This window comes from Rhodococcus maanshanensis NBRC 100610 (assembly GCF_001894865.1).
Lineage (GTDB): Bacteria > Actinomycetota > Actinomycetes > Mycobacteriales > Mycobacteriaceae > Rhodococcus_G > Rhodococcus_G maanshanensis.
Genome location: NZ_BCXA01000052.1, coordinates 1 through 53008 on the forward strand (window position 1 = coordinate 1; position 53008 = coordinate 53008).

At 69.0% G+C, this 53008-nt stretch carries 55 protein-coding genes; 15 read left to right on the top strand and 40 right to left on the bottom strand.

The genetic code is table 11. The annotated features are described in order from the left end of the window. Together RM1_RS22260 and RM1_RS26485 are read right to left on the bottom strand one after the other, a co-directional pair. Nucleotides 1-608: PIG-L deacetylase family protein (locus tag RM1_RS22260; RefSeq protein WP_072753836.1), on the bottom strand; the 608-nt coding region annotated here is incomplete at its 3' end. 45 nt (nt 609-653) lie between these two features. Next, nucleotides 654-827 (bottom strand): hypothetical protein, encoded by a 174-nt coding sequence (locus RM1_RS26485; RefSeq protein WP_169310579.1) that lies wholly within the window; start codon nt 825-827, stop codon nt 654-656. A 226-nt stretch (nt 828-1053) separates the two neighbouring features. On the opposite strand from RM1_RS26485, the gene RM1_RS22265 reads away from it, so the two are divergent. Genes RM1_RS22265 through RM1_RS22275 form a run of 3 tightly spaced genes read left to right on the top strand, consistent with a single transcriptional unit; the run spans nt 1054 to nt 2950 of the window. After that, the gene (locus RM1_RS22265; RefSeq protein WP_072753837.1) at nt 1054-1659 is read left to right on the top strand and encodes a biotin transporter BioY; all 606 of its coding nucleotides are present in this window, start codon (nt 1054-1056) and stop codon (nt 1657-1659) included. Nucleotides 1660-1667: 8 nt separating this feature from the next. Further along, nucleotides 1668-2348, top strand: a complete 681-nt coding sequence (locus RM1_RS22270) for an energy-coupling factor ABC transporter ATP-binding protein (protein ID WP_072753838.1) — start codon at nt 1668-1670, stop codon at nt 2346-2348. After that, nucleotides 2345-2950, top strand: coding sequence for an energy-coupling factor transporter transmembrane component T family protein (locus RM1_RS22275; protein ID WP_072753839.1), 606 nt, complete (start codon nt 2345-2347; stop codon nt 2948-2950). The genes RM1_RS22270 and RM1_RS22275 overlap by 4 nt, the downstream gene beginning before the upstream one ends. Here the strand turns inward: RM1_RS22275 and pspM are convergent. The 5 genes from pspM to pgsA all read right to left on the bottom strand — a co-directional run bounded on the left by pspM (nt 2947) and on the right by pgsA (nt 6448). Next, complete coding sequence (gene pspM, locus RM1_RS22280) at nt 2947-3711, bottom strand: phage shock envelope stress response protein PspM (RefSeq protein WP_072753840.1); 765 nt, start codon at nt 3709-3711, stop codon at nt 2947-2949. The two genes, RM1_RS22275 and pspM, sit on opposite strands and share 4 nt — an antisense overlap. Nucleotides 3712-3818: 107 nt before the next feature. Next, complete coding sequence (locus RM1_RS22285; protein WP_072753841.1) at nt 3819-4652, bottom strand: PspA/IM30 family protein; 834 nt, start codon at nt 4650-4652, stop codon at nt 3819-3821. Between the two features lie 188 nt (nt 4653-4840). Further along, nucleotides 4841-5218 carry a helix-turn-helix domain-containing protein gene (locus RM1_RS22290; protein ID WP_072753842.1) on the bottom strand — a complete coding sequence of 126 codons (378 nt, stop codon included), beginning with the start codon at nt 5216-5218 and terminating at the stop codon, nt 4841-4843. Nucleotides 5219-5309: 91 nt separating this feature from the next. Further along, on the bottom strand, nt 5310-5810 hold the full coding sequence (locus tag RM1_RS22295) for a CinA family protein (RefSeq protein ID WP_072753843.1): 501 nt from the start codon (nt 5808-5810) through the stop codon (nt 5310-5312). Beyond that, a complete protein-coding gene (gene pgsA, locus RM1_RS22300) occupies nt 5807-6448 on the bottom strand; it encodes a CDP-diacylglycerol--glycerol-3-phosphate 3-phosphatidyltransferase (RefSeq protein ID WP_083576900.1) in 642 nt (213 codons plus the stop codon). The genes RM1_RS22295 and pgsA overlap by 4 nt, the downstream gene beginning before the upstream one ends. Nucleotides 6449-6595: 147 nt before the next feature. On the opposite strand from pgsA, the gene RM1_RS22305 reads away from it, so the two are divergent. Next, nucleotides 6596-7120 (top strand): amino-acid N-acetyltransferase, encoded by a 525-nt coding sequence (locus RM1_RS22305; protein ID WP_072753844.1) that lies wholly within the window; start codon nt 6596-6598, stop codon nt 7118-7120. A 32-nt stretch (nt 7121-7152) separates the two neighbouring features. After that, the gene (locus tag RM1_RS22310) at nt 7153-7440 is read left to right on the top strand and encodes a YciI family protein (RefSeq protein WP_072753845.1); all 288 of its coding nucleotides are present in this window, start codon (nt 7153-7155) and stop codon (nt 7438-7440) included. A 75-nt stretch (nt 7441-7515) separates the two neighbouring features. Here the strand turns inward: RM1_RS22310 and RM1_RS22315 are convergent, their stop codons facing one another. From RM1_RS22315 to RM1_RS22325, 3 genes are all read right to left on the bottom strand, one after another. After that, the gene (locus RM1_RS22315) at nt 7516-8499 is read right to left on the bottom strand and encodes a TerC family protein (RefSeq protein WP_072753846.1); all 984 of its coding nucleotides are present in this window, start codon (nt 8497-8499) and stop codon (nt 7516-7518) included. A 202-nt stretch (nt 8500-8701) separates the two neighbouring features. Then, nucleotides 8702-11368 (bottom strand): DNA translocase FtsK, encoded by a 2667-nt coding sequence (locus RM1_RS22320; protein ID WP_174562991.1) that lies wholly within the window; start codon nt 11366-11368, stop codon nt 8702-8704. A 61-nt stretch (nt 11369-11429) separates the two neighbouring features. Continuing rightward, entirely contained in the window at nt 11430-12362 is a 933-nt protein-coding gene (locus RM1_RS22325; RefSeq protein WP_072753847.1) for a LysR family transcriptional regulator, read from the bottom strand. A 123-nt stretch (nt 12363-12485) separates the two neighbouring features. On the opposite strand from RM1_RS22325, the gene RM1_RS22330 reads away from it, so the two are divergent. Continuing rightward, the gene (locus RM1_RS22330) at nt 12486-13724 is read left to right on the top strand and encodes an MFS transporter (RefSeq protein ID WP_072753848.1); all 1239 of its coding nucleotides are present in this window, start codon (nt 12486-12488) and stop codon (nt 13722-13724) included. Here the strand turns inward: RM1_RS22330 and RM1_RS22335 are convergent. After that, complete coding sequence (locus RM1_RS22335; protein ID WP_072753880.1) at nt 13721-14344, bottom strand: TIGR03085 family metal-binding protein; 624 nt, start codon at nt 14342-14344, stop codon at nt 13721-13723. The two genes, RM1_RS22330 and RM1_RS22335, sit on opposite strands and share 4 nt — an antisense overlap. An 80-nt stretch (nt 14345-14424) precedes the next feature. Here RM1_RS22335 and RM1_RS22340 point away from each other — a divergent pair, with 80 nt between their 5' ends. Then, nucleotides 14425-15189: a sulfite exporter TauE/SafE family protein gene (locus RM1_RS22340; RefSeq protein WP_083576901.1), complete on the top strand. Its 765-nt coding sequence runs from the start codon at nt 14425-14427 to the stop codon at nt 15187-15189. A 70-nt stretch (nt 15190-15259) separates the two neighbouring features. On the opposite strand, the gene RM1_RS22345 is transcribed toward RM1_RS22340, so the two are convergent. The 3 genes from RM1_RS22345 to thyX all read right to left on the bottom strand — a co-directional run bounded on the left by RM1_RS22345 (nt 15260) and on the right by thyX (nt 18991). After that, nucleotides 15260-17269, bottom strand: coding sequence for a ribonuclease J (locus RM1_RS22345; RefSeq protein WP_072753850.1), 2010 nt, complete (start codon nt 17267-17269; stop codon nt 15260-15262). After that, complete coding sequence (dapA, locus tag RM1_RS22350) at nt 17266-18171, bottom strand: 4-hydroxy-tetrahydrodipicolinate synthase (protein ID WP_072753851.1); 906 nt, start codon at nt 18169-18171, stop codon at nt 17266-17268. Before dapA ends, RM1_RS22345 begins: the two co-directional genes overlap by 4 nt. A gap of 67 nt (nt 18172-18238) precedes the next feature. Then, nucleotides 18239-18991 (bottom strand): FAD-dependent thymidylate synthase, encoded by a 753-nt coding sequence (thyX, locus tag RM1_RS22355; protein ID WP_072753852.1) that lies wholly within the window; start codon nt 18989-18991, stop codon nt 18239-18241. A 135-nt stretch (nt 18992-19126) separates the two neighbouring features. Between thyX and RM1_RS22360 the strand changes: the two genes are divergently transcribed. Continuing rightward, a complete protein-coding gene (locus RM1_RS22360) occupies nt 19127-19603 on the top strand; it encodes a toxin-antitoxin system HicB family antitoxin (RefSeq protein WP_072753853.1) in 477 nt (158 codons plus the stop codon). 89 nt (nt 19604-19692) lie between these two features. After that, the gene (locus RM1_RS22365; RefSeq protein ID WP_072753881.1) at nt 19693-20127 is read left to right on the top strand and encodes an SRPBCC family protein; all 435 of its coding nucleotides are present in this window, start codon (nt 19693-19695) and stop codon (nt 20125-20127) included. 26 nt (nt 20128-20153) lie between these two features. Here the strand turns inward: RM1_RS22365 and RM1_RS22370 are convergent, their stop codons facing one another. From RM1_RS22370 to RM1_RS22395, 6 genes are all read right to left on the bottom strand, one after another. Further along, nucleotides 20154-21368 carry a winged helix-turn-helix domain-containing protein gene (locus RM1_RS22370; RefSeq protein ID WP_072753854.1) on the bottom strand — a complete coding sequence of 405 codons (1215 nt, stop codon included), beginning with the start codon at nt 21366-21368 and terminating at the stop codon, nt 20154-20156. A gap of 263 nt (nt 21369-21631) precedes the next feature. Continuing rightward, a complete protein-coding gene (locus RM1_RS22375; protein ID WP_072753882.1) occupies nt 21632-22042 on the bottom strand; it encodes a flavodoxin family protein in 411 nt (136 codons plus the stop codon). A gap of 26 nt (nt 22043-22068) precedes the next feature. Beyond that, nucleotides 22069-22293 carry a hypothetical protein gene (locus RM1_RS22380; RefSeq protein ID WP_072753855.1) on the bottom strand — a complete coding sequence of 75 codons (225 nt, stop codon included), beginning with the start codon at nt 22291-22293 and terminating at the stop codon, nt 22069-22071. A gap of 39 nt (nt 22294-22332) precedes the next feature. Beyond that, entirely contained in the window at nt 22333-22803 is a 471-nt protein-coding gene (locus tag RM1_RS22385; protein WP_072753856.1) for a hypothetical protein, read from the bottom strand. Then, a complete protein-coding gene (gene dapB / locus RM1_RS22390; protein WP_425528665.1) occupies nt 22800-23555 on the bottom strand; it encodes a 4-hydroxy-tetrahydrodipicolinate reductase in 756 nt (251 codons plus the stop codon). The genes RM1_RS22385 and dapB overlap by 4 nt, the downstream gene beginning before the upstream one ends. 55 nt (nt 23556-23610) lie before the next feature. After that, nucleotides 23611-24129, bottom strand: a complete 519-nt coding sequence (locus RM1_RS22395; protein ID WP_245816548.1) for an SRPBCC family protein — start codon at nt 24127-24129, stop codon at nt 23611-23613. A 355-nt stretch (nt 24130-24484) separates the two neighbouring features. Between RM1_RS22395 and RM1_RS22400 the strand changes: the two genes are divergently transcribed. After that, a complete protein-coding gene (locus RM1_RS22400) occupies nt 24485-25081 on the top strand; it encodes a hypothetical protein (protein ID WP_245816553.1) in 597 nt (198 codons plus the stop codon). A 7-nt stretch (nt 25082-25088) separates the two neighbouring features. Here RM1_RS22400 and RM1_RS22405 read toward each other — a convergent pair whose 3' ends face one another. The 12 genes from RM1_RS22405 to RM1_RS22460 form a co-directional block, all read right to left on the bottom strand. Further along, complete coding sequence (locus RM1_RS22405; protein ID WP_072753860.1) at nt 25089-26195, bottom strand: alcohol dehydrogenase catalytic domain-containing protein; 1107 nt, start codon at nt 26193-26195, stop codon at nt 25089-25091. A gap of 4 nt (nt 26196-26199) precedes the next feature. Then, nucleotides 26200-26577 (bottom strand): VanZ family protein, encoded by a 378-nt coding sequence (locus RM1_RS22410; protein ID WP_245816549.1) that lies wholly within the window; start codon nt 26575-26577, stop codon nt 26200-26202. A gap of 3 nt (nt 26578-26580) precedes the next feature. Beyond that, nucleotides 26581-27912, bottom strand: coding sequence for a M16 family metallopeptidase (locus tag RM1_RS22415; protein WP_072753861.1), 1332 nt, complete (start codon nt 27910-27912; stop codon nt 26581-26583). A 67-nt stretch (nt 27913-27979) separates the two neighbouring features. Further along, entirely contained in the window at nt 27980-28711 is a 732-nt protein-coding gene (gene narI, locus RM1_RS22420; RefSeq protein ID WP_072753884.1) for a respiratory nitrate reductase subunit gamma, read from the bottom strand. Nucleotides 28712-28713: 2 nt separating this feature from the next. After that, the gene (narJ, locus tag RM1_RS22425) at nt 28714-29394 is read right to left on the bottom strand and encodes a nitrate reductase molybdenum cofactor assembly chaperone (protein WP_072753862.1); all 681 of its coding nucleotides are present in this window, start codon (nt 29392-29394) and stop codon (nt 28714-28716) included. Further along, a complete protein-coding gene (gene narH, locus RM1_RS22430) occupies nt 29391-31079 on the bottom strand; it encodes a nitrate reductase subunit beta (protein WP_072753863.1) in 1689 nt (562 codons plus the stop codon). The genes narJ and narH overlap by 4 nt, the downstream gene beginning before the upstream one ends. Nucleotides 31080-31104: 25 nt before the next feature. Then, on the bottom strand, nt 31105-34797 hold the full coding sequence (locus tag RM1_RS22435; protein WP_072753864.1) for a nitrate reductase subunit alpha: 3693 nt from the start codon (nt 34795-34797) through the stop codon (nt 31105-31107). Between the two features lie 27 nt (nt 34798-34824). Beyond that, on the bottom strand, nt 34825-36024 hold the full coding sequence (locus tag RM1_RS22440) for an MFS transporter (RefSeq protein ID WP_281252197.1): 1200 nt from the start codon (nt 36022-36024) through the stop codon (nt 34825-34827). 159 nt (nt 36025-36183) lie between these two features. Continuing rightward, nucleotides 36184-38466 (bottom strand): polyribonucleotide nucleotidyltransferase, encoded by a 2283-nt coding sequence (locus RM1_RS22445; RefSeq protein ID WP_072753866.1) that lies wholly within the window; start codon nt 38464-38466, stop codon nt 36184-36186. A 379-nt stretch (nt 38467-38845) separates the two neighbouring features. After that, a complete protein-coding gene (gene rpsO / locus RM1_RS22450) occupies nt 38846-39115 on the bottom strand; it encodes a 30S ribosomal protein S15 (protein ID WP_027499433.1) in 270 nt (89 codons plus the stop codon). Between the two features lie 135 nt (nt 39116-39250). Then, nucleotides 39251-40231, bottom strand: coding sequence for a bifunctional riboflavin kinase/FAD synthetase (locus RM1_RS22455; RefSeq protein ID WP_218019739.1), 981 nt, complete (start codon nt 40229-40231; stop codon nt 39251-39253). Nucleotides 40232-40274: 43 nt separating this feature from the next. Beyond that, on the bottom strand, nt 40275-40994 hold the full coding sequence (locus RM1_RS22460) for a TetR/AcrR family transcriptional regulator (RefSeq protein ID WP_245816551.1): 720 nt from the start codon (nt 40992-40994) through the stop codon (nt 40275-40277). A 175-nt stretch (nt 40995-41169) separates the two neighbouring features. Here RM1_RS22460 and RM1_RS22465 point away from each other — a divergent pair, with 175 nt between their 5' ends. The 5 genes from RM1_RS22465 to RM1_RS22485 all read left to right on the top strand — a co-directional run bounded on the left by RM1_RS22465 (nt 41170) and on the right by RM1_RS22485 (nt 44872). After that, entirely contained in the window at nt 41170-41895 is a 726-nt protein-coding gene (locus RM1_RS22465) for a metal-dependent transcriptional regulator (protein ID WP_051636871.1), read from the top strand. Between the two features lie 65 nt (nt 41896-41960). After that, on the top strand, nt 41961-42323 hold the full coding sequence (locus RM1_RS22470) for a hypothetical protein (protein WP_072753868.1): 363 nt from the start codon (nt 41961-41963) through the stop codon (nt 42321-42323). A gap of 120 nt (nt 42324-42443) precedes the next feature. Then, nucleotides 42444-43190: a DsbA family protein gene (locus tag RM1_RS22475; RefSeq protein WP_072753869.1), complete on the top strand. Its 747-nt coding sequence runs from the start codon at nt 42444-42446 to the stop codon at nt 43188-43190. Beyond that, nucleotides 43190-44041, top strand: coding sequence for a cytochrome c biogenesis CcdA family protein (locus RM1_RS22480; protein ID WP_072753870.1), 852 nt, complete (start codon nt 43190-43192; stop codon nt 44039-44041). The genes RM1_RS22475 and RM1_RS22480 overlap by 1 nt, the downstream gene beginning before the upstream one ends. Nucleotides 44042-44203: 162 nt before the next feature. After that, nucleotides 44204-44872, top strand: a complete 669-nt coding sequence (locus RM1_RS22485; protein ID WP_072753871.1) for a hypothetical protein — start codon at nt 44204-44206, stop codon at nt 44870-44872. Here RM1_RS22485 and truB read toward each other — a convergent pair. The 8 genes from truB to infB all read right to left on the bottom strand — a co-directional run. Further along, nucleotides 44861-45778, bottom strand: a complete 918-nt coding sequence (truB, locus tag RM1_RS22490) for a tRNA pseudouridine(55) synthase TruB (protein WP_072753872.1) — start codon at nt 45776-45778, stop codon at nt 44861-44863. The two genes, RM1_RS22485 and truB, sit on opposite strands and share 12 nt — an antisense overlap. Nucleotides 45779-45789: 11 nt before the next feature. Next, nucleotides 45790-46458 (bottom strand): 4'-phosphopantetheinyl transferase Npt, encoded by a 669-nt coding sequence (gene npt / locus RM1_RS22495; protein WP_072753873.1) that lies wholly within the window; start codon nt 46456-46458, stop codon nt 45790-45792. Then, nucleotides 46455-47381, bottom strand: a complete 927-nt coding sequence (locus tag RM1_RS22500) for a metallophosphoesterase family protein (protein WP_072753886.1) — start codon at nt 47379-47381, stop codon at nt 46455-46457. The genes npt and RM1_RS22500 overlap by 4 nt, the downstream gene beginning before the upstream one ends. A gap of 5 nt (nt 47382-47386) precedes the next feature. Beyond that, nucleotides 47387-48754: an MATE family efflux transporter gene (locus RM1_RS22505; RefSeq protein WP_072753874.1), complete on the bottom strand. Its 1368-nt coding sequence runs from the start codon at nt 48752-48754 to the stop codon at nt 47387-47389. A gap of 6 nt (nt 48755-48760) precedes the next feature. Next, on the bottom strand, nt 48761-49741 hold the full coding sequence (locus RM1_RS22510) for a DHH family phosphoesterase (protein WP_072753875.1): 981 nt from the start codon (nt 49739-49741) through the stop codon (nt 48761-48763). 8 nt (nt 49742-49749) lie between these two features. Continuing rightward, nucleotides 49750-50223, bottom strand: coding sequence for a 30S ribosome-binding factor RbfA (rbfA, locus tag RM1_RS22515; protein WP_072753876.1), 474 nt, complete (start codon nt 50221-50223; stop codon nt 49750-49752). Between the two features lie 51 nt (nt 50224-50274). Further along, complete coding sequence (locus RM1_RS22520; RefSeq protein WP_072753877.1) at nt 50275-50565, bottom strand: DUF503 domain-containing protein; 291 nt, start codon at nt 50563-50565, stop codon at nt 50275-50277. Between the two features lie 78 nt (nt 50566-50643). Continuing rightward, the coding region (gene infB, locus RM1_RS22525) for a translation initiation factor IF-2 (RefSeq protein ID WP_072753887.1) at nt 50644-53008 on the bottom strand (2365 nt) is incomplete at its 5' end.

Below are 53008 nucleotides of genomic sequence, written 5' to 3' on the forward strand. Positions count from 1 at the left end.
GGGACGTCGCTGAGTGCCTGTAGGTACCGGCTGTGTTCGGCGAGCGAGGCCACCGCGGTGTCGACCGTGGCAGTGACGTCGACGGCATGGGTTGCCCCGATCATGACGTTGACCGCGACCCATCGCACGCCCGTCCACCGCGGTTCGGTGAGCTCGGGAAAGATCCACTCGTTGGCCGCGTCGGACACCGCGTCGAGCACGCTCTGCCCGAGCGCCCGATGATCGGCGCTGTTGAGGAAGCCCGGGCCCCAGGTCTCACGATGATTCATGGTGAGCACGAACTCGGGCCGGTGCCGCCGGATCGCGGCCGCCAGAACGCGTCGCAGCTCCAGCCCCTCCTGGAGCCTGCCGTCGTGGTGGCCGAGGAACTCGACCTCGCTGACGCCGACGACGGCCGCCGAGCGGCGTTCCTCCTCCTCGCGCAGCGGCCCGCAATCGGCGGGCGGCAGGCCCGCGATGCCCGCCTCGCCGCTGGTCGCGAGGACGTACCGGATGTCCTTGCCCTGACCGGTCCAGCGGGCCACCGCGGCGGCGGCCCCGTACTCGATGTCGTCGGGGTGGGCGACGATGACGACGCCCCGCTTCCAGTCCTCGGGAATCTGCTCCATGCGCCTCAGCATGCCCGGCCCCGGCCGGTACCGCGCGGCGCCGCGCTAGAGCCGGGTGACGTCCTTCGTGTCGCTGTCGGACATCGCCTTGAAGAGCAGGTACAGGCCGAACACCACCGCACCGACGACCAGAACCCAGAACAGCCCCTTGACCAGCGCGCCGACCACGGCAAGCGCGATCCAGACGAGGGCGACAATACCTACGATCTTCCAGAACACCGGGTTCTCCGTTCGCTCGCTCCGACCGCCACACTTGACGGCCCGATGCGTCCAGCCTGGCAGGACTCGACCACAAAAGCACCAGCTCAGAGGCAAGATCAGGGAAAGATCAGGGTGATCCCCTAGAGCGTCGCGGCCGCGGCGGTCCGGGTGAACCACCGCGGGTGCGCGCCGCTGGCATAGGCTCACCGGGTTGTCCCCGTACTCGCAAGGAGCTCGACCGCTCGTGTCTACACGCACCGCAGGCGCACCCCGCAACACCGCTCGTGACCTCGCCCAGGTCGCGGTGTTCGCCGCCCTGATCATCGCCCTCGGGCTGCCCGGCACGATCACCATCGGCTCCTCCGGCGTCCCCATCACGCTGCAGACGCTGGGTGTGATGGTCGCGGGCGCGTTGCTCGGGCCCCGCAAGGGCGTCCTGACCGTGCTCACCGTCATCGTGCTCGGCCTCGCCCTGCCCGTGCTCGCGGGCGGCCGGACCTCGCTCACCTCCCTGTCCAGCGTCACCGGCGGATTCCTCATCGGCTGGATTCCGGCTGTCGCGCTGATCGGCTGGCTCACCGTCAAGATGCTGCCCCGCTACAACGTCTTCATCGGCATCGTCATCAACGCGCTCGGCGGGATCGTGGTGATTTACGCCTTCGGCATCGCGGGCATGATGCTCCGCAGCGACCTCACCTTCTGGCAGGCGCTGAGCGCCAACGGCACTTTCGTCCCCGGCGACCTCCTCAAGGCCGTCATCGCGGCGGTCGTGGCCGCCCAGGTTCACCGCGCCTACCCCGCGCTGCTGACCTCGGCGACACCGGTCCGCACGCCCGTCGACGCGGCCTAGTCGCACCGATGCCCGAGATCCGCTTCGAGTCCGTCGCGCACCACTACGGTGAGCGCGCCGTCCTCGCGGATGTCGATCTGGTCCTGACCGAGGCGCGGATCGGGGTCATCGGCGCGAACGGCAGCGGCAAGTCCACCCTGGCCCGGATGATCAACGGCCTGGTGACGCCGAGCAGCGGCCGGGTCACGGTGGACGGTCTCGACACCGCGCGCGAGGGCCGCAAGGTGCGGCGCAAGGTCGGCTTCGTGTTCACCGACCCGGACCATCAGATCATCATGCCGACGGTCGCGGAGGACATCGCGTTCTCCTTGCGCCGCAGCTCGATTCCCGCCGCCGATCGCGCCACCCGAGTCGCGACGGTGCTCGAGACGTTCGGGCTGGCCGGGCATGCCGAACACCCGACACATCTGCTCTCCGGTGGCCAGAAGCAGCTGCTGGCCCTCGCCGCGATCATGGTGACCGAGCCCGAGCTGATCGTCGCCGACGAGCCGACCACACTGCTCGACCTGCGCAACACCCGGCTGGTGGCCGAGACCTTCGCGGCGCTACGCCAGCAGGTCATCGCGGTGACCCACCAACTCGACCTGCTCGGCGATTTCGACCGGGTGCTGGTGATCGATTCGGGCCGGGTGGTCGCGGACGGCGCCCCGAACGAGGCGATCGGCTTCTACCGGCGACTGATCGGATGACCACGCTCGGCATCTACCACCCGGGGGCCTCGCTGCTGCAGCGAGCGCCCGCCGGGGCCAAGCTCGCGGGTCTGGTCGTGGCACTGATAGCGCTCGCGGCGGCGGTGCGGTCGCCCTGGCAGCTGATCCCGGCCACGGCGCTGGTCGTGGCCGGCTTCGCGCTGGCGCGGATCCCGGTCCGCCTCGCGCTCGCACAACTGCGCACGGTGCTGTGGATGCTGACGTTCGTCGGGGCGTTCCAGGTGATCTTCACCGGCTGGCGCCGAGCCTTCGTGGTGTGCGGGGTGCTGCTGCTGTCCGTGGCACTCGCCGCCCTGGTCACGCTGACCACCAAGGTGATGGACATGCTGGACGCGGTGGCGCGAATGCTGGCGCCGCTGCGGCGGTTCGGTGTCAACCCGGATCGGGTGGGACTGGTCCTCGCCATGACCCTCCGGTGCATTCCCCTGCTCAGCGGCCTCGTGTCCGACGTGACCGAGGCGAGAAAGGCCAGGGGCCTTGGGTTCTCGCTGCGCGCACTCGCGGTTCCCGTCGTGGTGGGCGCGCTGCGGACCGCCGATGCGATGGGCGAGGCACTGGCGGCGCGCGGGGTCGACGACTAGACGCGGTGCCTGCGCCTGATCGCCTCGATCTCCTCGAGCGCCCCGGCCCATCCCTCCAGGCGATCCGATGCCGAGAGCATCTCGGACCGCTGCCTTTCGAGGGCCCCGAGCGAATCAGCCGTGGCGGGCACCGTCATCTTCGCCACCGAGGCGAGGAGCTCCTCGTACTGTTCCACGCCCGCCGACAGCCGGGCGGCCGTGGCGTCGATCGTGTCCCCGAGCTGCAGCCCGGCCGTGGTCGAACCCGCGCGCTCCATCGCGATGACATCGTCGGCCACGGCGAACAGCGCCTCGGCGGCCGACGCCGCGGTGTCACCGATCTGCTCGATGTCCTCCTCCGCGACGACGGCGGACCTGGTGAGCACCCCCAACAGCTCCTGCAGGCCGGTCTGCGCACCGAGCAGCCGGCCGACCGGCTCGCGGGCCGCCGACCCGACTGGCGGCAGTGCCCGTCGCACCGGGGTGCGCGCGGGCAGCGGAATCCCGTTGAGCCGCCGATAGGTTCGCCATGCCGCGACCGCCGGAACCGCGAACAGTGCGGTGGCCCCGCCGCCCACGATCAGCGACCACTCCGGCGCCGACGCCGCGACAAGGCCGACGGTCCCCACCGCCGAGGCACCCGAGACCGCCCCGTACCGCACCCGACGCCGGTTGGCGCGGCGCCGCTTGCGGAGCAACTTCTCGCGGGGATCGGACCATTTCCGCACGGCCGACGCCACCGACCCGCTCACGGTGCGGGCGACCTCGCCGGCAGCGACCACACCGGCGCCGTTCGCCGCGGCTGCGAAAAAGGAAGCGGCCGAACGGGAATCACTTCCCGATCGGCCGCGCCTCGAACTCGTCATCTCACCCTCGTCGGACCACGCGACTACTGCGCGGCAGGTCCCGCGGCATCCGGCTTGGCCGCAGGGGTGGCGGGAGCAGCAGGGGTGGCGGGGGCAGCCGCGGGGGCCGCCGTGCCGCCGGCGGGCAGCGCGTCGCCCTTCATCGAGGCCCGGATCTGCTCGAGCCGGCTGTGCCCGGCCATCTGGATGCTGGCCTGTTGGACCTCCATCATGCGACCCTGCACCGAGTTCTGCGCCAGCTCGGCCGAGCCGAGCGCATCCGCGTAACGACGCTCGATCTTGTCGCGGACCTCGTCCAGGTTCGGGGTGTTGCCGGGCGCGGCGAGCGTGCTGTCCATCGAGCGCAGCGAGTCGCTGACCTTCTCCTGCATCTTGGCCTGCTCGAGCTGGCTGAGCAGCTTGGTCCGCTCCGCGACCTTGGCCTGCAGGGCCATCGCGTTCTGCTCGACGGCCTTCTTGGCCTGGGTGGCGGCCTGCAGCGACTGATCGTGCAGCACCTTGAGGTCCTCGACGCCCTGCTCTGCGGTGACGAGCTGCGCGGCGAACGCCTCGGCGGCATTGGTGTACTGGGTGGCCTTCTCGACGTCACCGGCCGTGGCGGCCTGATCCGCCAGCGTGACCGCCTGACGGGCATTGGCGTTGAGCTTCTCGACCTCGTCGAGCTGACGGCTGAGCTTCATCTCCAGCTGGCGCTGGTTGCCGATCACCGACGCGGCCTGCTGGGAAAGTGCCTGGTGCTGACGCTGCGCGTCCTCGATCGCCTGCTGAATCTGAACCTTCGGGTCGGCCTTCTCGTCGATCTTCGCATTGAAGAGCGCCATCAGGTACTTCCATGCCTTGACGAACGGATTAGCCATGGGTTGATCCTGCCTCCATTTGATGCGCCGCGCGATGCGCGACCCGATGCGCGACCGTCACGCACCGGAACACGGGCACTGCCCTACCTGCTGGTCGGACCCCACCAGTCCAGCACTGGTGGTCACACACAAATCTATCGGTTCGGACGGCCGCTGACATCTCAGCCACGGTCCGATGTGTCGAAAACTTACGCAGCGGCGAGCGCGGTGGCGTTCGGCGCCGGGATGACCATGCGGGTGTCCTCGGCGATCCGAGGTGAACCGCCCGTCACAGCGGAGCTCGCGCTCGCGGTGGCCACCTTCGGGTCCATCGGGGCGCCACGGTCGACGGCGGAGTCCGACAGCGACTCACTGACGTCGTACAGAACCTCGGACAGGGGCACTTCGAGGGCATCGCAAATGGCCGCCAGCAGCTCGCTGGAGGCCTCCTTGCGCCCGCGTTCCACCTCGGAGAGGTAGCCGAGGCTCACGCGCGCCGTGCCCGAGACCTCACGCAGCGTTCGGCTCTGCGAGACCCTCGCACGCCGCAGACTGTCACCGATTGCTTCACGCAACAGCACCGCCATGTGGCTCCTCCTTCATCTCCGCCCAACAGCTTGTTCAACGCCCGAGGGATCCGAAATGGTTCCCGGTGGCCGCGACTTGAGCAAACCGAGCCTATCCCGCCGGGGCCGCGCGCATGTGGACTAGGAGTGCCGACACGGCGGATCGGACCGCTCCGCTGCGAATCGCCCACCGGTCACCGGCGAGTTCGAGCCGCTCCGCCGAGACGCCGTCGGGACCGGCGATGCCGAGATACACCGTGCCGACCGGCTGCCCGTCCTGCGGGTCGGGCCCCGCGACGCCGGTCAATCCCACTCCCCAGTCGGCCCCGCACCGAGCCAGCGCGCCGACCGCCAGCGCCCGGGCCGTACTCGCGGCCACCGGACCGTCCGATGCCAGGACCCCGGGATCGACGCCAGCGAGGCCGGCCTTGAGATCCGTCGCGTACACCACCAGCCCGCCGCGCAACACCAGGCTCGCGCCCGGAATCCCGGCGATCGTGGCCGCGAGCAGCCCCGCGGTCAGCGACTCCGCGGTGGCGACCGTCTGGCCCCGCGAGGTGAGTGCGGACACCAGATCGGCCGCCTCGGTCCCGGCGACCAGAGGGTCGGTCATGACCCGGGTTCGTGTGGGTGCACGCCCGCCCTGAGCCGGACCGCCTGGATCACGTAGTCCAGACCGGTCGCGACGGTGAGGAAGACCGCCAGGCCCATCGCGATGGCGCTCGCCGTCGCCCAACCTGCGGGCAGCGGCAGCAGGTACATGCCGATGGCCAGGGATTGCACCAGGGTCTTGAGCTTGCCCCCTCGTCCCGCGGGGATCACGCCGTGCCGCAGGACCGCGAACCGCATCAGGGTGATCCCGAGTTCGCGGGCCGCGATGATCGCCGTGACCCACCAGCTGAGGTCGCCGAGCACCGACAGGCCCACCAGCGCGGCACCGATCAGAGCCTTGTCGGCGATGGGATCGGCGAGCTTGCCGAAGTCGGTGACCAGTCCGTACTTGCGCGCGAGTTGGCCGTCGATCCGGTCGGTGATCGCGGCAACCGCGAAGACGATCGTGGCGATGATCCGCCAGAAGGTCGAGTGTCCACCGTCCATGAACAGCGTCACCAGGAATACCGGGACCAGGACGATGCGGAGCACGGTGAGGATGTTGGCGATGTTGACCACGGGCACGGGCTTCTCGTGCGGCACCCCGCCCTGGACCGGAGACACCTCGGTCCCCGCGTCCGGATGCCCGCCGGACGCCATCTCGTCGTGCGACTGCGCGGTCACCGGGCCATCACCAACGCGGCGCGCGACGCCACCCCGTCGAAGGGGGTTTCGTCGCGGAGGCTGTCGAGTGGGGCGGGCACATGGCTAAGAATATCGGTTGGACCCATGACTACTCTGCACCACATGACCTCTGGGCCCATCACCTCCGATCCGGACGCTCCGACCGTCCGCCGCGCGCGAACCTCCGACGTGCCACAGATCAAGCGCCTGATCGACATCTACGCGGGCCGGATCCTGCTCGAGAAGAACCTGGTGACCCTCTACGAGGCCGTTCAGGAGTTCTGGATCGTCGAACTCGACGGCGAGGTGATCGGTTGCGGCGCACTGCATGTCCTGTGGGCCGACCTCGGCGAGGTGCGCACTGTCGCGGTCGATCCCAAGGTCAAGGGCCGTGGCATCGGCCACCTCGTGGTCGCGCAGCTCGTCCAGGTCGCACGCGAGCTCGAGCTCGGCCGCGTATTCGTGCTCACCTTCGAGGTCGACTTCTTCGGAAAGCACGGTTTCGTCGAGATCGAGGGAACCCCGGTTACCGCGGAGGTGTACGGCGAGATGTGCCGCTCCTACGACACCGGCGTGGCGGAGTTCCTCGACCTGAGCTACGTGAAGCCGAACACCCTCGGCAACACCCGGATGCTCCTCACCCTCTAGACCCCGCCCACCCCTCCCGAAAGCGAGCCCTCATGCCCATCGTCGCCGTCGAGTACACCTACAGCGAGGCCACCGCCGCCGCAAGGGACGAGGTCCGGCCCGACCACCGCGCGTGGTTGTCCGGACTCGTCGACAGCGGCGTCGTGCTGACCACGGGGCCGTTCGCGGACGGCAGCGGCGCGCTGATCCTGGTGGCGGCCGACGACGTCGCGGCCGCGCGCTCGCTCTTCACGAACGACCCCTTCGCGAGGGCGGGCCTCGTCGAGGCCGCACGGTTCACCGAATGGGTTCCGGTGATGGGCCAGTTCAGCGACCGGTAGCGGCGCACACGACGACGCGGCCCCGGCACCTGTCCTCGGTGCCGGGGCCGCGTCGGGTTCAGTGGGTGTCGACCGTCAGGACTTGGCCGCGGTGTTGCGGGTCTTGAGCAGGCTCGCCACCGCGGTCACCACCAGTACACCGAGGATCACGAGCAGCGAGAGTCCCGTGGAGATCTCGGGGACGCTCACGTGCTCGCCGCCGTTGATGAACGGCAGGGTGTTCTCGTGCAGGGCGTGCAGGACCAACTTCACGCCGATGAAGGCGAGGATGATCGACAGCCCGTAGGACAGGTAGACCAGGCGCTCGAGCAGACCGCCGATCAGGAAGTACAGCTGCCGCAGGCCCATCAGCGCGAAGGCGTTCGCGGTGAACACGATGTACGGCTCCTTGGTGAGGCCGTAGATCGCGGGGATCGAGTCCAGCGCGAAAAGGATGTCGGTGAAGCCGATCGCGACGAGCGCGAGGAACAGCGGCGTCACCAGGCGCTTGCCGTCGATCTTCGTGGTCAGCCGGTCGCCGTCGAACTCCTCGGTGGTGGGCAGGAACCGCTTGGCGATCGCGATGATCTTGCTCTCGCGTTCCTCCTCCACCTCGGCCTCGTGCCCGGCCTCCTTGATCAGCTTGTACGCCGTGTACACCAGGAACAGGCCGAACAGGTAGAACACCCAGCTGTAGGCGTTGATGGCCGCCGCGCCGACGGCGATGAAGGCGCCGCGCATCACCAGAGCCATCACGATGCCGATCAACAGCACCTTCTGTTGGTACTGACGGGGGATCGCGAACGTCGACATGATGATGACGAACACGAACAGGTTGTCGACCGAGAGGGCCTTCTCGGTGACGTATCCGGCGAAATACTCACCGCCGTAGGTGCCGCCCCAGCCCCAGATGATCACGAAGCCGAACAGGATCGCGATACCGATGTAGACCGCCGACCAGAAGGCGGATTCGCGGAAGGTGGGCTCGTGGGGGGTTCGCACATGCGCGAAGAAATCGAATACGAAGAGCCCGAGGATCACCAATATGGTGACGATCCAGATGAGCGGAGTGACATGCATCAGCCAACGACCTCCGGTTGCCGATAGGTAGGGCACCGGAGGTCTCTCCCGCCGACGGTGCAGTCGACCGGCAACCCCGGAGCGGCAATGGTGCCGTTCGTGCTGACGAGGCTGCCACAGAAGTGGGGGATACTCCCCTCCAAGGCTCGTTCATTCAACCACAAATCGGCGGGCCCGCCGGTCCGGCGCGGGCCCGGCCGACTCAGTCCTCGGGCTCGGACTCCGGGTCCCCGCCGCGGATCGACCAGAGCAGCCCGTCCAGCTCGTCGGGCTTGATCAACACCTCGCGGGCCTTGGAGCCCTCGCTTGGACCGACCACTCCCCTGGTCTCCATCAGGTCCATCAGGCGACCCGCCTTGGCGAAGCCGACCCGGAGCTTGCGCTGCAGCATGGAGGTGGATCCGAACTGGCTCGTGACCACCAGCTCCACGGCCTGCAGCAGCACGTCCATGTCGTCGCCGATGTCGGGGTCGACGTCCTTCTTGTCCGCCGCCTTCGAGGCCGTGACACCCTCGGTGTACTCGGGCTCGGCCTGGTTCTTGGAGAAGTCGACGATCGCGGTGATCTCTTCATCGGTGATGAAGGCGCCCTGCAGACGGGTCGGCTTGCCCGCCCCCATCGGCAGGAACAGCGCGTCGCCCATGCCGATCAGCTTCTCCGCACCCGGCTGGTCGAGGATGACCCGCGAGTCCGTGAGCGAGGAGGTCGCGAACGCAAGGCGCGAGGGCACGTTGGTCTTGATCAGGCCGGTGACCACGTCCACCGACGGGCGCTGGGTGGCGAGCACGAGGTGGATGCCTGCCGCGCGCGCCTTCTGCGTGATCCGGACGATCGCCTCCTCCACGTCCCTCGGCGCGGTCATCATCAGGTCCGCGAGCTCGTCGACGATCGCGAGGATGTACGGGTACGGCCGGTAGACGCGTTCACTGCCGAGCGGCGCCGTGATCTCCCCAGACCTGACCTTCTTGTTGAAGTCGTCGACGTGCCGGACCTTGTTGGCCTGCATGTCCTGGTAGCGCTGCTCCATCTCCTCGACCAACCACGCCAGTGCGGCCGCCGCCTTCTTCGGCTGGGTGATGATCGGCGTGATCAGGTGCGGGATGCCCTCGTACGGGGTCAGTTCCACCATCTTCGGGTCGATCAGGATCATCCGGACCTCGTCCGGGGTGGCCCTGGCGAGCAGCGAGACCAGCATGGAGTTGACGAAGCTGGACTTACCGGAGCCAGTCGAACCCGCGACCAGCAGGTGCGGCATCTTCGCCAGGTTGGCGCTGACGAAGTTGCCCTCGATGTCCTTGCCGAGGCCGATCACCAGTGGGTGGTGATCCTTCCGGGTCGACGGTGCCGACAGCACGTCCGCCAGCCGCACCATCTCCCGGTCCGAGTTCGGCACCTCGATACCCACCGCGGACTTGCCGGGGATCGGCGCGAGCAACCGGACGTTGTCGGTCGCAACCGCGTACGCGATGTTGCGGGCCAGCGCGGTGATCTTCTCGACCTTGACGCCGGGGCCGAGCTCGACCTCGTAGCGGGTGACCGTCGGGCCGCGGGTGAAACCGGTGACCGCGGCGTCGATCTTGAACTGCTCGAGCACCTCGGTGATGGCCTCGATCATGGTGTCGTTGGCCGAGCTGCGGGTCTTCGGCGGGTCGCCCTCGATCAGCAGCGACGTCGGCGGCAACGTGTAGTCGCCCTCGATGACGCGGTCCGGGATCAGCATCGCGGGCGTCGCGTCCTCGGCCTCGGCCGGGGCCGGGGCCGGGGCAGGCTTGGGCTTCGGTCGCGGACGGGCCGGGGGCACCGGAGCGGCGGGCGGCGCCGCGATGACCTCGGTGACCGCCTCGTTCGCGGTCTCGTCGATCGGATAGTTCGTGGCCGGTCCGCCGCCGTCGTCCACGGGATACCCGTCGGCATCGAACAGCGCCGGGTCGAAGTCCGTTGGGTCCTGGCTCGCCCGACGGGATCGGCGTGCCGGTCGCAGGTTTCGCAGGTCCTCTAGATCGTCGTGCCCCTGGTCCCCGTAACCGTGGTCGTAGCCGTCCTCGGGGTCGTACGGCTCGTACTCGTCGCCGTGACCGTGCACGCCGAACAGCGCCCGCATCCGCTCCGGCACCTCACGCACGGTGGTGCCGGTGACCAGCAGGACGCCGAACCCCATCGCCAGGATCAGCAGCGGGATGGAGAGCCACATGGTGAGGCCGTCGGTCAGCGGTCCACCGATGACATACCCGAGGAATCCCGCCGCGCCCGCCCGGCCCTCGGCATCGACGGGCGCCCCGCTGATGACGTGCCACACGCCGAGTGCGGGCAACCCGATCAGCAGCGAACCGAGGATCAGCCGCGGCCGCACCTCCGGGTGCGGTTCCGAACGCATCAGCACCACCGCGATCGCGCCCGCGAGGATCGGCAGCACCGCGCCCGCACCGCCGAACAGCGCCCGCACTCCGGTCTCGAGCCAGTCACCGACCGGGCCACCCGCGGCGAACCACATGGCGGCCGCGACGACCACGCTTCCCGCGACCAGTCCCAGCGCGATCCCGTCCCGGCGATGACCGGGCTCGATGTCGGCGGCCTTGCTGACCGTCCTTGTCGTCGCGCCGACACCGCGCGCCATCAGAGCCCAGCCGCGGCCCAGCCCGCGCCCGGCCGCCTTGAGCGGGCTCACCGGCGGCTTCGCCGCCGGCTTGCGCCTGGCCGCCTGCGCGTTGCCGCGCGGCGCCGTCGGCTTGCGCGGGGTGGTCACCGTCTTGGTCGTCCGGCCACCCGACCGCCCCTTGGAACCGCCCGACGCCGACGATCCTGCGCTCGCGGAGGACCGCGGCGAGGATGATGCGCTCTTGGTAGTTCGGGTCCCGGTCTTACCTGCCATGCACGTCAGGTTAGTCGCTGCGGCCCCATCAGGACCATCCGCAACACCCGCAACAGGGCTTTTAGCGTCGGGTCGTTGCCCAGGACGGACGCCAGGTCGCCTCCGGAAGCGGCGTCAGGCTTCCGAAGTGGTCGATGATCGCCCGTAGCCCGGGGTGAGGGGTTCTGGGGAGGACCAGCGAGAGCGGGTACGCGATCGTCGGATTCACGATCGGGATGCGGCGCAGGTCGTGGTTCGTCGGCCAGATGTACCGGTCGCGCGCCCCGACGAGGGTCGCCACGTCCGCGGAGTCCGCGAGGGTGTCCAAGAGCACTTCATCGCCGAAGTGCGGGCCCGCGGCGTCGATGCGGAGGTCGAATTCGGTGGCGAGCTGATCGTAGAACTCCGACCATTCGCTGCCGGCCGCGATGCCCGGCACCCAGATCCGATGCCGGCGCAGCTGCGGTGGCGTCAGCGTTCGCGCGGAGGCGAGGGGATGTCTCGGGCCGACGAGGAGTTCCAGCGGCGAGTCGAAGGCGTGGATCATGTGCACGTCCCGCGGCAACGTGGCCGGATCGGTCACCGTGCGGAACGAGGCGTCGATCTCGCCTGCCTCGACGGCGGCAACCGCCACACGCGGGTCGTTGACCTTGAGGGTCACCACGTCGAGGTCGGTCTCGGGATGCGAGCGCCAGTAGTCGTGCAGGACAACGGCCTGCGCGGATCGCAGGCCGAGGACGTCGATCCGAAGGGCCCGCGAGCCAGGTCTGATCGCGGTGATGGCGCGCTCGACGCCCGTGACGATGCTTCGTGCGTGCGGAAGAAACGCCTGGCCGTCGATGGTCAGCTCGACCCCGCGGGCGGTCCGGGTGAACAGGCGGACCTGGAGCTCCCGTTCCAGGGCCGCGATCCGCTTGGAGACGGCCTGTTGCGTCACGCCCAGCTCGTTGGCCGCGTGTTGCAGCTGGCCGAGCTCGGCCGCGCGGACGAACGATCGCACTGCCTCGGTATCCATTCGACCACCGTAGGTGTGCCCAACCGATCGTTGTGGCTCGCCGGGGAGCCGGTTGTTTGATCGTGTGCCGACACCGCTGCTGTGATTCCGCGAGCAAACCATCGGTTGTCACGAAGGAGTCGCATGCGCGCGCAACTGGGACGGGACTACGGCCTGCTGTGGTCGGCCTACGCCGTCAGCACCTACGGCACATGGATCGCCTTCGGAGCCTTCCCACTCATCGCGGTCGAGGTGCTGCACTCACCGGCATTCGCCGTCTCGCTGCTCGAGGCGGCCGGGCTGACCGTCTCGGCGATCGTTGCGATCCCGCTCGGGACGTGGGTCGAACACCGGGCCAAACGGCCGGTGATGATCGCGACGGACCTGGCCCGGTTCCTCGCGATGGCGAGCGTTCCGATCGCGTACTTCCTCGGTCTGCTGAGCTATGGCCAACTTCTCGCCGTCTCGGTCGTCTCGGGAACCTCGAGCATCGTCTTCACCGCCGCCTCCGGCGCGTACCTGAAACACCTCGTCCACAGCGACCACCTCCTCGTCGCGAACGGGAGATTCGAGGGCACGAGCTGGGTGGCGACCGCGGCGGGCCCGCCCCTCGGCGGAGCGCTCATCGGGCTCCTCGGCCCGGTCGTCACCGTCGCCGCCGATGCCCTCAGCTTTCTGCTGTCCGCGGTCGGGGTCCTCCGCATCCGGGGCGACGACGTCGCAGCGCCCCGCGAGCCGGTCACCGGGCGGAGCGCCACCGATCTTCTCGGCGGCTGGCGATTCATCCTCCACGACCCCGCGCTACGGCGCCTGTTCCTCAACTCGATCCTGGTGAGCGGCCTGATCATGGCCACCGTTCCGCTCCTGGCGGTCCTCCTGCTCGGCGAATACCGGTTCCCCGCCTGGCAATACGGTCTCGCCTTCGGCATCCCGGCGCTCGGGGGCCTGGCGGGTGCCCGCCTCTCACCACGCCTCGTGACCCGCTACGGCAGGCACCGGGTGATGGTCGTCTCCGGTCGGCTGCGCTCGATCTTCCCGCTCGGTCTCGCGTTCACCCAACCCGGCATCGCCGGACTCCTCACGGTCATCGTCGTCGAGGGCCTGCTGATCACCTGCATGGGCATCTTCAACCCCATCAACGCGACGGAACGCCTGCAGCGCACTCCAGCCGATCACGCCGCACGAGTCCTCACCGCATGGAGTGTCAGCAGCAAACTCGCCCAGGCCACCCTCGTGGTGATCTGGGGCGTCCTCGCGACGCTCACCAGCCCGCTGACCGCGATCGCCATGTCCGGCGTTCTCCTGCTCGCCACCCCACTGCTGCTGCCGAAGCAGGCACACATGCCCGAACCGGCGGTCGCGGCGGCCGCCACCTACATCTAGATGCCGCGATCGAGCGACATCACACCCTGGACCGCCTGATCGGGGCCCTCGGCCTCGATCAGGACCGCGTCACGTCCGAAGGCGTGCAGGGCGAGCTCCGCGGGGTCGCCGCGCAGCACCACGGTCTCGCCGTCCGCGCTGCGCACCGTGGCCCGTTTCCCGTCCGGACGCTCCAACACGACCGAGCACGTCGCTTTTCGATACGCGCGCCTGCCCATCCGTCGGGCCAGCGCCCACAGCGGACCCGCCCAGGCCGGATCGAGGGACCTGGGCGCCCAGTCCTCGCCACCGCGTCGCACGTCTTCGTGGTGGACGAACATCTCGGCCAGGTTCAGCTGCTCGTCGAACGGCCGCATCAGGGACCACACGGGCGGACCCGTCCTGATCTGTTCGAGCAGGTCCTCGAAGGACCCGCCGGCAATCGACGCCTGTACCCGCTCGGTGTAACCGGACAGGGCGGAGACCATGATGCCCGCGGCCGCATCGGGCCGTCGTTCGCGCAGCACCAGGTGCGCGGCCAGATCCCGGACGGTCCACTGGCCGCACAGCGTGGGCGCGTCGGGCCCGAACTCGGCCATCGTGACCACGAGCGCCAGGCGCTCGTCATGGGCCAGTTTCATGGCCGCCACGCTACTGCCGAGCGGGCCCGACCGCGCGCTGACACGCACCCAGTACCGTCCCTTCGGTGCCCATCACCGAGATGATCGTTATCGCCCTCGCCGGTTTCGGAGCGGGAGCGATCAACGCCCTCGTCGGCTCGGGAACGCTGATCACCTTTCCCACCCTTGTCGCGTTCGGTTATCCGCCGGTTGTCGCGACGATGTCGAATGCGGTCGGCCTGGTTGCGGGCGGCGTCTCGGGCACCTGGGGATACCGCCGCGAACTCCGCGGCCAATGGGACCGGCTGCGCTGGCAGATCCCGGCGTCGCTCGCGGGAGCAGGCCTCGGCGCCTGGCTGCTGCTCCATCTGCCCGAGAAGGCGTTCGTCACGATCGTGCCGGTGCTGTTGGTGCTCGCGCTGTTCCTGGTGGTCGCCGGTCCGCGGATCCAGGCCTGGGCCAGGGAGCGGGCGGAGGCGCAGGGCCGGACCGCCGGGCACGTCGGGCCGGGGCGGATGGCGGCGCTGACCGCGGGCACCTTCGCCGTCGGTGTGTACGGCGGCTACTTCACGGCCGCGCAGGGAATCCTGCTGGTGGGCGTGATGGGCGCCCTGCTGCCGGAGTCGATGCAGCGGATGAACGCCGCGAAGAACCTGCTCTCGCTTCTCGTCAACCTCGTCGCCGCCACGGCGTACACACTGGTGGCCTTCGACCGGATCAGTTGGGCTGCAGCGGGACTCATCGCCGTCGGATCACTGGTCGGCGGAACCGTCGGCGCCCGGTACGGCCGGCGGCTCTCCCCCAACGCGCTCCGGGGGGTCATCGTCGCCGTCGGCCTGATCGGACTGTGGCGACTGCTGTTCTGACACCACTACGCGCGGGCCGGCCCGGTGATCGAACCGGGCCGGCCGTCGCGAGAGGTTCTCGGCGCGGTGGCTAGACGCCGATGACGGTCGGCACGATCATCGGCCGACGCCGGTACTTGTCCGCCACCCAGCGACCGACCACGCGCCGAACCGCCTGCGCGATCCGATGGGTGTCGGTGATGCCCTCGGCCGCGAGCCGGGCGAGTTCCGCCTCGACGAGCACGGCGGCCTCCTTGAGTGCCGCCGGATCGTCGGAGAAGCCGCGACCGTGCACCACGGGGGTACTCACGGCCTTGCCGGTATGCGTGTCGACGGCGAGCGAGATCGAGATGAAACCGCCCTCGCCGAGCACGAGGCGGTCCGAGAGGGTCGAGTCACCGACATCGCCGACCGAGAGTCCGTCCACGTAGACGTGTCCGACCGGGACGCGACCGACGATCTCCGCGAGGCCGTCGACCATGTCGACCACGACGCCGTCCTCGGCCAGCACCACCCGATCCTCGGGCACGCCGGTCGCCTTGGCCAGCGCGGCATTGGCCCGCAGGTGGCGCCACTCGCCGTGCACCGGCATCGCGTTGGTCGGCCGGACCGCGTTGTACAGGTACAGCAGCTCCCCCGCCGAGGCGTGACCGGAGACGTGCACCTTCGCGCTCTGCTGCGTGACGACCGTGGCGCCGCGCTTGGCGAGACCGTTGACCACCGCGAACACCGAGTTCTCGTTGCCCGGGATCAGCGAGGACGCCAGGACCACGAGGTCGTTGGCCCGGACGTTGATCTGCCGGTGCTCGCCGCGCGCCATCCGCGACAGCGCCGAGAGCGGCTCGCCCTGCGACCCCGTCGAGATCAGCACCAGCCGATCGTCGGGCAGGTTCGCCGCGGTGTCGATGTCAACCACGACGCCGTCGGGAACGGACAGGTAGCCGAGGTCCTGCGCGATCTGCATGTTCCGGACCATCGACCGCCCGACGAACGCGATCCGGCGGTTGTAGCGCACCGCGACGTCCACCACCTGCTGGATGCGGTGCACGTGGCTGGCGAACGACGCGACGATGACGCGCTGCTTCGCCTTGCCGATGACGTTGTCGAGCACGCCGCCGATCTCACGCTCGGGGGTCACGAAGCCCGGCACCTCGGCGTTGGTCGAGTCCACCAGGAACAGGTCGACGCCCTCGTCGCCGAGCCGCGAGAATCCGGCGAGGTCGGTGAGCCTGCCGTCGAGCGGCAACTGGTCCAGCTTGATGTCGCCGGTGTGCAGCACGATGCCCGCGGAGGTGCGGATCGCGACGGCGATCGCATCGGGGATCGAGTGGTTGACCGCGAAGTACTCGCACTCGAACGGCCCGTGCTGGGTGCGCTGGCCCTCGATGACTTCGATCAGGTTCGGCCGCTGCCGGTGCTCGCGGCACTTGGCCGCGACCAGGGCAAGGGTGAACTTCGAGCCGATCACCGGCAGGTCAGGACGCAGGCGCAGCAGGAACGGGATCGCGCCGATGTGGTCCTCGTGGCCGTGCGTGAGCACAACGGCCTCGACGTCCGCCATCCGGTCCTCGATGTAGTTGAAGTCCGGCAGGATCAGGTCGACACCCGGCTGCTGGTCCTCGGGGAAGAGCACACCACAGTCGACGATCAGGATCTTGCCCTGATGCTCGAAGGTGGTCATGTTGCGGCCGATCTCGCCGATGCCGCCGAGCGCGACGACACGCAGGCCACCCCGCGGCGCCTTCGGCGGCAGGCCGAGCCGTTCGGTCGGGTCGACGCCGAGGCGGCCGTCCGGGCGCTGCCCGCCGCCCGCGTTCTTCGGCTGACGCTGCGGACGTCCCGATCCGCCCTGCGACCGGGACTTGGGGGCGTTGCCACCCTGCGACTTGGCGGCGGCGCCCCCCTGCGCCTTCGCGCCACCGCGGCGACGCTTGGGTGCCTGTTCCTGGGCCGCCGGTGCCGACTCGGCCTGCGGCTGCTGCTGCGCCTGCTCGGGTGCGGGGGCGGGCGCCTGCTGCTGCGGGGCGGCCTCGGGTGCCGCGGCGGGGGACGGGGGTCCGGCCTGGCGGCTGGCGCTGCGACGGCGCGGCGGACGGGTCATGACAGCACCCCTGCCGCGCGCAGATCGGCCGCGAGGACCTCGACCTGCTCCGGGCCGGGCGGCACCTGTGGCAGTCGCGGGTCACCGACGTCGATGCCCTGCAGTCGCAGTCCGGCCTTCGAGGCCGAGACGCCGCCGAGACGGCCGAGCGAACGGATCAGCGGGAGCAGGCTCACATTGATCTCGCGGGCCCGGTCGTTGTCGCCCGCCAGGAACGCATCGCGCAGCTCGCGCAGGCGCTGTGGGGCGAGGTGACCGATCACGCTGACGAAACCGGTGGCACCAACGGAGAGCCACGGCAGGTTCAGCGGGTCGTCGCCGGAGAAGAACTGCAGGTCGGTGTTCGCGATCAGCTCGGCACCCGCGTTCAGGTCGCCCTTCGCGTCCTTGACCGCCAGGATCCTCGGGTGCTCCGCGAGCCGGTAGATCGTCTCGGTCTCGATCGGCACCACCGAGCGCGGCGGGATGTCGTAGAGCATCACGGGCAGGTCCGTCGCGTCGGCGACCGCGGTGAAATGCGCGAGCAGGCCCGACTGCGGCGGCTTGGAGTAGTACGGGGTGACGACGAGCAGTCCGTGCGCGCCCGCCCGAGCGGCGTCGCGCGCCAGCTCGACGCTGTGCGCGGTGTCGTTGCTGCCGGCGCCCGCGATGATCTTGGCCCTGCTGCCGACGGCGTCGATGACCGCGCGCATCAGCTCGAGCTTCTCGTTCTCCGTGGTGGTGGGAGATTCACCGGTGGTGCCCGCGAGCACCAACCCGTCGCAGCCGCCGTCGACGAGGTGCGTCGCCAGCCGAACGCCCGCATCGACGTCCAGCTTCCCGTCGCCGGTAAACGGGGTCACCATCGCGGTCAGGATGGTGCCGAACGGATGCTCGACGGGGGCGGATTCACCGTTGGTCATGGTCAGAAGGTTACCCGGTGCCCAGGTGAAGATTGAACACCGCAGTGCCGGTGCCGAATCGCCCCGCTCAGTCCCGGTTGTCGAACTCGCTGACCGCGATCTCGGTGCCGTCCGCGAGGGTTGTGATCTCGAAGTCGCCGAACACATTCGGTGCCGCCGCGGTGAGCTGACGCAAGCATTCGATTGCCAGGCTGCGAATCTCCACGTCGGCGTGCTCGGAGGCACGCATAGCGATGAAATGCCGCCAGGCCCGATAGTTGCCGGTGACGACCACCCTGGTCTCGGTCGCGTTGGGCAACACGGACCTGGCCGCCTGCCGTGCCTGGCGCGCCCGCACCGACCCGTTCGGGACGTGCGCGAGCTTGGTCTCGAGCGCCTCGAGCAGCTCGACATAGGCGGCGCGACTGGCGTCGGTCGCCGCGACGAACAGCGCTTCGAGCTCGGGGTCACCGACCACGGCGGGCGGCACCACGACATTGGCGTCCCGCTCGGTGACCGACCGCTGCGAGAGCTGGGAGTACGAGAGGTGCCGGTGCCGGATCAACTCGTGCGTGCAGGAGCGCGAGATCCCCGTGATGTAGAAGCTCACGCTGCCGTGCTCGAGGACCGACAGGTGCCCGACCTCGAGCAGGTGACGCAGGTAGCCGGCGTTGGTCGCGGTCCGCGGGTTCGGCTTCGACCAGCTCTGATAGCAGGCCCGACCGGCGAATTCGACCAGCGCCTCGCCGCCGTCGGCATCGGTTTCCCACGGCACATCCGCCGGCGGGGCGAACTCCGTCTTCGCGATGAGTTGCACTTTCAGAGACACCGCTTGCCGCACTGCGTTCCTTCCTGGGCCTGCTCGGTCCTACTGCGTCCTGCTCGGGAATCACCGCACCCTATACCCGAAGTCGAAGCCGCCCGCCTGACGCCATGACGCCTTGACCGACGTCGCCAATGACGTCACAATGACGTCATGGACCTGTCGGAGTACACCACCACCCTGCGCGAGGACCTCGTCGCTGCGGCCGCGCTCGGCGACGAGAACACCAAGAGAATCGCCGAGGCACTGGCCGTCGCGGCCGAGAAATCGGCGCGACTGATGCTGTTGTCCGCGCTCTCCGACCTGGCGGCCGAGGCGTCGACCGCACTCGGCGACCGCACGGTGCACGTGCGACTCGACGGCGATCGAGCACACGTCGAGGTGGCTCGCGCGGCGCGCCCCGGATCGGGACCGCGCGGCGAGAGCACGACGAGCGACTACGTCAATGACGCCATCGACGACGTCACCGGTGACATCTCCCGGGTGACCCTACGCCTGGTGGATCAGATGAAATCCCGCGCGGAGGAGGCCGCGTCCCAGAACGGGATGTCGCTGAACTCCTGGGTGTCGCAGGCCGTCCAGGGCGCGCTTCGGGACCAGGTCCGCAAGGGCAGGCGCACGGAGGACTGACCTGGACGCGCGTCCGCAACCCAGGACCGTCTCGGAATGATGTAATGACGCACTGAGTTTGGACGCAACCGCACAAAGGGGTGGGCCCGATGGCCGTGTCAGGTAACAAGGAATTCCACATCAAGGCCGACCCGGCCAAGGTCATGGCGGCGATCGTCGCGGTCGAACGCGTGCCGGAGTGGTCGTCCTCGCACAAGGCGGTGATCGTCGAGAGCACCCACCCCGACGGCAGGCCGCTGCGCGTGCGCATGAAGGTCTCGGTGCTGGGTGTCAACGACGAGCAGGTCGTGGACTACCAGTGGGTCGGCGACGAGAAGGTGAGCTGGACCCTCGTCCAGAGCGACCAACAGAAGACCCAGGACGGCTCGTACACGCTCGTCGCGGACGGCGACGGCACGAACGTGACCTTCGACCTGACCGTCGACCTCAAGATCCCGATGCCCGGGTTCATCGTCAAGCGCGGACAGAAGATCGCCCTCGAAACGGCCTCGAAGGGCCTGACGAAGTTCCTCGAAACCTTCTGACCGACAACCGGTTCCGATCCGGGTGATCAGACCCGGTCGGCGAGCGCGGCGGCGAGATCGCCGCGCTCGCCGACCCTGACGTCCGAGAGTCCCAGCCAGTCCGCCATCTCGCGCAGCGACGACGCCAGCGACTCCCCCACGCGCCCGTGCCCGTGCTCGCCCTCCGCGAAGGCGCCGAGCGCGTGGAGGGCGTCCGCCCCGCGGTCGGCCTTGAGGTCCACCCGGGCGACCAACTCGCCGTCGAGCAGGAACGGGAACACGTAGTACCCGTGCACCCGCTTGTGCTGGGGCGTGTAGATCTCGAGCCGGTAGTGGAAGTCGAAGATCCGTTCGGTCCGAGGACGGAAGAACACGAGCGGGTCGAACGGGCACAGCAACGCCGCCCCGGTGATCCGGCGCGGTGTCCGCGCCTCGACGTGGCGATAGGCGGGCGCTCCCCAGCCGCGCACGGTCACCGGGACCAGGGTCCCCTCCTCCACCAGGTCCGCGATCGCGGCGGCGGCCTGGGCACGCGAGAGCCGGTAGTAGTCGCGCAGGTCCGGCTCCGTTCCGACACCGAGCGACCGCGCGGCGCGACGGATCAGCTCGCGCACCGCGTCCTCGTCGTCGATCCGGCTGGACACGACGCCTGCGGGGAGCACCCGGTCGGCGAGGTCGTAATGCCGGACGAAGCCGACCCGCCTGTCCACCGACAGCGCACCCGCCGCGAAGAGTTGCTCACAGATGACCTTGGTATCGCTGCGATCCCACCACGGACCGGCCCTGCGACCCCGGTCGATCTCGAGGTGCCGCTCGATGTCGCCCGCGCTGGCAGACCCCACCGCCGAGATCACGTCGAGGATGTCACGGATCAGAGCGGGGTTCCGCTCGAGCACCTTGCGTTCCCCTGCCCAGCGACCGCCTGCGTAGGCACGCATCCGCCACCGCAGCAGCGGCCAGTCCCCCACCGGGATCAGCGCCGCCTCGTGTGCCCAGTACTCGACGAGCGCACGGGGCTTCGCGGTGGTGTGCCGCCACGCGGCGTCGTCCAGCAGGCCACGGTCGTAGGCGCCGATCCGGCTGAACACCGGCATGTAGTGCGCACGCACGGCCACCGAGACCGAATCGATCTGCAGCAGCGAGGTCCTACCGACGGCCTTGAGCAGATGCCTGCGGGTGGGCGCGGCGGACGGGCGGGCATCGGCGAACCCCTGCGCGGCCAGCGCAGTTCGCCTGGCGGCGGCAGCCGTCATCTCCAGCATGTCCCCACCCTGCCACCGGGGTCCGACATCCGACGCACACCGCCGCCCGGTTCACCCTCGCGCTTGCGCCAGCGTCACCGCGACGGTCGCCCCCAACTCGTAACAGAGTTCGCGGGCGCGGGCATCTGCGAGACGATGTAGGGCGACGCACGGCAGCGGTTCTGGCCTCCGTCTGACCTCGGCACGAGAATGGCTGGCGCAGTGTGAACTCGGGAGGCGGCAGTTTGTCTAGACGAGAGGGTTGGTCATGGCGAGCGGTGCCTTTACCCCATCAACTGAGCGGCAACGGTCGCGCCGAGTTCCCAGCACGCGTCGAGGTCGCTCTTGGACGGCTTGCCCGACACCACCACGTAGTCAGCGGCCTTCACCCACCCCATGCCCGTCGTGATCGAAGTGACGCCCCGCTCCGCACCCTCGGTGCCCTCGTTGCCGTGCAGGTACAGGCCGAACGGCCGCCCGCGCGTCGAGTCGAGGCAGGGGTAGTAGATGACATCGAATGCGTGTTTGAGGGCGCCACTCATGTATCCGAGGTTGGCCGGGGTGCCGAGGAGGTATCCGTCGGCTTCCAGCACGTCGGTAGGCGACACCGCGAGCGCAGCCCTGCGCACGACCTCCACGCCCTCGATCTCCGGGTCCGTCGCCCCGGACACCACCGCCTCGAACATCGCCTGCATGAACGGAGACGGCGTGTGATGAACGATCAGCAGGCGTGGCACGCGGTGAACCTCCCAGTACGCAGGTGAGTCGGCCTAGTACCCAGCAGATCCGGGATGGTGGCCCCGAGCGCGGGCAGCGAGCGCACGGTGACGCCCTCGAACTCCGGGTCGTTGGCACCGCCGAGCACCGATTCGAGCAACTCACGGGTGGCGGGTGAGGGCGTGCGGTGCACGACCAAAAGGGTTGGCTGCCTGCGCTCGTCCGTCACGTGGTTCAGAGTACGGCCGAGACCGGGCGGCGGAGCGGGTCAGCCCCGCTCGCGCTCGGCCTGCTCCAGCGCGACGGCCCGGCGCATGGTGTCGCGGGCCCGGCCCCGATCGCCCGCGTAGTCGTACGCCCGCGCGAGCCGGTACGAGTTCCGCCAGTTGTCCGGATCGGCCTCCCACTCCGACTTCACCTGTGCGAAGAGCTGATCCGCGGCATCCCTGTCGATCCGGCCGGATGGGCGCCTCGGCAGCTCCGACACATCGAGCTCGAGCCCCTCGTCCGCGATCCGCTGCGCGAGGTGCTGGTGCTGGAATCCGGCGCGCAACGTCACGACGACGATCCAGACACCCAGTACCGGCAGCAGCAGCACGCCGATGCCGAGTCCGATCGGCGCCACTCCCCCCTCCCGGATCAGGTCCAGGCCGCGCTGGCCGAGCAGCACGAAGTAGAAGCCGAGCGCGAGGACGATCGCCGCGATGGTGACGACGACCTTGGTGACGTCGTTCTTCACAGGTCCAGCAGGGGGTCGATACCGACTGTGAGACCGGGACGGCCTGCGATCTCCCTGACACCGAGCAGAACGCCGGGCGCGAAGGAGTTCCTGTCGATCGAATCGTGCCGGATGGTCAGCGTCTCACCCTGGGTTCCGAGCAGAACCTCCTGGTGCGCAACGAGTCCCGCGAGGCGGACCGAGTGCACCCTTACCCCGTTCACGTCCGCACCGCGCGCACCCTCGAGCTCGGTGCTGGTCGCGTCCGGGCTCGGCCCGCGTCCCGCCTTCTCGCGTGCCGCCGCGATCAGCGCGGCGGTGCGGTAGGCGGTACCCGACGGAGCGTCGGCCTTGTTCGGGTGGTGCAGCTCGATGACCTCGACCGAGTCGAAGAAACGCGCGGCCTGCTCGGCGAACCGCATCGACAGCACCGCACCGATGGCGAAGTTCGGCGCGATCAGCACGCCCACCTCGGGGTTCTCCGCCAGCCATGACTGCACGGTGGCCAGCCGGGCGTCGTCGAAGCCGGTGGTCCCGACGACCGCATGGATGCGGTTGGCGACCAGGAACTCCAGGTTGGCCATCACCACATCGGGGTGGGTGAAGTCGACGACGACCTGGGTTCGGGTGTCGACGAACGTCTCGATGCGGTCGCCGGTGTCGACCTGCGCGACCAGCTCGAGGTCCGCGGCGGCCTTGACGGCCTCGCAGATCGCCCGGCCCACCTTGCCCTTGGCACCGAGGACTCCGACCCGGATTGGCGCTGAGGTCACTTGCTTCACTCTCCGTCCGCTCGCACTGTTGCTGGGTGAGAGCCTACGCAACCGGCTAGAGCGTGCCGTTCTCGATGTCGCGTTGCATGGCCTTCTGGTTCTCGATGTGCGAGGACACGCCGTTCTTCACGGTGTAGTCGATCAGCAACGCAGGCGCCGAGAAGGTCAGGTGCTCGGTGACCGTGGTCGCGCCGCCGACTTCGGCGAAGGTGACCTTCTGGTGGGTGATCACGCCGGGCGCGTCCCAGGTGTCGGTGCTGTACCAGTGATCGGCGGCGTACACCCGCTGCTGTCCGACGGTGCGTCCCGGGATCGACGCCGAGCCCGCCGGGATGTCCTCGAGGGCGATGAACTCCCAGACGTCGGCGCCACCCTCGATGTACGTGCGGCGGTCGAGCACGCTGCTCAGGAAGGGATGCCGCCCGAGGCTGTTGTAGAGGTTCGAGTACGCAGGGAACACCCGATCGATGGGCGCGTTGATGGTGATCGGCAGGGTGACGTTCACGGTCGACAGTGCCGGGCCTGCCACGCTCTTCTCGAACTCGTAGGCCGCCCACGACGCTTCCCACTCCACGTCCACTGCGGATGAGGAACTCGAACTGGATTCGGCCCCAGCAACTCCCGTACCGCCCAGCACGATCCCAGTAGCCAGCACGCAGCTTGCGAGAAGCGTGGGAACCGAACGCCCGGCCCGCCGGCCACCGAGCTGCTCAGGACGATCGATCATTCGTGCTTTCCTCCCCGTCGAATTCGTTGCCCCCTCGGCAACCCAGCGGATGATACGCGGCCAACGCATTCCATCGACCTCGAATGGAACCGCTGTCTGCCGCATCGCGAAACCCTCCGGATTCCGACCGTGGAGGCGGTCGCCGACGACTACAGTCCCGCCGCACGGAACGAAAGGAATCCACATGGTTGCCTCCGTGAGAATGACCGCGGCCCTGGCCGTGGCAGCGGGATCGATCCTGGCGCTGTCGGCTCCGGCGCCCGCGGCGCCGCCAGACGAGGGACAGCGCACCGGACCGGTTCAGTTCTGGGCGAAAGACCTCGGCAGCTGCAAGGCCGAGTTCGCGATCGAGAACCGCACGAACGTCACCACGTACACCATCGACTGGCGCATCGACGACGAGGTGCCCGACGGCCGCGACATCGGCGTCGGGTTCCCGATCTGGCGGACCGGCGACCCGAACATGGCGTCGAAGGCGGACTCGCCGACCTGGCCCGACGAGGTGCCGCCGAACACTCCGGAGAACCGCACGATGGTGTCCGACCGGGACCCGGTGACCGCCACCTACGTGCAGGACCTGAAGAACCTCAACGGCTGGAACCCGGGACTGCCGAACCCGGAGGCGGACACCCACACGATCAGCTACCGCATGGTGCTCGGCCCGCCGGGGAACAACGGTCAGACCCCGACCGAGACGCCCGAGTGGATCGGCGACCGCCAGTGGCACACGGTCACGGTCACCGGGTGCAACCCGACGACCCCGGGCGGTGGATCGCTCGAGGAACTGTTCGGCTCCTGATCCGGGTTCACTCGAAGGCGATCACCTGACGGATCGCCCGGCCCTCGGCCAGCTCGTCCATGCCGCGATTGATGTCCTCGAGCGCGATCTCCGAGGAGATCAACCGCTCGACGGGCAGCCGGCCCTCGCGCCACATCTGCGCGTACCTCGGGATGTCCCTCGAGGGCACCGCCGACCCCAGGTAGCTGCCGACGATGGTCCTGGCCTCGGCGACCAGCAGCAGCGGCGAGATCGCGGACCTCGCCTCTGGGCTGGGCAACCCGACCGTGACGGTGGTGCCGCCGGGGGCCGTCGCCGCCACCGCGGCCTCGAAGGCGCGTGCGTTCCCCGCCGCCTCGACCACCAGCGACGCCCGCACTCCGCGTTCGGCCAGCTGGTCCGGGGTGTACACCTGCGTGGCGCCCAGTTCGGTTGCCACCGAGAGCTTTTCGGGCATCGCATCGACGCCGATCACCTCGCCGAGCCCGAGCGACACCGCGGTCAGGATGGCGGCCATCCCGACCCCACCCAGACCCACCACCATGATCGAATCCCCCGGGGCCGTCCTGGCCGCGTTCAGCACCGCGCCGCCACCGGTCAGGACCGCGCACCCGAGCACCGCCGCGACTGCGGGCGGCACGTCGTCACCCACCGGGACCACCGACCGACGGTCGACCACCGCATGCGTCGCGAACCCCGACACACCGAGATGGTGGTGCACCGGCTCGCCGTCGCGGTGCAGACGCTCCCCGCCGCCCAGCAGGGTGCCGGCGTTGTTCGCGGCGCCGCCGGCGCTGCAGGGCATCCGGCCGTCGGTCGCGCAGCCCGCGCACTCACCGCAGCGCGGCAAAAAGGTCATCACCACGCGCTCACCGACCCGGACATCGGTGACGCCGTCGCCGACCCGCTCGACGCGCCCCGCGGCCTCGTGACCGAGCAGCATCGGCACCGGACGCACCCGGTTCCCGTCCACGACGGACAGGTCCGAGTGGCACAGCCCGGCCGCCTCGATGCGGACCAGCAGCTCGCCGGGGCCCGGTCCGTCCAGCTCGAGCTCCGAGATCGAGATGGGCCGCGACTGCGCGAACGGACGTTCCCGGCCGATCTCCTCCAGCACCGCACCACGAATCCGCATGCCGCTACCTCTCCTCGCCACGACCGCCCGGCGCCGGTCTCCCTCGCCCAGCCTGCCACGCCAGAAAGATCCCGAGCCCGACTGCCACGCCAACGAGGTCCGCGGCCCAGTCCCAGATCGACGCGCTCCGGTGGATCGGCAGCAGGCCCTGCAGGATCTCGGACACCGCCGCGTAGAGGCCGGCCCAGACGATCACCGCGGTGACGCCGAACCCCGCGAACCGTGCCGTGTACGCCAGCGCCGCGAACATCAGCAGGTGGGTCACCTTGTCGATGTTCGGCGGTCCGCTCGGCACCGTGGAACCGGGCGAGAACAGCATCACCAGGGTGATGAGCGTGACGACGGCCAGCGGCACCGCCCGCCGCGACCGGAGCAGCGACACCGGTCAGACGATTCCGCGGACGGCGGCGGGCAGGTCCCTCTTGCGCTTGTAGGGGCCGACGACCGAGGCGCCGAACGGCCTGCTCAGCATCATCGCGGCGACCTCGCGCACCTCCTCGGTGGTCACCTCGTCGATCCGTGCCAGCGTCTCCGAGATGCTGCGATGGTTCCCGTAGTTGAGTTCGCTGCGACCGATCCGGTGCATCCGGGAGCCGGAGTCCTCCAGTCCGAGAACCAGACCGCCGCGGATGGAGCCCTTGGCCCGCGCGCATTCGTCGTCGGTGATGCCGTTGGTGGCCACGTTCGCGAGCACCTCGCGGATCACCGTCGTCACCTCGCCGAGGTTCTCCGGCTGGCACCCGGCGTAAACCGAGAACGCGCCGCTGTCCGCGAACGTGTCGATGCTCGAGTACACCGAGTACGCGAGGCCCCGCGATTCCCGGATCTCCTGAAACAGACGGGAACTGAGTCCACCGCCGACCGCGGTGTTGAGCACGGACAGGGCCCAGCGGTGCCCCTCGTGCCGCCCGAACGCGCGCACTCCCATGCACAGGTGCGCCTGCTCGCTGTCGCGCCCACGCAGGGTCAACTCGGGGACGGTGCGCAGCCGGAGCCTGCCCTCCCGCCGCGGCGCGGGCTTCGGTCCCCTGGTCAGGTGCCCCTTGAAACTGCGCCGCACCAGCGCGACGGTCTCGTCGTGGTCGACGTTGCCCGCCACCGCGACGATCATCCGCGGCGGCGTGTACCGGCGGACGTGGAACGAGTGCAGCTGGGTCCGGGACATCGACTCGATCGACTCGACGCTGCCGATCACCGGACGGCCAACCGGGTGGTCACCGAACAGCGCGGTCAGGAAGTCGTCGCCGAGCAGGTCCTCGGGATCGTCGTCGCGCATCGAGATCTCCTCGAGCACCACCTGTCGCTCGACGTCGACGTCGTCGGATCGGCAGCGTCCCCGCAGCACGACATCGCTGACCAGGTCGATGGCCAGCGGCAGGTCGTCGTCGAGCACGTGCGCATAGAAGCAGGTGTGCTCGCGGGAGGTGAACGCGTTGAGCTCGCCGCCGATGCCGTCGACCACCTGAGCGATCTCCAGGGCACTGCGGGTGGGCGTCGACTTGAACAGCAGGTGCTCGAGGAAGTGCGCGGCTCCCGCCACCGACGGCTGCTCGTCGCGAGATCCCACTCCCACCCACACGCCCACCGATGCGGAGCGGACGCCCGGCATGTGCTCGGTGACGACCCGAAGACCGCCGGGGAGCACGGTGCGCCGTACTCCGAAGTCCTGGGATCTGGTCGTCAGTGCGGAGGTTCGACTGCGATTGTGTGCGGCCATGAAGTGGGTCTACGGTCCTCGTCAGCTGTGCGGGTGTGAGGCTCAAACAGTACACACTGCGCCGGGGTCACCAGCCGCGACGATGCGGCTGCGATCCGACCAGCTCCTGCCCGCCCGCCGCGTCGCGGCTGCGGTAGACGATGTACGGCCGGAACAGGTAGGCGATCGGCGCGCTGAACGCATGCACCAGCCGGGTGAACGGCCAGATCGAGAAGAGCACGAGCGCGATCACCACATGGATGTGGAACTGCAGCGGTGCCTGCACCATCAGGTCGCCACGCGGCTGCAGGATCCAGATGGACCGAAACCAGGGAGATACCGTCTCCCGATAGTTGGCCGCCGAGTTCCCCGCCGCGGCACCGATCACCGTGGTCGCCAGCCCAGCGGCCAACGCGGCCACGAGCACCACGTACATCAGCTTGTCGTTGACCGTGGTGGCGGTGAACACGGGGCCGGTGGTCCGGCGCCGATAGATGAGCAAACCCACGCCGACGAGCGTCGCTACACCGGCGATTATGCCGGGCACGGTCGCACCCCAGTGATACATGTGTTCGCTGACGCCGATCGCCTCGGTCCACGATTCCGGGATGACGAGCCCGATGACGTGCCCGAGAATCACCACCAGGATGCCGAAGTGGAACAACGGGCTCGCGATCCGCAGCAGCCGGTTCTCGTAGAGCTGCGAGGACCGGGTGGTCCAGCCGAACTTGTCGTACCGGTACCGCCACCACACCCCGACCACCAGAATCGCTAGCGTCACGTAGGGGATGACGTCCCAGAAGATCTCTCCCGCCGACATGATCACCGCGCTCCTTCTCGACGTGGGATGCCGGTCACGTCGGTCCGACGCGGCGGCACCGTCAGGGTGAACGGCTGCAGGCCGACCGCCTCCGCGGGTGGTCCGGCGATTGCCAGCTCCTGTGCGTGGGCCTGTTCCCGCTCGGTCGCGGCGGGCAGGGTCAGCCCGATCGCGGCGAGCACACACGCGTACGGCGACTCGCTCTCGGTCAATGCGGCGGCGAGCATGCCGATCGGAACGCGGTTCGCCCGCAGCAGCCGGTACCCGACGTCCGCGTCAACCGTGGCCGCGAACTCCAGGACGACCGCGAGGTGGTCCGGGGACTCCCCCTCGGGCGGCTCCACCCCGACGGACCGGTAGGCCCGGGCAAAGCTCAGGATCGCCTCCCCCCGATTGCGGGTGTCGCCGTCGGTCCAGTAGGTGAGGAACAGCGTGGTCTTGCGGCGCAGATCGAAGGTCTCGACGTACCGCGCGGCGGCCTCGAACGGTTCGGTCTCGCGTAGGTACGACGTCGTGGCGGCGAGCGGGTCGCGGTGCTCGGGCGACAGGTGACCCAGGATCCTGTCCACGGCGCCGAGCCGGCCCGGCTGCCCTGCGTCCGGGTACGCCAGCAGCAGCGACGATGCCTGCCAGACGAGGCGGCGGGTGGTGGTTTCGCCGGAGCGACGCCCGAGCAGCCTCATCGTGCCCCCCGCCGATGCTTCCCGGAGTCTCGGTTCCCGGAGGGGAACATCCCGTCCGGCTTTCCCTTCCCGTCCCAGTTGAGCAGGTTCACCCGAGAGGGACTGCTGTCGTTCGCGCCCATCGACTCGGTGGTCTGGCGCTGGCGCAACGCATGGAAGGTCTCCACCGCCACCGGCACCGGCCCACCGCTCGACTCACCGAACGGGCCCGACCCGCCCTCGAACATGCCCGGTCCGCCGTCGAAGTCGAGTGAGCACTCGGTCGCGGTCTCCTCGAGTTTGTGTCCCTCCGCCGCATATGCGGACGGGATGACGTATCGCTCATCGTATTTCGCCAGCGCCAGCAGTCGGTACATCGCGTACATCTGCTCCTCGGACATCCCGACTGCCGCTGGGATGTGCTCCTGCGGCTCGCGCCCGAGACTGATGTCACGCATGTAGGCGCGCATCGCCGCGAGTTTGCGCAGCACCGCGTCCACCGGCGCGGTGTCGCCCGCGGTGAACAGTTCCGCGAGGTACTCGATCGGAATACGCAGCGATTCCAGCGCACCGAACAGGTTCCCGACATCCTCGCCGTCGTGACCGTCCCGGCTGACCGCGTCGACGACGGGCGAGAGCGGCGGGACGTACCAGACCATCGGCATGGTCCGGAACTCCGGATGCAGCGGCAGCGCCACCCGGTACTCCTTGACCAGCGCGTGGATCGGAGAGCGCTGGGCAGAGTCGATCCATCCGTCCGAGATGCCCGCGGCACGTGCGCCCGCGATCACCTCGGGGTCCTTGGGATCCAGGAGCACATCGAGCTGCGCCTCGTAGAGATCGGTGTCGTCCTCCACGCACGCCGCATCGAGGACCTTGTCGACGTCGTAGAGGATCAGCCCGATGTACCGGAGACGGCCGACGCACGTCTCGGCGCATACCGTCGGGAGCCCCACCTCCACCCGCGGATAGCAGAACGTGCACTTCTCCGCCTTGCCGGTCTTGTGGTTGAAATAGACCTTCTTGTAAGGACATCCGGACACGCACATCCGCCAGCCGCGGCACTTGTCCTGATCCACCAGCACGATCCCGTCCTCGGACCGCTTGTACATCGCGCCGGAGGGGCACGAGGCCACGCAGGACGGGTTCAGGCAGTGCTCGCAGATCCGCGGCAGGTAGAACATGAAGGTCTGCTCCAGCTCCAGCTTGACCTTCTCGCTCACCTTCTGCAGCACCGGATCGCCCGCGAGGATCTCCGGCGAGCCCCCCAGGTCGTCGTCCCAGTTCGCCGACCACTCGACCTTCATCGGCTTGCCGGTGATCAGGCTGCGGGGCGCCGCCACCGGCATCTGGTCCCCGAGTGGCGCATTGGTCAGATTCTCGTAGTCGTAGGTCCAGGGCTCGTAGTAGTCGTTGATGGAGGGCATCTTCGGGTTCGAGAAGATCCGCGACAGCTTCTTCATCCGGCCACCGTCGCGTAGCCGCAACCTGCCCTTGCGATCCCGGACCCACCCGCCGCGCCAGCGTTCCTGGTCCTCGTGGGTGCGGGGGTAGCCCTGACCCGGCCTCGTCTCGACGTTGTTGAACCAGACGTACTCCGTGCCGGACCGATTGGTCCACGCCTGCTTGCAGGTCACCGAGCAGGTGTGGCAGCCGATGCACTTGTCCAGGTTCATCACCATCGCGAGCTGAGCCATCACCTTCATGATTTCCTCGCTTCGCTCGGGTGCATCAGTAGGTCACCTCCTGCGACCGGCGACGGACCACCGTCACCTCGTCGCGCTGGTTGCCGGTCGGTCCGAGATAGTTGAACGCGAAGGACAACTGGGCGTATCCCCCCGCCAGATGCGTCGGCTTGATGAGCAGCCTGGTCAGCGAATTGTGGATACCGCCACGGTTTCCGGTGGTCTCGGTGAGGGGAACATCGATGGTGCGCTCCTGCGCGTGGTGCACATAGACCACGCCGACGGGCATTCGGTGCGAGACGATGGCCCGGCACACCAGCACGCCGTTGCGATTGACCGCCTCGACCCAATCGTTGTCGGACACGGCGATCTTCGCGGCGTCGTCGGGACTGATCCACATGGTCGGACCGCCCCTCGATAGCGAGAGCATGAGGAGGTTGTCCTGGTACTCCGAGTGGATCGACCACTTGGAGTGCGGTGTCAGATACCGCACCGCAAGCCCGACGCCGTCGCGCGAGCTGCCGACCTCCGGTTCGCCGAACAGCCGGGCCATGTCGAGCGGCGGGCGGTAGGTCGGCAGCTGCTCACCGAGTTCCTCGATCCAGTCGTGGTCGAGGTAGAAGTGCATGCGACCGGTCAAGGTGTGGAACGGCTTGAGCTCCTCGATGTTCACCGTGAACGGCGCGTACCGACGCCCACCGGTCTCGCTGCCCGACCATTCCGGGCTGGTGATCACCGGGACCGGCCGGGCCTGGGTGTCGGCGAAGGTGATCCGGCGTTCCTCGCTGCCCTCGGCCAGGTGCACCAGGGGCCGGCCGGTGCGCTTCTCGAGCGCACGGAAACCCTCGACCGCGAGCCTGCCGTTGGAGGTGCCGGACAGCGCGAGGATGGTCTCCGCCATCTTCTCGGCGGTGTCGAGAGCAGGCCTTCCTGCGGCGGCACCGGAACTCATGACGCCATGTTTGCCCCCGAGCTCGGCGACCTCCTGATCCGGATGCACGGTGACGCCCTTGGTGGTCAGCCCGGCGGTCTCGACCAGCGGACCGAGCGCGGCCCACTTCTCGGCGATCGCCGGGTAATCGCGTTCGACGACCACCAGCGGTCCCATCGTCTTGCCCGGTACCGGCGTCGCGCCCGTCGCACGCCAATCCGATTCGGTGCCACCGGGATACGCCATTGCTCCCGGCGTGTCGTGCTGCAGGGTGCCCATCACGATGTCGCGCCGAACACCCAGGTGCTCGGCTGCAAGGGTGGAGAACGCCCTCGCGATGGCGCCGAACGCATCGAAGTCCGAGCGGGTCTCCCACGGCGGGTCGATCGCGGCGGTGAACGCGTGGATGAACGGGTGCATGTCGGTGCTCGACAGGTCGGCCTTCTCGTACCAGGTGGCGGCGGGCAGGACCACGTCGGAGAGCAGGGTGGTCGAGGTCATCCGGAAGTCGATTGACATCAACAGGTCGAGCTTTCCCTCCGGGATGTCCTCGGTCCACGTCACCTCACTCGAGCGCAGGTGCTCCCTGGTCGGCTCGGCCTGCAGATTCGATGTGGTGCCGAGCAGGTGCTTGAGGAAGTACTCGTTGCCCTTGCTCGAGGAGCCGAGCAGATTGGCCCGCCAGACGCTGAGTACGCGTGGCCAGTTCTTCGGGTTGTCGGGGTCGGTCACCGCGAGCCTCAGCCGACCGCTCGCCAGCTGCTCGGTCACGTGCCCGATCGGGTCCTTCCCTGCCGCCTGCGCCTCGTCGACCACGTCCAGACTGGAGCGGTCGAACTGGGGGTAGAACGGGGTCCAGCCCATGGATACGGCCGAGGCCAACACGTCGATCGTGTGCTTGCCGGCGAAACGGTGCCTACCGATCGGACTGGCCAGCGCGTCGGCGCGGTAGCCGTCGTAGCGCCACTGGTCGGCGTGGACATACCAGTACGACGTCCCTGCCATCTGGCGTGGTGGCCTCGACCAGTCGGTACCCATCGCCACCGCGGCCCATCCGGTGACCGGTCGACACTTCTCCTGTCCGACGTAATGCGCCCAGCCACCGCCGTTTCGGCCCATCGACCCGGTCAGCAGCAACAGGCTGAGCACCGCGCGGTAGGTGGCATCACCGTGGAACCACTGACAGATGCCCGCGCCCATGATGATCATCGATCGGCCACCGGACTCGACGGAATTGTTCGCCAACTCGGTGGCGATCCGGATGACCTGCGCCGCACTGACTCCCGTGATCGGCTCCTGCCACGCGGGCGTATAGGGCGATCGCGGGTCGTCGTAGCCGGCGGGCCATTCCCCCGGCAGCCCCGGCCTGACCACCCCGTACTGCGCGAGCATCAGGTCGAAGACCGTGCACACTCGGTGTTCGCCCACCAGCCGAACGGGGACACCGCGTTCGAGGGTCTCGCCGTGCCCGTCCGGGGCGTCGAACCGGGGCAGCGTGACCAGCGCGGTCTCGCCGCCCGCGCCGTCGGTGGGCGCCACGGTCAGCGCAGGGGCGATGCCGCCGAGATCGAGATTCCACTTGCCGACGCCCTCCTCACCGAACCGGAAGCCGAGCGATCCGTGCGGGACGGCCACCTCCCCGGTGGCGCCGTCGAGCAACACCGGCTTGAATGACGCGTTCTCGCCGGTGTCGCCGAGATCCGCTGCCGTCAGGTTCTTTCCGGGCACCAGCCGGCCGTCCCGCTCCTCTAGCGTGATGAGGAACGGCAGATCGGTGAACTGCCGCACGTAGTCGACGAAGAACGGCACCCGCGACTTGACGAAGAACTCCGAGAGGATGACGTGTCCCATGGCCATCGCCATTGCACCGTCGGTGCCCGCCGCGCACGGCATCCACTCGTCGGCGAACTTGGTGTTGTCCGCATAGTCGGGGCTGACGGCGACCACCTTCGTCCCGCGGTAGCGCACCTCCGCCATCCAATGCGCGTCAGGGGTCCGGGTGACGGGCACGTTCGACCCCCACATCATCAGGTAGGACGCATCCCACCAGTCACCGGACTCCGGCACGTCGGTCTGGTCGCCGAACACCTGCGGCGAGGCCACCGGCAGGTCCGCGTACCAGTCGTAGAAGGAGGTCATGACGCCGCCGAGCAACTCCACGAACCTCGAACCGGCCGCGAACGAGACCATCGACATCGCGGGGATCGGCGAGAACCCGGCCACCCGATCGGGGCCATAGGTCTTGATGGTGTGCACATGTGCGGCGGCGATCATCTCCGTGGCCTCGTCCCAGGTCACCCGGACGAGTCCACCCTTCCCCCTCGCCCTCTGATACCGCCCGCGACGCTCCGGATCGGACTGGATGTCGGCCCAGGCCTCAACCGGATCACCGGTGCGCGCCCGCGCCTCCCGGTACATCTCGACCAGCACGCCGCGCGCGTACGGATACCGCACGCGGGTCGGCGAGTAGGTGTACCAGGAGAACGCCGCACCGCGGGGGCAGCCGCGTGGCTCGTACTCGGGTCGGTCCGGACCGACGGACGGATAGTCGGTCTCCTGGGTCTCCCAGGTGATGATCCCGTCCTTGACATAGATCTTCCACGAGCACGAGCCCGTGCAGTTCACACCGTGCGTCGAGCGCACCACCTTGTCATGGCTCCAGCGGTCACGATAGAAGATGTCGCCCTCGCGTCCGCCCTGTCGGCTGACCGTGCGCCGGTCTCCCGACACCGTGCCGGGAACGAAGAACCGCCCACCCTCGAGCAGCAGATCCTCGACCGCGCCACCGGTGCGATTGCTGGATGCCACGTCGCCTCCTCCACCTCGACCGCCGTCTCATGTCTTGTCGTAGACCCTTTCGGGCTCACGGGCGGACAGCTTGAGCGCGGTGTACGCCAGCGCCGCGAGCGCCGTCAGCGCCAGCAGGAGCAGGCCGACCGTGTAGTTGTTGGCCGCCTCGTCGTACGTCGCGCCCATGATCAGCGGCGGGAAATAGCCGCCGAGACCGCCTGCGGCGGCGACGATCCCGGTCACGCTGCCCACACTCGCGGCAGGCGAACGACGGGCTACCCAGGCGAACACGCCCCCGGTACCGATGCCGAGGAACAGCGCGAGCAGGATGAACGTGACGGCGGACCAGACATCCGCGGGAGGCTTGAAGGTCGCGACGACGGCCATCACCGCGGTGCCGGCAAGCGAGGTCAGCACTACGGTCTTGGGCGGGATCCGGTCGGAGAGCGCGCCTCCGACGGGGCGAGCCAGCACGGCGGCGAGCGCGAACGCTGCGGTCCTCGCTCCCGCGTCGACCGCCGAGAAGCCGTAGATGTTCTTGATGTAGGTCGGCAGGTAGTTGCTGAACGCGACGAAGCCACCGAACACCACCGCGTACAGGAACGACATCTCCCAGGTGACACGGAGTTTCGCGGCCGCCTTGAGCTTCGGCAGCACCGGGTCCGTGTTCGGCACGAAACTCGGCGAGTTCCGCATCACCAGGATGCACGCGACCGCGGTGACCGCCAGCGCAACCGCGATGATCACGTGGGTGGGGATCAGGCCGAACCAGCGGACGAACCGGGGCGTGAAGAACGCAGACAACGCCGTGCCGACCATGCCCATGCCGAAGACACCGGTCGCGAAGCCACGGCGGGACGCCTCGTACCAGGAATTCGCGAACGGGATGCCGACCGCGAAGATGGTGCCCGCGATGCCGAGGAAGAAGCCGAACAGCAACAGCAGTGCGTAGGAGTCCATCTCGGCGGCGAAGCCGACCGCGAGCACCGGCAGGATCGAGGCAAGCGAGATGGCGATGAACATCACGCGGCCGCCGTACCGGTCGGTCAGCGCGCCGACCACGATGCGGCCGAGCGATCCCACCAGGATCGGGGTCGCGACCAGCATCGAAGCCTGGCTAGCGCTGAGCGGCAGCGCTTCGGCGTAGGTCGTCGAGAGTGGGCCGATCATGTTCCAGGCCCAGAAGTTGATCGCGGACACCCACGTGGCCAGGGCCAGGTTCAGCGTCCGCGTGCTGTTGCTCACCACAGGAGATCCTGAGTTCACCCGTCCAGGAAAGCATGCAGACCGCCCCGTCGAAGGGCGAAGTCAGATCTGTGAAGCAACGATAAGGACACGAAAACACCGGTGCCCCCGCGCATGCGCGCGGGGGCACCGGTGCTCTACCAGCGGTTCGGCCCGGATCTACTCCGAGTCGGTCGCCTCGTCGGCGGCCGCGTCGGCAGGCGCGTCGGCCGCAGCGGCCTCGTCCTCGACGGGGATCAGCGAGATCTTGCCGCGGTTGTCGATGTCGGCGATCTCGACGCGGAGCTTGGAGCCCACGTTGACCACGTCCTCGACCTTGGCGATCCGCTTGCCGTTGCCCAGCTTCGAGATGTGCACCAGCCCGTCGCGGCCCGGGAGCAGCGAGACGAACGCACCGAAGGCGGTGGTCTTGACGACCGTGCCGAGGAAGCGCTCGCCCACCTTGGGCAGCTGCGGGTTGGCGATGGCGTTGATCATGTCGATCGCGGCCTGCGCAGACGGACCATCGGTGGCGCCGACGAACACGGTGCCGTCGTCCTCGATGGAGATGTTCGCACCGGTCTGCTCGGTGATCGAGTTGATCATCTTGCCCTTGGGCCCGATGACCTCGCCGATCTTGTCCACCGGCACCTTGATGGCCGTGACGCGCGGGGCGAACGGGCTCATCTCGTCCGGGGTGTCGATGGCCTCGGCCATGACCTCGAGGATCGTGGTACGGGCGTCGTGCGCCTGCGACAGCGCGCCTGCCAGCACCTTGGACGGGATGCCGTCGAGCTTCGTGTCCAGCTGCAGCGCCGTGACGAAGTCCTTCGTGCCCGCGACCTTGAAGTCCATGTCGCCGAACGCATCCTCGGCACCGAGGATGTCGGTCAGCGCCACGTACCGGGTCTCACCGTCGACCTGGTCGGAGACCAGGCCCATGGCGATGCCCGCGACCGGAGCCTTCAGCGGCACACCGGCGTTGAGCAGCGACAGGGTCGAGGCACAGACGGAACCCATCGAGGTGGAACCGTTGGAGCCCAACGCCTCCGAGACCTGACGGATCGCGTACGGGAACTCGTCCTGGCTCGGCAGCACCGGCATCAGGGCGCGCTCGGCGAGGGCGCCGTGGCCGATCTCGCGACGCTTCGGCGAGCCGACGCGACCGGTCTCACCGGTGGAGTACGGCGGGAAGTTGTAGTGGTGCATGTAGCGCTTGCTGGTCTCGGGGCCCAGCGAGTCGATCTGCTGCGCCATCTTGACCATGTCGAGGGTGGTGACGCCCATGATCTGGGTCTCGCCACGCTCGAACAGCGCGGAGCCGTGGGCCCGCGGGATGACCGCGACCTCGGCCGACAGCGAACGGATGTCCGTGATGCCACGGCCGTCGATGCGGAAGTGATCCTTGAGGATCCGCTGACGCACGAGCTTCTTGGTCAGCGAGCGGAACGCCGCGCCGATCTCCTTCTCGCGACCCTCGAAGTTCGGGACGACCTGCTCGAGGACCTCGACCTTGATCTCGTCGGTCTTGTCGTCGCGCTCCTGCTTGCCCGCGATGGTCAGTGCGGCGCTGAGCTTGTCGGCTGCGGCCTTCTCCACGGCGGCGAAGACGTCGTCCTGGTAGGCCGGGAACACCGGGTAGTCGCCGGTCGGCTTGGCGGCCTTGGCCGCCAGCGCCTGCTGGGCGGTGCACAGACGCGCGATGAACGGCTTGGCCGCCTCGAGGCCCTCGGCCACGATCGCCTCGGTCGGCGCCTGCGCGCCGCCGTCGATCAGGTCGATCACGTGCGCGGGTGCCTCGGCCTCGACCATCATGATCGCGACGTCGGCGTCGTCACCGGAACCGGAGACGATGCGACCGGCGACGACCATGTCGAAGACCGCGTTCTCGAGCTGCTCGACGGTCGGGAAGGCGACCCACTGGCCCTTCTTGTTCTCGTCCGAGGTGAGCAGCGCGACGCGCACGCCACCGACAGGGCCGGAGAACGGCAGGCCCGCGATCTGCGTCGACGCCGAGGCGGCGTTGATCGCGACCACGTCGTACAGGTCCTTCGGGTCCAGGCTGAGGACCGTGACGACGACCTGGATCTCGTTGCGCAGGCCATCGACGAAGGACGGACGCAGCGGCCGGTCGATCAGGCGGCAGGTCAGGATCGCGTCCGTGGAGGGACGGCCCTCACGACGGAAGAAGGAGCCGGGGATACGGCCCGCGGCGTACATGCGCTCCTCGACGTCCACCGTGAGGGGGAAGAAGTCGAAGTGCTCCTTGGGGTGCTTGCTGGCCGTGGTGGCCGACAGCAGCATCGTCTCGTCGTCCAGGTAGGCGACGACGGAGCCTGCGGCCTGCTGCGCGAGACGACCGGTCTCGAAACGGATGGTGCGGGTGCCGTAGCTCCCGTTGTCGATCACGGCGGTGGATTCGAACACGCCCTCGTCGACCTCTACTGCGGAATTCTCTGTCATCTTTTCTCTTCTCGTCCTCTCGTCTTTTGCCGTATCCGTGTGTGGGCGGCGCAGCCCTCCTGGCTGCGACGCGCACCATCACGACGTCCAGCGCCCGAGGCGGGCGGGTACATCGCTGCGCGGAGGCGGTCATCGATCGAAGCCCTCCGGATGGGCGTCGTCGTGAGATCGACGCGTCCGAGTGACCACTACCGAGGACCGACGCCACGGCTTCAGGTACGTACGGCTGGATCCCGTGGATCCGGTGGTGCTGCAAATGCTGTGGTGCGAAAAACACCGGTAGCCGGCGAGGCCAAGTCTATGCACTCGTCTCGCCGGCTACCGGGAAGTTCACGTCCAGATGGTCCGCAACGTGTCGCGGGTCACCGTGTGCGTCGAATTATCGACGCAGGCCCAGACGCTCGATCAGCGAGCGGTAACGCTCGATGTCCACCTTCTGAACGTACTTGAGCAGACGACGACGACGTCCGACCAGCAGCAGCAGGCCGCGGCGGGAGTGGTGGTCGTGCTTGTGCTTCTTCAGGTGCTCGGTGAGGTCGACGATGCGCTTGGTGAGCATCGCGACCTGCGCCTCCGGCGAACCGGTGTCGGTCTCGTGCAGTCCGTACTCGCCGAGCACGGCCTTCTTCTCTTCGGTGGTCAATGCCACTGTGAATCTCCTGTAACTGACGTCCACGTGATTGGAACGAGGACTCCCACCCGAAGGTGTTCGTCCCCGTTGGTGCGGCCACCGCGGACCGCAGCACACACCGACAGGAGATACTACCAGGGCATTCGCGGCGATCTACTCGCCGTGACGCAGGTCCGCCTCGATGAGGATCTCGCGCGAGCGCTGTGCGTCCCTGCCCATCTGCTCGACGAGATCGTCGACCGACTCGAACTTCTCCATACCGCGCAGTCGCTCGACGAAGTCGACCGCCACGTGCTGGCCGTAGAGATCGGCCTCACCGTCGAGCACGAACGCCTCGACCGTGCGGGTGCGGCCGGAGAACGTCGGGTTGGTGCCCACCGACACCGCCGCCTGGTGCCGCTCGCCCGGGACGACCGTTCCGGTCAGCGGGCCTGCGCCGAGGACGGTGAACCACGCCGCGTACACGCCGTCCGCGGGAATGGCCGAGTACATCGGCGGCGCGATGTTCGCCGTCGGAAAGCCGAGCTTGCGGCCGCGCCCGTCACCGTGCACCACCACGCCCTCGACCCGGTGCGGCCGACCCAACGCCTCGGAGGCGGCCGCGACGTCGCCCGCGTCCACGCAGGACCGGATGTACGTCGACGAGAAGGTCACCGCGTGTTCGGCCAGCAGGCTGACCCCGTCGACCGCGAAGCCGAACCGCTCGCCGGTCTTGCGCAGCAGGTCCACATTGCCCGCCGCCTTGCGCCCGAAGGTGAAGTTCTCGCCGACCACCACCTCCGCGACGTGCAGCCGCTCCACGAGGATTTCGTGGACGTAGCGCTCGGGGGTCAGCTTCATGAACTCCGGGGTGAACGGCATCACGCAGAAGACGTCGATGCCGAGTTCCTCGGCCAGTTCCGCCCTGCGAGCGAGCGTCGTCAGCTGCGCTGGGTGACTGCCCGCACGCACAACTTCGGCCGGATGCGGATCGAAAGTCATGAGCACACTTGCGATTCCACGCTCACTGGCCGCCTTGACCGCCCTGCTGATCAGTTGCGCGTGCCCACGGTGCACGCCATCGAAAACGCCGATCGTGAGCACGCAACGACCCCAGTCGGCAGGCACTTCGTCGAGACCACGCCATCTCTGCACGAGAGGCAGCCTACGGCCCCCGCCCGAGTGCGTCATCTCCGGCTCAGGACTCGACGGCCTTCGCGGCGATCGCGTTCGCGACCTCGGCGAGTCCGGCGGCGATCGCGTCGGTGTCCCGGTCCACCAACCAGCGCAGCACCAGACCGTCGACGATGGACAGGTTGCGGTGCGCGATCGCCTCGACCGGCTCCGTCCACACCATCCCGGTGCGGACCGCACTCTCGTCGAGGAACGCGGTGACCTCCCGGTCCATGATCCGGTACTGCTCGCCGACCACGTCCCCAGCATCCGGCGACCCGGCCTCCCGCAGGCGCAGGGCGTGCGTGGCGATCTCGTAGGTCAGCAACCTGCGGTTCGGGTTGGCCTCGACGATCGACCACATGGCATTCAGCCCGATCCGGACCAACTCGTGCAGGCCCGCCCGTCCCGGCGCCTGCGGTGCGTCACCCACCGCGGCGAGCATCATCTGCGAGGCCGTGCTCAGCTCGAGCACCAATCGCTCGGCCATCTCCGTCAGGAGTGCTTCCTTGCTCGCGAAGCAGTAGTGCACCATGCCGAGCGAGATTCCTGCCTCCCGCGCGATCGCCCGCACCGTGACCGCGCCGATCCCGCCGCGCTCGGCGATGTCGAGCGCGCACTCGATGAGTTGGCGCCTGCGCTCGTCGGCGGTCAGCCGAGTGGTCGAGACCGGGGCCGAACCCGCGGGGCCACCCGAGGGCGCCGACCGAACCGTCACCGCGTCGGTCATCATCGTGGAGATCATCGCTCATTGATACCAGTGCAGACGCGCACTGCCGAGGTGGCGAAGACACGTTAGGGGTCGAATAGGGGTCGGCCCGTGTCCCCACCCCCTATCCCCCGCGAATCCCCCCTGTCCGGTCCCCCGCCCCGGCACCGAGAGTGTCGGTTACGCCCACACGCGTGCATTGCCTAAGCTCATGATCGTGGCCGAGAGCAAGAGTGGACCGAGCGAGACCGGGAGTGCGGCGGCGCCGGAATCCCTGACCACCGTCGCGCAGGACTACCTCAAGGTGATCTGGACGGCCGGCGAATGGTCCGGCGAGCACGTCTCGACGAAGATGCTCTCCGAGAGGATCGGCGTGTCGGCCTCCACCGTGTCCGAGGCAATCCGCAAGCTCGCGGGCCAGGGGCTTGTCGACCACGCCCGCTACGGCTCGATCGCGCTGACCGACCGGGGCCGGGCCGCCGCGATCGGCATGGTGCGCAGGCATCGGCTGATCGAGACCTTCCTGGTCAACGAGCTCGGCTACGGCTGGGACGAGGTGCACGACGAGGCCGAGGTCCTCGAGCACGCGGTCTCGGAGCTGATGATCGCCCGGATCGACGCCAAGCTGGGCCATCCTGAGCGGGACCCGCACGGCGACCCGATCCCGACCGCCGACGGCGCGATCCCGACCCCGCCCGCCCGCCAGCTCAGCGATTTCGCGGACGGCGAGAGCGGCCGGGTGGCGCGGATCTCCGATTCCGACCCGGCGATGCTGCGGTACTTCGACACGGTGGGGATCGCCCTCGACCTGACCATCACGGTGGTCGAACGCCGCGACTTCGCCGGCACCGTGTCGGTCCGGCTCGGAGACGACGTCGACGACACCGTCGACCTGGGCAATCCGGCCGCCGAGGCGATCTGGCTCGTCGAGGGCTGACCGGGATGCGGCAGGTGATTTCCCGAGCCGGGTCGCGTCGGCGCCTGTCTCCGCAGCGCCGGAGCGTGCTGCTCGGAGGCGTGCTGACCGCGGTCATCGGGCTGATCATCGGGATCATCGCGGCCTGGCCGCTCGCGGAGCCGACCGTGGTCGCCGAAGGTCCCGCGCTCGCCCATGCCATGCCTGCCACCGCAGCTCATCAGGAAATCGCAGGCGAGTCGCCCTCCTGCCGTAAGGATCCGGCCGCACCGGCCGCGCCGTTGCAGGCCGGCATTCCGCATCGCGAGGACCTGCGGGTGCCGCTCCCCGGCTACGAGGTGCCGACGGCGGTGACGCTCGGGCGCTCGACTCACGCGGACTTCGAGCCGGTCGACACGACCGGTCCCCCATCACCGGCCCTGGCTCTGACCACAGTCCTGCGAATTTAGACGACCGACCCCGGCCTCGACATCACCCCGACGGGTGGTGCTCGAGCCGGGCTTCGTCATGTCGTCCATTCGTTAGTTCGCGCGCCCGGTGAGTCGGCGCGCGCAGTCAGGAGCCATCCCATGAAGTCGCTTCCCACCAGTTCCCCCGCCCGCAAGATCGCTGCGGGGCTGGCCGTCCTCGCAGCGGTCGTACTGCTCGTCCTGGCGATCTCCCAGTTCGACAGCGATACGAGCGCCGGGTCCGAGCAGGCCAAGGCCGCTGCCACGCAGTCCGGCGACAGCGAGATGTACCGACAACTGGCCGCACTCGCGCGCCGCGATGCCGCCGACCCGCTGGCGCGGGGCTCGGCGACCGCGCCGGTGGTCATGATCGAATACTCCGATTTCCAGTGCCCGTTCTGCCGCCAGTTCGCGCAGAACACCGAGCCGACACTGGTCGAGAAGTACGTCGCCAGCGGCCAACTGCGGATCGAGTGGCGCAACCTCGCCCTCTTCGGCGATGAATCCGAACTCGCGGCGCGCGCCGGCTGGGCCGCCGGACAGCAGGGCAAGTTCCCGGAGCTGCACTCGATCATGTTCGAGCACTCGCCCGCCAAGAAGAACACCGGCGTCTACACCGCCGATCGACTGACCGAATGGGCCGCGCAGGCCGGCGTCGCCGACCTCACCAGATTCCGCGCCGACCTGGATTCCGCCGCCGCGCACGCCGCCGTGAAAGCCGATGTCGACGAGGCGATCGGCATCGGGATCAATTCCACACCGGCCTTCCTGATCAACGGCAGGCCGATCCTCGGCGCGCGGCCGATCGAGCAGATGATCGCCGTCATCGAGGCCCGTCTGCAGGACGGCACCGAGGCGGGTCGGTAGTGAGCTTCGGAATCGGTTACGGCGCAGCGTTCTTCGGTGGACTGCTCGCCCTCCTCAGCCCGTGCAGCGCGTTGCTGCTGCCCAGCTTCTTCGCCTACTCCTTCACCTCCACCGGCAAACTGCTCACCCGTACCGGCACGTTCTACCTGGGCCTGTGCACGACGCTCGTGCCGCTGGGCGCGGCCGGTTCCCTCATGGGAGGGGTGCTGACCCGGCACCGCGAAACGGTGATCACCATCGGCGGCCTGACCATCATCGCGCTCGGCATCATGCAGATCCTCGGCCGCGGCTTCTCATCCGAGTTCGCCCAGCGCAAGATGGCGCAGCACGGCCGTTCCGACAGGGGCGGCGCCGTCTACCTGCTCGGCATGGTCTACGGCCTGTCCGGATTCTGTGTCGGACCCATTCTGGGCTCGATCCTCACCGTGGCAGCGCTGAGTTCCTCCCCCCTTCACGGCGGTTCGCTGCTCGCCGTCTACGCACTCGGCATGGCCATGCCGCTGTTCCTTATGGCGATCCTCTGGGACCGTTTCGACCTGGGTCACCGCCGCTGGCTGCGCGGTCGCGCCATGACGATCGGCCGCTTCCACGTCCACACGACGACGCTGATCTCCGGCCTCTTCTTCATTGCCGTCGGCGTCCTGTTCCTCTTCTCGGACGGCACCTCCGCCCTGGCGGGAACCATCGGAGCCGATACCGGTTTCGCGCTCGAGTCCCAGGTCATGCGGTGGGGCGATGCCGTTCCCACGACCGTCGTGCTGCTCCTGCTCGGCGTGGCGGCACTGCTCGTGCTGGCCTGGCGGCTACTGCGGCCGAGAGTGCGGGTCGAGGACTCGCCCGACGAGGGCTAGGGACAGCGCAGCGCCGGGACCTCGCCGCTCGCGGGGGGAGCGCCGCGCGGGCGCTCGTGGCGGGCTCGCGGTCTCGATCAGGTTGCCCCTCCGGGTGGGACAATCAGGCTCTCACCAAGGAGATTCGAGATGCCAAATCACCTGGTTCTGAGGATTGGTGGAGTGGCCGCAATCGTCGGCGGCATCCTGATCGTGGGAGGCGTCGCACTGCATCCCCGCGAACGGGGACAGTTGCACGATGCGGAGCATCTGCTCGAGGTGGTCGCCGGCTCCGGCCGATGGGTGGGGCTGCATGTGGTGATCCTCATCGGGATCGCCCTGCTGCTGGGAGCGTTCTACGGCCTGACCCACTCGGTGACCGGCGAGCGGGGCATTGCCTGGGCCCGCCTCGCCTGGTCGTTCGCCATCGTCGGCGTCGGGCTGGGCCTTCTGCTCATGCTGATCGAGTCGGTTGCCCTTCCCGCGCTGGCCGAGACGTGGTCGGGCGCTGACCCGGAGCAGCGGGACCTTGCAGCGTCGGCGGGCAGCGTCGGCTACGAGCTCGCGATGACGCTGGCGGCTGGAAGCGCGGTAGTGCTCTGTGGCGCCACACCGCTTCTCTATGGCGTCGCCATCATCGCGGGGGCCGGCTACCCGTCCTGGCTCGGTTGGCTCGGGGTGATGGTCGGTTCCATCAGCAGCATCGTCGGCATGACCCAGATGGTCACCGGGGACACGACGCTGACCGGCATGATCCTGTTCCCGATGGGGCTTCTCGTCGTGGCGGTGTGGTCCATCTGGCTGGGCGCGCTCATGTTGCGGAAAGCGACTCCCGCTGGGTCACTGCCTTAGGGTCGCCGGGCGGACCACCATCACCGAGCTAGCCCGCCTGCCGCGTTCCTGCAGCAGCGCGATCGTGTGCCCGCTGGGGTCGATGGCCGCGTAGGTGCCGGGGATCCCGACCGGCTCCAGCCACCGTCCCTGACTGATCGACTCGGCCTGGTCGGCGTCGATCTGCCGGTGTGCGAACGCGGTCTGGGCGGCCTGATCGATATCGAGGCTGACCGCCGGATCCTCGGCGAGCGCCTCGAGGGTGCGCGCGTGCTCCAGGGTGAACGGTCCGACCCGGGTGCGCCGCAGGACGGTCAGGTGTCCCCCGACGCCCAGTGCGGCGCCCAGATCGCGGGCCAGCGCCCGGACGTAGGTTCCGGACGAGCACTCGACCTCAACGTCGAGATCGACGAATCGGCCCTCGCGCCTGGTCTCGGTCAGCTCGAACCGGTCAACCGTGACGGGCCTCGCCTTGAGTTCGAACTCCTCACCCGCGCGAATCAGCTTGTGGGCCCGCTGGCCGTCCACCTTGATCGCGCTGACGCTGGCGGGGACCTGCGAGATGTCGCCCGTCAGCGTGGCCATCACCGCCGCGATATCGGCGTCGGTGACGGCGGAGGCATCGGCCTCCGAGACCAGCTCACCCTCGGCGTCGTCGGTGGTCATCGCCTGACCCAGCCGGATCGTCGCCGTGTACGCCTTGGTGGTCAGGGCCAGCAGCCCGAGCATCTTGGTGGCCCGCTCGACACCGAGCACCAGCACGCCGGTCGCCATCGGATCGAGGGTGCCCGCGTGTCCGACCTTGCGCGTGTTCAAGATCTTGCGACACCGGGCCACGACGTCGTGACTGGTCATCCCCGCGTCCTTGTCGACGATCAGCAGCCCGGCGCCAACGAGGCCGGAGGACGGTTTGCGGTGAGAAGACACGGGTTTCGAGACTACTGGACGGTGATCGCGGTGATCACCAGGCCGTCGGCGACCATCCAGCGGCCGTCGAACGAGGACAGCGGCGGGCCCGACAGCGCCTCCCCCGGCACCAGCAGCTTCGAGTGGAAGGTGCCTTCCGCCGTGCCGGCCGCGGCCTCCGACAGGGTGAAGGTGATGTGCGCCTCCTCGAACCCGAGCCAGCGGTTCGTCAGCGGGAACCAGGCCTTGTAGGTGGCCTCCTTGGCACAGAACAAGATCCGGTCCCAGTGCACGGCGCCCGCCGCGGACGCCGCGATCGCGGTGCGCTCCTCCGGCAGGCTGACCGCGTCGAGGACACCGTCCGGCAACGGACCGTGCGGCTCGGCGTCGATGCCGACGGACCGCACCTGCATCGAGTAGCCCAGGACCGCGCCGCGGTAGCCGTCGCAGTGTGTCAGGCTGCCGACGACCCCGCGCGGGAACAGCGGGACGCCCCGCTCGCCCCTGAGGATCGGCGCCGGGTCCATGCCGAGCTTGCCGAGGGCGATCCGCGCGCAGTGCCGCGCACTGGTGAACTCGCGGCGACGCTTCTCGACCGCCCGTGCGATCAGCGACTCCTCCTGCGGGTGCGCCGCGAGACCCGGCGGATCCTCGAACAGCTCGGCGAACGCGACGCCGGTGGGCAGAATCTTTTCGATCACGCGCGCCCCGCCCTCATCGCATCGAACTCGGCTTCCTGTTCCGGGGTGACCTTGAAATGGCCGCCCCACTTGTTCAGCGCGCCCGGCGGGTACTCCGGCACCGGCAGGATCTGGCGCAGCAGCCGCTCGGGCATCCCACGTCGCTGCCACTCACGCGGGTAGCCGAGCGAGACCTCCTCGAAGCGGACGCCGTCGTAGTAGGTGGTGCGCGGGATGTGCAGGTGGCCGTACACGCTGCAGATGGCGTTGTAGCGGGTGTGCCAGTCGGCCGTCAGCTCGGTGCCGCACCACAGCGAGAACTCCGGATAGAACAGGACCGAGGTGGGCTCGCGGACCAGCGGGAAGTGATTGATCAGCACCGTCGGAATGGTGGGATCCAGCGCGTCGAGCCGGGCCCGTGTCGCCTCCACCCGGGCGTGACACCACGCCTCCCTTGTGCTGTACGGCTCGCACGAGAGCAGGAACTCGTCGGTGGCGACCACGTTCTTGTCCCTGGCGATCTGCAAGGCGTGCGCCTTGGAGATCGATCCAGGCGGCCGGAACGTGTAGTCGTAGAGCAGGAACATCGGTACCAGCGTGGCCGGGCCGCCCTCGCCCTCCCAGACGAGGTAGGGATCCTCGGGGGTGGTCACGTCGAGTTCGCGGCACATGGCGACCAGGTAGTCGTACCGGGCCGCGCCGTGGATCTGGACGGGATCCTTCGCCGTGGTCCACAGTTCGTGGTTGCCCGGCACCCAGATCACCTTCTCGAACCGGCCGCGGAGCAGTTTCAGTGCCCAGGCGATGTCATCGGTCTTCTCCGAGACGTCTCCCGCCAGGATCAGCCAGTCCTCCGGCGAATCCGGGTACAGCTCCTCGGTGATCGGACGATTTCCGCGATGCCCGACATGGGTGTCGCTCACCGCCCACAGCTTGCGTGTCACGTGCACTACCTTCCCGCCTGTATGTCGGCGCCGGTCACAGCCCATCGCCCGGAAGCAACCCGCCACACGACGGCCAGCATCCGCAGCACCATGAACACCGTAAGCCCCGACCAGATTCCCGCCAGACCCCAGTCCTGGACGAGCGAGAGCCAGATCAGCGGCAGGAACCCGACGATCGCACAACCGAGCGTCGCGTTGCGCAGGAACGGCGCGTCGCCCGCGCCGAGCAACACCCCGTCCAGCGCGAAGACCACCCCGGCGACCGGCATGATCGCGACGAAGAACCACCAGATGACGTCGATCTGGTCGATGACGGCGGCGTCGTCGGTGAACAGCGCGGGGATCACCGTGTGCCCGAGCGCGAACGCCGAGGCCAGCGCCACCGCGAACACCGTCGACCACTCGGTGAGCCGCCGCGCGAGCCCCTTGGCCTGCGTCGCGCTGCCCGCGCCGAGCGCCGCCCCGACCAGCGTCTGCGCGGCGATCGCGAGCGAGTCCAGGGTCAGCGCGACCAGGTTCCACAGCTGCAGGACCACCTGATGGGCGGCGACAGCTGCCGCTCCGAACCGGGCCGCGACGGCGGCCGCCGACAGGAAGCAGGCCTGGAACGCGAGGCTCCGCAGGATCAGGTCCCTGCCCAGCACCACCTGGGCCCGCATCACCGCCGAGTCGGGCCGCAGGGAAACCGGTGGGCCCGCCGAGCGAGCCTGCCGCAGCAGCGCCACCACGAAGCACACCGCGGTGACCGCCTGCCCGGCGACGTTGGCGATCGCGGAACCGGCCAACTCCCAGCGCGGCGCCCCGAGCAGGCCGTGCACCAGAACCGGGCACAGCACCGCGGACAGTCCGAGTCCCACCAGCACGAAGCGCAGCGGGCGCACCGTGTTCTGCACCCCGCGCATCCAGCCGTTGCCCGCCATCGCCACCAGGATCAGGGGCGCGCCGAACACCGCGATCCGCAGCCAGGTCAGCGCCTCCGCGGCGATGTCTCCTCCGCCTGCGATCAGCGACGTGACCGGCACCGCCAGGACCTGGATCGCGGCGATGATCGCCAGTCCGATGCCGACGGCCAGGTAGGTGGCCTGCACGCCCTCCCGGACCGCGCCCGCCTCGTCGCCGGAACCGTGCATCCGGGCGGCGCGAGCGGTGGTGCCGTAGGACAGGAAGGTGAGCTGGGTGCTGACCTGCGCCAGGATCAGCCCGCCGACGGCGAGCCCGGCGAGCGGGAGCGCGCCGAGCCTGCCGACCACCGCGATGTCGAAGAGCAGGTACAGCGGTTCGGCGGCCAGTACGCCGAGCGCGGGCAGCGCGAGCGCCAGAATCCGCGAGGGGGACGGTTCGGCCCGACTCCTGCGGGCCGATACCTCAGGCAATGTCGCTCATGAGAGGGCGCCGAGCAGCGCGGCGACCACGTACTCGCTGTCACCCTCGGCGGTGTACCCGGACGCGAACCGGTGTCCGCCCCCGCCGAGCCGAGCCGCAACGGTGGACACGTCGACGGCGGCCTTCGACCGCAGCGACACCGACCAGTGACCGGGCGCGGTCTCCTTGAGCACCGCGGCGACCTCCGCCTCCGACGTGGTGCGCACGATGTCGATGACGCTCTCGATCTCCTCGGAGCGCATGCCGATGGTGTCCTCGTGCCTGAGCAGCGCGTACACGAGGCCGAGTCCCCCGGCGGAGTCGGGGACCAACTGCGCCGACCCGAGCACCGAGGCGAGCATCGGCAGCCAGCCGAACGGATGGGTGTCGAGGAGCCCGCGCGCGATCTCCGCCGAATCGATGCCGGTGTCGATGAGCCGCTCGGCCAGCAGGTGGGTACCGGGCTGGACCCAGCGGAACGATCCGGTGTCGGTCACCAGTCCGGCGTACAGGCAGTGCGCGATGTCCCGGTCGATCTCCACGCCCCACTCGTCGAGGAGCCGCGTGATGATCGCGGTCGTCGACTCGGCGGACTCGTCGACCAGGTTGTGCTCGGCGTACCGGGTGTTCGAGCGGTGGTGGTCGATGACCAGGCTGGTACGGGCGCCGTCGAAGCGGTCGGCCAGGTGACCGAGCCGGCCGCGGCTGCCGCAGTCGACCGTCACCAGCAGGTCCACCTCGGGGTTGACGTCCGCGGCCGCGGCCAGCAGGTGCGTTCCCGGCAGGCCGCTCATCGACTCGGGCAGTTCGTCCGGCCGGGCGAACGCCACCTGAACGGGGACCCCCTTGCGCTCGAGGACGATGGCAAGGGCGAGTCCACTGCCGATGGTGTCCGCATCCGGCTGGATGTGACACAGCACCGTCACCGATGCGGCGGCGGACAACAGCCCGACCGCAGCGGCCAGGTCGACGTCAGAGTTCTGCTCGGTCACGGTCATCCCGGGCCCTAGTCGTCCTCGCCGACCCGGTCGTCGTCCTCGTCGTCCACCGAGCGCGGCTCCTTGTACGGATCTGCCTCGCCCGCATGCGTGGCGTTCTCCCTGGCACGGGCCACCTCGTCATCGGCAGCGCGGGCCTTGGCCAGGAGCTCCTCCATGTGCCGGGCCGCGTCGGGCACGGTGTCGGCGACGAACGTCAGCGTCGGGGTGAACCGGACGCCGGTGCCCGCGCCCACCTTGGAGCGCAGCGAGCCGGTGGCCTTCGCCAGGCCTGCCGCGGCACCCTCGTAGTCGGGTTCGGTCTCGAGGTCGACGCCGCGAACCGTGTAGTAGACGGTCGCGTCGTGCAGGTCCGCGGTGACCTTGGCGTCGGTGATCGTGACGTAATCGAGGCGCGGATCCTTGATCTCGCCCCCGATCGCCGACGCGACGATCGTCGCGATGCGCTTGGCCAGCTTGCGCGCCCTCGCCGGATCTGCCATGACGGGATGTCCCTTCTCGATAAAGCCATTCAATTCCATGCGGACACCAAGTCAATCCTCGGGTCCGAAGATCCTTCGCCGCACCGCGAGCAACTGCAACTCGGGTCGGCCCGCCACGTGCCGCTCGCAGGTGTCGAGCACCTCGGTGAGATGGCCGACGTCGGCGCTCGCGACCGCGACCCCGAGCAGTGCTCGCCGGTATCGGTCGTGCTCGCCCGTCTCGGCGACGGACACCCCGAAGCGGGCCAGAGCAGCGATCACGGGCTTGACCACCGATCGCTTCTCCTTGAGCGACCGCACGTCGCCGAGCAGGATGTCCAGCTCAAGAGCACCGAGGTACAACGAGCCCTCCCGTCGGTCTGCCCAGTGCGCGCCCCGCCGACCAGCGGTCGACGGGGCGCGCACGGGGTGTCACTCTGCTCAGTCGCGCGGCTTCTCGCGCAGCTCGTACGCCTCGATCACGTCACCGACCTTGATGTCGTTGTAGGTGACCGTCAGACCGCACTCGTAGCCCTCGCGGACCTCGGTGACGTCGTCCTTCTCCCGCTTGAGCGAGGAGATGGTGACCGTCTCCGCCACCACGACGCTGTCGCGGATGAGGCGTGCCTTGGCGTTGCGCTTGATCGACCCGGAGGTGACCAGGCAGCCGGCGATGTTGCCGACCTTCGAGGACCGGAACATGGCGCGGATCTCGGCCTTGCCCAGCTCGACCTCTTCGTAGATCGGCTTGAGCATGCCCTTGAGGGCCTTCTCGATCTCGTCGATGGCCTGGTAGATCACCGAGTAGTACCGGATGTCGACACCCTCGCGGTTCGCCAGCTCGGTGGCCTTGCCCTCGGCGCGGACGTTGAAGCCGATGATGATCGCGTTCGAGGCCGAGGCCAGGTTCACGTTCGTCTCGGTGACGCCACCGACACCGCGGTCGATGACGCGCAACTGCACCTCGTCGTCGATCTGGATGCCCAGCAGTGCCTCCTCGAGCGCCTCAACGGTGCCCGAGTTGTCGCCCTTGAGGATCAGGTTGAGCTGCGAGGTCTCCTTCAGCGCTGCATCGAGATCGTCGAGGCTGATCCGCTTGCGGCTGCGCGCGGCCAGAGCGTTGCGCTTGCGCGCATTGCGACGGTCCGCGATCTGCCGGGCGATCCGGTCCTCGTCGACCACGAGCAGGTTGTCGCCTGCGCCGGGGACCGACGTGAAGCCGACCACCTGGACGGGACGCGAGGGCAGCGCCTCGAGGACGTCGTCGCCGTGCTCGTCGACCATCCGGCGAACGCGTCCGTAGGCGTCGCCCGCCACGATCGAGTCGCCGACCCGCAGCGTTCCGCGCTGGATGAGCACGGTCGCGACGGGGCCACGGCCACGGTCGAGGTGCGCCTCGATGGCGACACCCTGGGCGTCCATGTCCGGGTTGGCGCGCAGATCCAGGGAGGCATCCGCGGTCAGCAGCACCGCTTCCAGGAGGGCATCGATGTTGGTGCCCTGCTTGGCCGAGATGTTGACGAACATCGTGTCGCCGCCGTACTCCTCGGTGACGAGGCCGTACTCGGTGAGCTGCTGGCGGATCTTGTCGGGGTTCGCCCCCTCCTTGTCGATCTTGTTCACCGCGACCACGATCGGCACGTCGGCCGCCTGGGCGTGGTTGATCGCCTCCACCGTCTGCGGCATGACGCCGTCGTCGGCCGCGACCACGAGGATCGCGATGTCGGTGGCCTTCGCACCACGGGCACGCATGGCCGTGAAGGCCTCGTGACCGGGAGTGTCGATGAAGGTGACAAGACGCTCGTTGCCGTCCAGCTCGGTCAGCACCTGGTAGGCGCCGATGTGCTGGGTGATGCCGCCTGCCTCGCCCTCACGGACGTTGGCCTTACGGATCGTGTCGAGCAGTCGGGTCTTACCGTGATCGACGTGGCCCATGACGGTGACCACCGGCGGACGGGACTCGAGGTCCTCCTCGCCACCGGCATCCTCGCCGTAGGTCAGGTCGAACGAGTCGAGCAGCTCGCGGTCCTCGTCCTCCGGGCTGACGACCTGCACGACGTAGTTCATCTCGCCGCCGAGCAGTTCGAGGGTCTCGTCGTTCACCGACTGAGTGGCCGTGACCATCTCGCCGAGGTTGAACAGCGCCTGCACGAGTGCTGCCGGGTTCGCGTCGATCTTCTCCGCGAAGTCCGAGAGCGATGCGCCGCGAGCGAGACGGATGGTCTCGCCGTTGCCGCGGGGCAGCCTGACGCCGCCGACGGCGGGCGCCTGCATGGAGTCGTATTCCTGCCGCTTCTGACGCTTCGACTTGCGTCCACGACGCGGGGCGCCACCGGGACGACCGAACGCGCCTGCCGCGGCACCGCGCTGGCCGGGACGGCCACCGCCGCCACCGGGGCGACCGCGGAAACCACCGGCGGGAGCGCCACCGGCGGGAGCGCCCGTGCCTGCACCTGCGCCGGGAGCTCCGCCACCGCGGTATCCGCCGCCACCGGGCGGACGACCGCCGGGTCCACCGGGACGACCGCCACCGGGACGGCCGGCACCGGGAGCGGGCCGAGCCGAACGAGACGGCATGGCACCCGGGTTCGGGCGAGGAGGCATCGAGCCGGGGCTCGGACGCGGGCCACCCTGGCCGGGAGCCGGGCGGGGACCGCCCTGACCTGCGGCCGGACGCGGTGCGCCGGGCGCGGGACGGGGACCGCCCTGGCCGGGTGCGGGACGCGGGGCGCCGGGGCGGGGTGCACCGGGCGCCGGACGGGGCGCGGGGCGCTCCGCCGGTGCCGAGGAGTACGGGTTGTTACCG

Bases quoted from the DNA above. Each gene is read 5' to 3' on its own strand.
- RM1_RS22400 (WP_245816553.1), top strand. From the start codon at position 24,485: ATGACCGCGGCCCTGGCCGTGGCAGCGGGATCGATCCTGGCGCTGTCG.
- narI (WP_072753884.1), bottom strand. From the start codon at position 28,711: ATGTCGGCGGGAGAGATCTTCTGGGACGTCATCCCCTACGTGACGCTA.
- RM1_RS22325 (WP_072753847.1), bottom strand. From the start codon at position 12,362: ATGGATACCGAGGCAGTGCGATCGTTCGTCCGCGCGGCCGAGCTCGGC.
- RM1_RS22305 (WP_072753844.1), top strand. From the start codon at position 6,596: ATGACCTCTGGGCCCATCACCTCCGATCCGGACGCTCCGACCGTCCGC.
- RM1_RS22330 (WP_072753848.1), top strand. From the start codon at position 12,486: ATGCGCGCGCAACTGGGACGGGACTACGGCCTGCTGTGGTCGGCCTAC.
- RM1_RS22460 (WP_245816551.1), bottom strand. From the start codon at position 40,994: ATGATCTCCACGATGATGACCGACGCGGTGACGGTTCGGTCGGCGCCC.
- RM1_RS22445 (WP_072753866.1), bottom strand. From the start codon at position 38,466: ATGACAGAGAATTCCGCAGTAGAGGTCGACGAGGGCGTGTTCGAATCC.
- RM1_RS22365 (WP_072753881.1), top strand. From the start codon at position 19,693: ATGGCCGTGTCAGGTAACAAGGAATTCCACATCAAGGCCGACCCGGCC.
- RM1_RS22290 (WP_072753842.1), bottom strand. From the start codon at position 5,218: ATGGCGGTGCTGTTGCGTGAAGCAATCGGTGACAGTCTGCGGCGTGCG.
- rbfA (WP_072753876.1), bottom strand. From the start codon at position 50,223: ATGGCAGATCCGGCGAGGGCGCGCAAGCTGGCCAAGCGCATCGCGACG.
- narH (WP_072753863.1), bottom strand. From the start codon at position 31,079: ATGAAGGTGATGGCTCAGCTCGCGATGGTGATGAACCTGGACAAGTGC.
- RM1_RS22465 (WP_051636871.1), top strand. From the start codon at position 41,170: ATGATCGTGGCCGAGAGCAAGAGTGGACCGAGCGAGACCGGGAGTGCG.
- RM1_RS22415 (WP_072753861.1), bottom strand. From the start codon at position 27,912: ATGGCCGCACACAATCGCAGTCGAACCTCCGCACTGACGACCAGATCC.
- RM1_RS22335 (WP_072753880.1), bottom strand. From the start codon at position 14,344: ATGAAACTGGCCCATGACGAGCGCCTGGCGCTCGTGGTCACGATGGCC.
- RM1_RS22315 (WP_072753846.1), bottom strand. From the start codon at position 8,499: ATGCATGTCACTCCGCTCATCTGGATCGTCACCATATTGGTGATCCTC.
- RM1_RS22295 (WP_072753843.1), bottom strand. From the start codon at position 5,810: ATGACCGACCCTCTGGTCGCCGGGACCGAGGCGGCCGATCTGGTGTCC.
- RM1_RS22475 (WP_072753869.1), top strand. From the start codon at position 42,444: ATGAAGTCGCTTCCCACCAGTTCCCCCGCCCGCAAGATCGCTGCGGGG.
- RM1_RS22320 (WP_174562991.1), bottom strand. From the start codon at position 11,368: ATGGCAGGTAAGACCGGGACCCGAACTACCAAGAGCGCATCATCCTCG.
- RM1_RS22370 (WP_072753854.1), bottom strand. From the start codon at position 21,368: ATGCTGGAGATGACGGCTGCCGCCGCCAGGCGAACTGCGCTGGCCGCG.
- RM1_RS22360 (WP_072753853.1), top strand. From the start codon at position 19,127: ATGGACCTGTCGGAGTACACCACCACCCTGCGCGAGGACCTCGTCGCT.
- RM1_RS22285 (WP_072753841.1), bottom strand. From the start codon at position 4,652: ATGGCTAATCCGTTCGTCAAGGCATGGAAGTACCTGATGGCGCTCTTC.
- RM1_RS22275 (WP_072753839.1), top strand. From the start codon at position 2,345: ATGACCACGCTCGGCATCTACCACCCGGGGGCCTCGCTGCTGCAGCGA.
- RM1_RS22270 (WP_072753838.1), top strand. From the start codon at position 1,668: ATGCCCGAGATCCGCTTCGAGTCCGTCGCGCACCACTACGGTGAGCGC.
- RM1_RS22310 (WP_072753845.1), top strand. From the start codon at position 7,153: ATGCCCATCGTCGCCGTCGAGTACACCTACAGCGAGGCCACCGCCGCC.
- narJ (WP_072753862.1), bottom strand. From the start codon at position 29,394: ATGAGGCTGCTCGGGCGTCGCTCCGGCGAAACCACCACCCGCCGCCTC.
- RM1_RS22510 (WP_072753875.1), bottom strand. From the start codon at position 49,741: ATGACCGTGACCGAGCAGAACTCTGACGTCGACCTGGCCGCTGCGGTC.
- RM1_RS22345 (WP_072753850.1), bottom strand. From the start codon at position 17,269: ATGACCCGTCCGCCGCGCCGTCGCAGCGCCAGCCGCCAGGCCGGACCC.
- RM1_RS22375 (WP_072753882.1), bottom strand. From the start codon at position 22,042: ATGCAGGCGATGTTCGAGGCGGTGGTGTCCGGGGCGACGGACCCGGAG.
- RM1_RS22405 (WP_072753860.1), bottom strand. From the start codon at position 26,195: ATGCGGATTCGTGGTGCGGTGCTGGAGGAGATCGGCCGGGAACGTCCG.
- dapA (WP_072753851.1), bottom strand. From the start codon at position 18,171: ATGACCAACGGTGAATCCGCCCCCGTCGAGCATCCGTTCGGCACCATC.
- pgsA (WP_083576900.1), bottom strand. From the start codon at position 6,448: ATGGCGTCCGGCGGGCATCCGGACGCGGGGACCGAGGTGTCTCCGGTC.
- RM1_RS22340 (WP_083576901.1), top strand. From the start codon at position 14,425: ATGATCGTTATCGCCCTCGCCGGTTTCGGAGCGGGAGCGATCAACGCC.